The 57318-nt window shown below is 64.7% G+C and carries 50 protein-coding genes and 1 pseudogene (2 of these 51 cut by a window edge); 20 read left to right on the forward strand and 31 right to left on the reverse strand.

The window, feature by feature from the left end:
• A protein-coding gene (locus RXV95_RS10835; RefSeq protein WP_338466066.1) for an amino acid permease crosses the window boundary here: on the reverse strand, nt 1-865 show its 5' portion. It extends 731 nt beyond the left edge of the window; 865 of the gene's 1596 nt are visible here — the first part of the coding sequence; the start codon lies at nt 863-865; its stop codon lies beyond the left edge, outside the window.
• Nucleotides 866-1035: 170 nt separating this feature from the next.
• Between RXV95_RS10835 and panB the strand changes: the two genes are divergently transcribed.
• Both panB and RXV95_RS10845 read left to right on the forward strand, forming a co-directional pair.
• Complete coding sequence (panB, locus tag RXV95_RS10840; protein WP_338466067.1) at nt 1036-1908, forward strand: 3-methyl-2-oxobutanoate hydroxymethyltransferase; 873 nt, start codon at nt 1036-1038, stop codon at nt 1906-1908.
• 136 nt (nt 1909-2044) lie between these two features.
• Nucleotides 2045-3112: a DUF475 domain-containing protein gene (locus RXV95_RS10845; protein WP_338466068.1), complete on the forward strand. Its 1068-nt coding sequence runs from the start codon at nt 2045-2047 to the stop codon at nt 3110-3112.
• Here RXV95_RS10845 and RXV95_RS10850 read toward each other — a convergent pair whose 3' ends face one another.
• From RXV95_RS10850 to RXV95_RS10880, 7 genes are all read right to left on the reverse strand, one after another.
• Nucleotides 3113-4084, reverse strand: coding sequence for a bile acid:sodium symporter family protein (locus RXV95_RS10850; RefSeq protein WP_338466069.1), 972 nt, complete (start codon nt 4082-4084; stop codon nt 3113-3115).
• 3 nt (nt 4085-4087) lie between these two features.
• On the reverse strand, nt 4088-5155 hold the full coding sequence (locus RXV95_RS10855; protein ID WP_338466070.1) for a CaiB/BaiF CoA-transferase family protein: 1068 nt from the start codon (nt 5153-5155) through the stop codon (nt 4088-4090).
• Nucleotides 5156-5239: 84 nt separating this feature from the next.
• Nucleotides 5240-7084, reverse strand: a complete 1845-nt coding sequence (locus RXV95_RS10860) for a tetratricopeptide repeat protein (protein ID WP_338466071.1) — start codon at nt 7082-7084, stop codon at nt 5240-5242.
• Entirely contained in the window at nt 7050-8423 is a 1374-nt protein-coding gene (gene prsR / locus RXV95_RS10865) for a PEP-CTERM-box response regulator transcription factor (protein WP_338466072.1), read from the reverse strand. Before prsR ends, RXV95_RS10860 begins: the two co-directional genes overlap by 35 nt.
• Complete coding sequence (gene prsK, locus RXV95_RS10870) at nt 8423-10558, reverse strand: XrtA/PEP-CTERM system histidine kinase PrsK (protein ID WP_338466073.1); 2136 nt, start codon at nt 10556-10558, stop codon at nt 8423-8425. Before prsK ends, prsR begins: the two co-directional genes overlap by 1 nt.
• A gap of 4 nt (nt 10559-10562) precedes the next feature.
• Entirely contained in the window at nt 10563-11948 is a 1386-nt protein-coding gene (locus tag RXV95_RS10875; RefSeq protein WP_338466074.1) for a TIGR03013 family XrtA/PEP-CTERM system glycosyltransferase, read from the reverse strand.
• 194 nt (nt 11949-12142) lie between these two features.
• Nucleotides 12143-12427 carry a hypothetical protein gene (locus RXV95_RS10880; protein ID WP_338466075.1) on the reverse strand — a complete coding sequence of 95 codons (285 nt, stop codon included), beginning with the start codon at nt 12425-12427 and terminating at the stop codon, nt 12143-12145.
• Between the two features lie 143 nt (nt 12428-12570).
• On the opposite strand from RXV95_RS10880, the gene RXV95_RS10885 reads away from it, so the two are divergent.
• Entirely contained in the window at nt 12571-14916 is a 2346-nt protein-coding gene (locus tag RXV95_RS10885) for a patatin-like protein (protein ID WP_338468551.1), read from the forward strand.
• Nucleotides 14917-14958: 42 nt separating this feature from the next.
• Here the strand turns inward: RXV95_RS10885 and dnaJ are convergent, their stop codons facing one another.
• A complete protein-coding gene (dnaJ, locus tag RXV95_RS10890; protein WP_338466076.1) occupies nt 14959-16092 on the reverse strand; it encodes a molecular chaperone DnaJ in 1134 nt (377 codons plus the stop codon).
• Nucleotides 16093-16160: 68 nt separating this feature from the next.
• Nucleotides 16161-18089 (reverse strand): molecular chaperone DnaK, encoded by a 1929-nt coding sequence (gene dnaK / locus RXV95_RS10895; RefSeq protein ID WP_338466077.1) that lies wholly within the window; start codon nt 18087-18089, stop codon nt 16161-16163.
• A gap of 173 nt (nt 18090-18262) precedes the next feature.
• Between dnaK and RXV95_RS10900 the strand changes: the two genes are divergently transcribed.
• Entirely contained in the window at nt 18263-18811 is a 549-nt protein-coding gene (locus RXV95_RS10900; protein ID WP_338466078.1) for a copper chaperone PCu(A)C, read from the forward strand.
• Between the two features lie 85 nt (nt 18812-18896).
• A complete protein-coding gene (locus RXV95_RS10905) occupies nt 18897-19334 on the forward strand; it encodes a vgr related protein (RefSeq protein WP_338468552.1) in 438 nt (145 codons plus the stop codon).
• Between the two features lie 9 nt (nt 19335-19343).
• Here the strand turns inward: RXV95_RS10905 and RXV95_RS10910 are convergent, their stop codons facing one another.
• Nucleotides 19344-19601, reverse strand: coding sequence for a hypothetical protein (locus RXV95_RS10910; protein ID WP_338466079.1), 258 nt, complete (start codon nt 19599-19601; stop codon nt 19344-19346).
• Between the two features lie 189 nt (nt 19602-19790).
• Between RXV95_RS10910 and RXV95_RS10915 the strand changes: the two genes are divergently transcribed.
• Nucleotides 19791-20951 carry an indoleamine 2,3-dioxygenase gene (locus tag RXV95_RS10915; RefSeq protein WP_338466080.1) on the forward strand — a complete coding sequence of 387 codons (1161 nt, stop codon included), beginning with the start codon at nt 19791-19793 and terminating at the stop codon, nt 20949-20951.
• Nucleotides 20952-21010: 59 nt separating this feature from the next.
• Here the strand turns inward: RXV95_RS10915 and RXV95_RS10920 are convergent, their stop codons facing one another.
• Nucleotides 21011-21163: a hypothetical protein gene (locus RXV95_RS10920; protein WP_338466081.1), complete on the reverse strand. Its 153-nt coding sequence runs from the start codon at nt 21161-21163 to the stop codon at nt 21011-21013.
• A gap of 149 nt (nt 21164-21312) precedes the next feature.
• Between RXV95_RS10920 and RXV95_RS10925 the strand changes: the two genes are divergently transcribed.
• Nucleotides 21313-21732 carry an isochorismatase family cysteine hydrolase gene (locus tag RXV95_RS10925; RefSeq protein ID WP_338466082.1) on the forward strand — a complete coding sequence of 140 codons (420 nt, stop codon included), beginning with the start codon at nt 21313-21315 and terminating at the stop codon, nt 21730-21732.
• A gap of 22 nt (nt 21733-21754) precedes the next feature.
• Here the strand turns inward: RXV95_RS10925 and grpE are convergent, their stop codons facing one another.
• Entirely contained in the window at nt 21755-22336 is a 582-nt protein-coding gene (gene grpE, locus RXV95_RS10930; RefSeq protein ID WP_338466083.1) for a nucleotide exchange factor GrpE, read from the reverse strand.
• On the reverse strand, nt 22333-23397 hold the full coding sequence (gene hrcA, locus RXV95_RS10935; RefSeq protein ID WP_338466084.1) for a heat-inducible transcriptional repressor HrcA: 1065 nt from the start codon (nt 23395-23397) through the stop codon (nt 22333-22335). The genes grpE and hrcA overlap by 4 nt, the downstream gene beginning before the upstream one ends.
• Nucleotides 23398-23475: 78 nt before the next feature.
• Between hrcA and rph the strand changes: the two genes are divergently transcribed.
• On the forward strand, nt 23476-24189 hold the full coding sequence (gene rph, locus RXV95_RS10940) for a ribonuclease PH (RefSeq protein ID WP_338466085.1): 714 nt from the start codon (nt 23476-23478) through the stop codon (nt 24187-24189).
• Nucleotides 24186-24815, forward strand: a complete 630-nt coding sequence (gene rdgB / locus RXV95_RS10945) for an RdgB/HAM1 family non-canonical purine NTP pyrophosphatase (RefSeq protein ID WP_338466086.1) — start codon at nt 24186-24188, stop codon at nt 24813-24815. The genes rph and rdgB overlap by 4 nt, the downstream gene beginning before the upstream one ends.
• 281 nt (nt 24816-25096) lie before the next feature.
• Here the strand turns inward: rdgB and RXV95_RS10950 are convergent, their stop codons facing one another.
• A complete protein-coding gene (locus tag RXV95_RS10950; protein ID WP_338466087.1) occupies nt 25097-25627 on the reverse strand; it encodes a CAP domain-containing protein in 531 nt (176 codons plus the stop codon).
• A gap of 47 nt (nt 25628-25674) precedes the next feature.
• On the opposite strand from RXV95_RS10950, the gene hemW reads away from it, so the two are divergent.
• Together hemW and RXV95_RS10960 are read left to right on the forward strand one after the other, a co-directional pair.
• Nucleotides 25675-26829, forward strand: coding sequence for a radical SAM family heme chaperone HemW (gene hemW / locus RXV95_RS10955; protein ID WP_338466088.1), 1155 nt, complete (start codon nt 25675-25677; stop codon nt 26827-26829).
• A complete protein-coding gene (locus RXV95_RS10960) occupies nt 26826-27725 on the forward strand; it encodes a tyrosine recombinase XerC (protein WP_338466089.1) in 900 nt (299 codons plus the stop codon). The genes hemW and RXV95_RS10960 overlap by 4 nt, the downstream gene beginning before the upstream one ends.
• A gap of 241 nt (nt 27726-27966) precedes the next feature.
• Here the strand turns inward: RXV95_RS10960 and RXV95_RS10965 are convergent, their stop codons facing one another.
• The 3 genes from RXV95_RS10965 to RXV95_RS10975 are packed head-to-tail and all read right to left on the reverse strand — an operon-like array spanning nt 27967 to nt 30438.
• Complete coding sequence (locus RXV95_RS10965; RefSeq protein ID WP_338466090.1) at nt 27967-28470, reverse strand: nuclear transport factor 2 family protein; 504 nt, start codon at nt 28468-28470, stop codon at nt 27967-27969.
• Nucleotides 28471-28480: 10 nt separating this feature from the next.
• Nucleotides 28481-28870: a cytochrome c gene (locus RXV95_RS10970; protein ID WP_338466091.1), complete on the reverse strand. Its 390-nt coding sequence runs from the start codon at nt 28868-28870 to the stop codon at nt 28481-28483.
• The gene (locus RXV95_RS10975) at nt 28867-30438 is read right to left on the reverse strand and encodes an FAD-binding oxidoreductase (RefSeq protein ID WP_338466092.1); all 1572 of its coding nucleotides are present in this window, start codon (nt 30436-30438) and stop codon (nt 28867-28869) included. Before RXV95_RS10975 ends, RXV95_RS10970 begins: the two co-directional genes overlap by 4 nt.
• Before the next feature lie 108 nt (nt 30439-30546).
• Between RXV95_RS10975 and RXV95_RS10980 the strand changes: the two genes are divergently transcribed.
• Both RXV95_RS10980 and RXV95_RS10985 read left to right on the forward strand, forming a co-directional pair.
• Nucleotides 30547-30909 carry a hypothetical protein gene (locus RXV95_RS10980; protein ID WP_338466093.1) on the forward strand — a complete coding sequence of 121 codons (363 nt, stop codon included), beginning with the start codon at nt 30547-30549 and terminating at the stop codon, nt 30907-30909.
• The gene (locus tag RXV95_RS10985) at nt 30909-31430 is read left to right on the forward strand and encodes a DUF3237 domain-containing protein (protein ID WP_338466094.1); all 522 of its coding nucleotides are present in this window, start codon (nt 30909-30911) and stop codon (nt 31428-31430) included. Before RXV95_RS10980 ends, RXV95_RS10985 begins: the two co-directional genes overlap by 1 nt.
• Nucleotide 31431: 1 nt before the next feature.
• Here the strand turns inward: RXV95_RS10985 and RXV95_RS10990 are convergent, their stop codons facing one another.
• Genes RXV95_RS10990 through RXV95_RS11000 form a run of 3 tightly spaced genes read right to left on the reverse strand, consistent with a single transcriptional unit; the run spans nt 31432 to nt 37227 of the window.
• Nucleotides 31432-32835, reverse strand: coding sequence for an efflux transporter outer membrane subunit (locus RXV95_RS10990; RefSeq protein ID WP_338466095.1), 1404 nt, complete (start codon nt 32833-32835; stop codon nt 31432-31434).
• The gene (locus tag RXV95_RS10995; protein ID WP_338466096.1) at nt 32832-36044 is read right to left on the reverse strand and encodes an efflux RND transporter permease subunit; all 3213 of its coding nucleotides are present in this window, start codon (nt 36042-36044) and stop codon (nt 32832-32834) included. Before RXV95_RS10995 ends, RXV95_RS10990 begins: the two co-directional genes overlap by 4 nt.
• 7 nt (nt 36045-36051) lie before the next feature.
• The gene (locus RXV95_RS11000; RefSeq protein WP_338466097.1) at nt 36052-37227 is read right to left on the reverse strand and encodes an efflux RND transporter periplasmic adaptor subunit; all 1176 of its coding nucleotides are present in this window, start codon (nt 37225-37227) and stop codon (nt 36052-36054) included.
• Nucleotides 37228-37455: 228 nt separating this feature from the next.
• Between RXV95_RS11000 and RXV95_RS11005 the strand changes: the two genes are divergently transcribed.
• Nucleotides 37456-38253 (forward strand): enoyl-CoA hydratase/isomerase family protein, encoded by a 798-nt coding sequence (locus tag RXV95_RS11005; protein WP_338466098.1) that lies wholly within the window; start codon nt 37456-37458, stop codon nt 38251-38253.
• Nucleotides 38254-38273: 20 nt separating this feature from the next.
• Here RXV95_RS11005 and RXV95_RS11010 read toward each other — a convergent pair whose 3' ends face one another.
• The 8 genes and pseudogenes from RXV95_RS11010 to RXV95_RS11045 form a co-directional block, all read right to left on the reverse strand.
• Nucleotides 38274-39059 (reverse strand): enoyl-CoA hydratase, encoded by a 786-nt coding sequence (locus RXV95_RS11010; RefSeq protein ID WP_338466099.1) that lies wholly within the window; start codon nt 39057-39059, stop codon nt 38274-38276.
• Nucleotides 39060-39066: 7 nt separating this feature from the next.
• Nucleotides 39067-39855: an SDR family NAD(P)-dependent oxidoreductase gene (locus RXV95_RS11015; protein WP_338466100.1), complete on the reverse strand. Its 789-nt coding sequence runs from the start codon at nt 39853-39855 to the stop codon at nt 39067-39069.
• A 214-nt stretch (nt 39856-40069) separates the two neighbouring features.
• Nucleotides 40070-40504: a hotdog fold thioesterase gene (locus RXV95_RS11020; RefSeq protein ID WP_338466101.1), complete on the reverse strand. Its 435-nt coding sequence runs from the start codon at nt 40502-40504 to the stop codon at nt 40070-40072.
• A gap of 57 nt (nt 40505-40561) precedes the next feature.
• The gene (locus RXV95_RS11025) at nt 40562-41245 is read right to left on the reverse strand and encodes a Fe2+-dependent dioxygenase (protein WP_338466102.1); all 684 of its coding nucleotides are present in this window, start codon (nt 41243-41245) and stop codon (nt 40562-40564) included.
• Nucleotides 41246-41267: 22 nt separating this feature from the next.
• The gene (locus RXV95_RS11030; protein WP_338466103.1) at nt 41268-43505 is read right to left on the reverse strand and encodes a TonB-dependent siderophore receptor; all 2238 of its coding nucleotides are present in this window, start codon (nt 43503-43505) and stop codon (nt 41268-41270) included.
• 188 nt (nt 43506-43693) lie between these two features.
• The gene (locus RXV95_RS11035; protein WP_338466104.1) at nt 43694-45022 is read right to left on the reverse strand and encodes a sugar MFS transporter; all 1329 of its coding nucleotides are present in this window, start codon (nt 45020-45022) and stop codon (nt 43694-43696) included.
• A 113-nt stretch (nt 45023-45135) separates the two neighbouring features.
• Nucleotides 45136-46326 carry an acetate/propionate family kinase gene (locus RXV95_RS11040; RefSeq protein ID WP_338466105.1) on the reverse strand — a complete coding sequence of 397 codons (1191 nt, stop codon included), beginning with the start codon at nt 46324-46326 and terminating at the stop codon, nt 45136-45138.
• A pseudogene (locus RXV95_RS11045) lies at nt 46323-47195 on the reverse strand (bifunctional enoyl-CoA hydratase/phosphate acetyltransferase); the annotation flags it as partial. The pseudogene RXV95_RS11045 and the gene RXV95_RS11040, both read right to left, overlap by 4 nt.
• A 345-nt stretch (nt 47196-47540) precedes the next feature.
• Here RXV95_RS11045 and RXV95_RS11050 point away from each other — a divergent pair.
• The 6 genes from RXV95_RS11050 (at nt 47541) to RXV95_RS11075 (ending at nt 55012) form a co-directional block, all read left to right on the forward strand.
• Nucleotides 47541-48218: a nitroreductase family protein gene (locus RXV95_RS11050; protein WP_338466106.1), complete on the forward strand. Its 678-nt coding sequence runs from the start codon at nt 47541-47543 to the stop codon at nt 48216-48218.
• A 144-nt stretch (nt 48219-48362) separates the two neighbouring features.
• On the forward strand, nt 48363-49118 hold the full coding sequence (locus RXV95_RS11055; protein WP_338466107.1) for an ABC transporter ATP-binding protein: 756 nt from the start codon (nt 48363-48365) through the stop codon (nt 49116-49118).
• Complete coding sequence (locus RXV95_RS11060; RefSeq protein ID WP_338466108.1) at nt 49115-51478, forward strand: FtsX-like permease family protein; 2364 nt, start codon at nt 49115-49117, stop codon at nt 51476-51478. The genes RXV95_RS11055 and RXV95_RS11060 overlap by 4 nt, the downstream gene beginning before the upstream one ends.
• Nucleotides 51475-52644, forward strand: a complete 1170-nt coding sequence (locus tag RXV95_RS11065) for an efflux RND transporter periplasmic adaptor subunit (RefSeq protein WP_338466109.1) — start codon at nt 51475-51477, stop codon at nt 52642-52644. Before RXV95_RS11060 ends, RXV95_RS11065 begins: the two co-directional genes overlap by 4 nt.
• 33 nt (nt 52645-52677) lie before the next feature.
• On the forward strand, nt 52678-54285 hold the full coding sequence (locus RXV95_RS11070; RefSeq protein WP_338466110.1) for an MBL fold metallo-hydrolase: 1608 nt from the start codon (nt 52678-52680) through the stop codon (nt 54283-54285).
• Between the two features lie 28 nt (nt 54286-54313).
• Nucleotides 54314-55012 (forward strand): VIT family protein, encoded by a 699-nt coding sequence (locus RXV95_RS11075; RefSeq protein WP_338466111.1) that lies wholly within the window; start codon nt 54314-54316, stop codon nt 55010-55012.
• Nucleotides 55013-55038: 26 nt separating this feature from the next.
• On the opposite strand, the gene RXV95_RS11080 is transcribed toward RXV95_RS11075, so the two are convergent.
• Together RXV95_RS11080 and RXV95_RS11085 are read right to left on the reverse strand one after the other, a co-directional pair.
• Nucleotides 55039-56055, reverse strand: a complete 1017-nt coding sequence (locus RXV95_RS11080; RefSeq protein ID WP_338466112.1) for a sodium:calcium antiporter — start codon at nt 56053-56055, stop codon at nt 55039-55041.
• Nucleotides 56052-57318, reverse strand: partial view of a cation-transporting P-type ATPase gene (locus RXV95_RS11085; protein WP_338466113.1) — the final stretch only. The gene runs 1400 nt beyond the window's last position; the window shows 1267 of its 2667 coding nt (coding positions 1401-2667); its start codon lies off the right edge, out of view; its stop codon occupies nt 56052-56054. Before RXV95_RS11085 ends, RXV95_RS11080 begins: the two co-directional genes overlap by 4 nt.

Below are 57318 nucleotides of genomic sequence, written 5' to 3' on the forward strand. Positions count from 1 at the left end.
CTCCGATCGCGCCCGCAGCGACGAGAAGGTAGAAAACCGTACAGATCGCGAGGCTTCCGATCAGGCCGATCGGCACGTTTCGTTGCGGGTCTTTCGTCTCTTCGGCTGCGGTCGAAACCGCATCGAACCCGACATAGGCGAAGAAGATCGATGCCGCCGCGCCCACAACGCCCAGCCCGCTGGTGCCCGCCGGGCCGAACCAGCCGTTTGGTGTGAACGGCGCGAAGTGCTGACCGTTGAGCAGCGGCAGCGTGAGGATGATGAACATCGTCAGCGCGAGCACCTTGATCGCCACCAGGAACGCATTGAACGTGGCGCTTTCCTTGGTGCCGATCATCAACAGCAGCGTAACCGCCAAAGCCACGAAGATTGCCGGAACGTTGATGATACCGTGGCTGAAATCCACGCCGGACAGCGACCATGCCGGTCCGGCGGACAAAGCGGAGGGTAATTCGAACCCCGTCCAGCTTTTCAATAGCCCCATGAAATAGCCGGACCAGCCGACCGAAACCGCGCTGGCCGCAACCGCATATTCCAGGATCAGCGCCCAGCCGACCATCCAGGCCAGGACTTCCCCGACCACGGCATAAGTATAGGTATAGGCAGACCCGGAGACCGGCACCATCGATGCCAGTTCGGAATAGCACAGCGCCGCGACCGCGCAGACGAAGCCCGCGATCACGAAGCTCCACATCATGCCCGGACCCGCTTTCTGGGCGGCGGCGGCGGTCAGGACGAAAATACCGGTGCCGATAATGGCGCCGACGCCGAGCAGCGTCAGCTGCACCGGCCCGAGTGTGCGGTGCAGCGACTTCTTCTCGGCCGTTGCGAGAATAGCGTCGAGCGGTTTGACGCGACCAAACATTCAGGTCTCCCCATGAGCCGGAGCCGAAAGCCGCGCGCACACCACGGTTCGCATTGGCAGTTGCTCCGGAAACCAGATCATGGGCCGCGAAGCTAACGGGACGGGCCGCTTGCGCAAGGGCTTTTTCCCCAGCCTTGCGCAGTTTGTTCAAGGCTCTAGAACGCGTGACCATGTCCACTACGTTCCAGCTCGACACCGCGACCAGCCGCGCCAACCCCACTCCGGCCCCGATGAAGCGGCTTACCGTTCCCGCGATACGGCAGCGCAAGAAGGACGGCGTTACCGCCGAACCCATCGTGATGCTGACGGCCTATACCGCCCGGCAGGCACAGTTGCTGGATGCGCATTGCGACCTGCTGCTGGTCGGGGATTCGCTGGGCCAGGTGATTTACGGCCTGCCCTCCAGCATTCCGGTCACGCTGGACATGATGGCCGCGCACGGCGCGGCGGTGGTGCGCGGCAGCTATCACTCGGTCGTACTCGTCGATATGCCGTTCGGCAGCTACGAGGCCTCTCCGCAGGCCGCGTTCGAAAGTGCGTCGCGGCTGTTGAAGGAAACGGGCTGCGCGGGCGTGAAGCTGGAAGGCGGCGAAGCCATGGCAGAGACGGTTGCCTTTCTCACGCAGCGCGGAATCCCCGTGATGGGACACGTGGGCCTTACCCCCCAGGCGGTGAACGTTCTGGGCGGATACAACGCGCGCGGGCGCAGCGATGCAGAGGCGGACAAGATCGTGTCCGACGCGAAAGCGCTGGCGGACGCCGGCGCCTTCGCGATCGTGGTGGAAGGCGTGGTGGAACCCATCGCCATCGCCGTGACCGAGGCGGTCCCCTGCCCCGTCATCGGCATCGGCGGTTCCGCCCGGTGCGACGGACAGGTTCTGGTCACGGAAGACATGCTGGGCATGTTCGAGCGCGTTCCGCGTTTCGTGAAGCGTTACGAGGAAATCGCCGAAACGATCGACGGCGCGGTCGGGCGCTATGCGGCCGATGTTCGCGCGCGGACCTTTCCGGGCGCGGAAAATACCTATCAACCGAGGAAATAACCCTCCTGCCCGATTGCGCCGCCCCGCCACGACCGACTAACTAGTGGTCCGATTCTGACATTTGCATCCCCGCCAGCCAGGTGGCGACCAATTTCAGAATAGATCCACCAGGACCGGTGTCCGGAGGAGGTTCCGCTTGCTGCGCCAATATTATGGCTCATTGATATTCACACTGGCCTGCATCGTGCTGGCCGTCGTCTATGGCTGGACCGAAACAGGCACCGTAACCGGCACACTTTCGCTGGTGTGGATCGTGGTCGTCCTGTCCATCCTCGAAGTGTCCCTCTCGTTCGACAACGCCGTGGTCAACGCCGCGGTGCTGGAGGACATGGACGAAGTCTGGCAGCGGCGATTCCTTACCTGGGGCATGGTGTTCGCGGTATTCGGGATGCGGATCGTGTTCCCGCTGGCCATCGTGGCCATCGCGGCGGGTCTCGGCCCCGCCGAGGCGCTGCGCCTGTCGCTTGAACAGCCGCAGGAATACGAACGCATCGTCAGCAGCGCGCACGTGGGCATCGCCGGATTTGGCGGGGCGTTCCTTGCGATGGTGGGCCTCAGCTTCTTTTTCGACGGCGAAAAGGACATCCACTGGATCACCGCCATCGAAAAGGCGCTGACCAAGATCAGCCATATCAAGGCCGCCGAAATCGGCTTTCTGCTGTTGGCGCTTTACGGCATTTCGTTGTTGCTGCCCGAACACGAGGCGCTGACCTTCCTTGTTTCGGGCATCCTCGGCATCGTCGCTTTCATTTCGGTCGAAGCGATCAGCACGGTTCTGGAACTGAGCGACAAGGCACGCCAGGCGGCGGGGCTTGCGGTGCGATCTGGCCTTGGCGGGTTCCTCTACCTCAACGTGCTGGACGCATCGTTCAGCTTCGACGGCGTGATCGGCGCGTTCGCGCTGTCGAACAACATGGTGGTGATCGCGCTGGGCCTTTCCATCGGCGCGATGTTCGTTCGTTCGATGACGATCATGCTCGTCCGCCGGGGGACGCTTGGCGAATATCTTTACCTTGAGCACGGGGCGTTCTGGGCGATCATCGCGCTGGGTGGGATCATGCTCGCTTCGGCCCGCTGGCCCATTCCCGAAACGGTTACGGGGTTGATTGGCGCGGTATTGATCGGCCTTTCGCTCTATTGGTCGATCCGGCACAACCGCCGCTGCGCAGAAGAGCGGGCGGCCGACTTTTCCGCGGCGGAATAATCAGGCCGCCGCCGCGCGGTTCAGCCGCGTGGCCAGAGGTGCGCTGATCACCAGCTGGCTCAGGTGATAGACCAGCACAGGCACCAGGATCATGCCCGCGACGTCCGGCTTGAACAACACGGCGGCAAGCGGCGCGCCCATCGCGATGGATTTCTGCCCGCCGGCGTAAAGCATCGTTATCCGCGTCGGCCGGTCAAGGCGCAGCGCGCCGCCCAGCAACCATGCGCCGCCGAACCCCAGCACCAGGAACCCGGCGACCAGCGCCAGGACCAGCGCCCAGTCGCCCAGCGAAACCAGCGTCCACAATCCCGCGACGACCGCGCCCGAAAACGCGACATAGACCGCGATCGCGATCGACGTCCGGTCCATCCACGTGGCAAGCTGCCTGTGTTCGCGCACGATATGGCCGAACCGCCCCTGCGCGATCTGGCCGATGGCGAAGGGCAGCAGCAGGATCGTCGCGACCTTGACGATGCCCGACGCGTCGATACCGCCCGCCCTGCCTCCGGCAAGCGCGGTAAACAGCGGTGCGGTAACGAAAACGCCAAGGATATTGGTCACCGCCGCCGCAATCACCGAGGCGGCGACATTCCCGCCGGCAAGCGAGGAATAGGCAGTGGCGGACTGCACCGTGGACGGCAGTGCGCCCAGAAACAGGAAGCCCGTTGCCACCGTCACCGGCAGGAACATTCCGGCAAGATGCGACAGGCCCAGCCCGGCAAGCGTCATCGCGCCGAACACCCAGGCGAGCAGCGGCGCAAGCAGGCGCAGGTTCGACAATCCGGCAACGACCTCGCGGCGCGGCAGGCGCAGCCCGTTTAGCAGGAACAGCATGAAAACGGCCGTCGCGGAAACGAACTGCGCCACATCGTGCGCGCGCCCGCGCACCGGCGCTATCGTTGCCAGCACGATAGCGACGATCAGCAACCGGACCAGCGGGTCCGGCACCAGTCCCAGAACGCGGCGGACCAAGCGTCAGCCAGCAGACTTGCCGGCCAGGCTTGGCTTGGGCGCGGGCGTTGCCGAAAAGCGGGGCGCGGGTGCGGGCATGACCATGCCGCCGTCCTCCACGAACGTACCGCGTCCGGCGTTATGCGGATGGCCCGGCGCTTCGGTCAGGCTCAGGACCGGCGCGAAGCAGATGTCCGTGCCATCCATGATCGCGCACCATTCGTCGCGCGTCCTGGTCTTGAACAGAACCGTAAGCCTGTCCTTCAGCTCAGGCCAACGGCCCGCGTCCATCTGCGCGGTAAAATCGGGATCGTCGTTCAATCCGGTGTGTTCCATCAGCAGGGCATAGAACTGCGGCTCTATCGATCCAATCGATATCCACTTGCCGTCCGCCGTTTCATACGTGTCATAGAAGTGCGCGCCGGAATCGAGCAGGTTCACGCCGCGCTCGTCCTTCCACATCCCGTTGCCCAGGAAGCTGAAAGTCATCGCCGAAAGGATTGCCGCGCCGTCTACCATCGCGCAATCGACGACCTGGCCCTTGCCGGTGCCACGTGCGTTCAGGATCGCGGAAACGACGCCGAAGGCCATCATCATGCCGCCGCCGCCGAAATCGCCGACGGCATTGACGGGGAAGGTCGGCTTTTCGCCCTTGCGACCATAGCTGTGCAGCGCGCCCGACAGGGCGATATAGTTGATATCGTGCCCGGCAAGCGGGGCCATCGGGCCGTCCTGCCCCCACCCGGTCATGCGTCCATAGACGAGCTTCGGGTTGTCGGAGAGCAGCACGTCCGGCCCCAGGCCCAACCGCTCCATCACGCCGGGACGGAACCCCTCCACGATGGCGTCGGCATCCTTCACCATGTCGCGGATACGGGCGATGGCGGACGCGTCCTTCATATCGAGTTCGATCCGCTCGCGATTGCGGTTCAGGATATCGCGGTTGCCATTGTCGCCAAAGCGGCCGGACGTTCCGGGGCGTTCGATCCGGATAACCCGCGCGCCATGATCGGCCAGCATCATGCAGGCGAATGGCCCCGGCCCGATTCCGGCGAATTCGATTACCGTAACACCTTCAAGAACCCCGGCCATGCTTGCATCTCCCTTGATCTCAATGTCGATTTAATCGCGCGATTGAATTTCGCACTAGCCAAGGGAGAGCCGGGAAGTCGAGGACTATTTCCCCGTTTGTCGGTTCAACGGCCCTGCCGCATCGGCCTGGCGCAGAAGGTCGCGCGGAAGCGCGCCACCGTCACCGCCGCTTTTCAACGCCTGGCCATAGGCGCGTGCGGCAAACGGGCTGCCTGGCTGCGCGCGATAGGCAAGGCTGGCCAGATCCGTGGCGCGCGGAATGTCACCCTCTTCCAGCGCCATCGCCGAACGCTGCGCAAGCGATAGCGGGCCGCCCTGACTGCGCGCGGCAAGTGCGGCAAGAAGGCGCGACGCATCGTTCCAGCGCCCTGCCCGCGCGTCTCCGGCCGCAAGCAGGCGCATGGCCTCGATATCGCGGGGCTCGTGCGCAAGATAACCGGCAGCGGCCGCATCGGCCTGCGCATCCTGCCCGGACGCACGCAGGGCGCCGACAAGGCGAGCCAGCAAATCCGCGCTGTGCCGTATCGCCATCGCCTTGCGGTAATCGGCAACGGCCCCGGCGGGATCGCCAGAGGCCACGCGCACATCGCCCACCAGCGCCTGCGCATCGGAAGAGCCCGGATTGGCGTTTCGCAGCACGATCGCCGCCTGCAGCGCGCGGTCGCTGTCTCCGGCGGCCAGAAGCGAGCGGATAAAGGGCACGGCATTGCCGGCCGCATAGGGCGCATCGGCATAGCTTATGGCAAGAACGCCAAGCGGCTGGCGCGCCTCCATCGGTGAAAACGGTGTCTGCACCGCCCCGACAACACGTTCCAGCAGCGGCGCTGCCCGCGCCCGCTCTCCCCGCTCTTCCAGCGCGCGGGCTGCCAGCGCCACGAGATAGGGCGACGCGCCGTCTTTCATCGCCTGGCCGCCGAAGCGGCGCAACAGATCTTCCCAGTCGCCGTCGCGCGCCAGTGCACGCGCCAGCAAATCGCGCGCGCGCAGATTGTCCGGCTGCATCCGCACCAGCCGGTCGAGGTATTCGATCGCAAGGTTGATGTTGCCCGCCCTGAATTCCAGCACGCCGTTGAGCAGGATCGCCCCCGCGCTGTCCCTGAGGGCGGTGCCCGTTTTCAGCATCAGGCGCCGCGCAAGGTCCGTCTCTCCGGCGCGCGCAGCCAGCACCGCCTGCAGGTAATACCCGCGCGGATTGCCCGGATCGGCCTTCATCAGCGCGCGCGTCGCGGCCAGCATTTCGCGATAGCGGCCCGCATCGCCAAGCGTTGCCGCATATTCGGCGAGCAAACCCTTGTCGGCAGGCGCCAGGGCCAGCCCCCGTTCGAAAACCGCCAATGCGGGGACAAGGCCGTGGCGTTCACGCACCATCAGTCCCAGCATCTCCAAAGCGCGCGGGTCTTGCGGGCCGAGTTGCGCCGCGCGCCGCGCTGCGTCGAATGCCTGGGCCTGCTCCCCTCCAAGGAAGCGCAGCCGCGCGATGTCCACCCACAACCGGGGATCGCGCGCATCGATGCGCAGAGCCTGGTCGAAAGCCTTGCCCGCTGCGGGCAGATCGCCCTGCGCGATGGCCAGTTCGCCGCGCGCACGCCAGCCAGACCCTTCGGTGCCCGGCGCGAAATGGCCATTTGCAAGAACATCCTGCGCGGCGTCGAGATTGCCTTCCAGCAAAAGCGCCTTGCCAAGGTAGGCCCGTGTCGCGTCGGCCGGAACACCGCGGCTTTCCGCTTCGCGCAACGTCACTTCGGCGGTTACGCCATCCCCCGCCGCAATCGCCGCCCTTGCCCTGGCGATCGCCGCCGTCGCATCCGGCGCACCGTCCGCGCGCGCCGGGCCGGCCAATGCCAGCCCCGCCAGCGCCAGTCCGGCCAGCAGCCCCAGCGCGAGCGGGACGGGCCTAGGCCTGAAGGTCGTACTGCTTGAGCAGGTCATACAGCGTCGGCCGGCTGATCCCGAGCAACCGCGCGGTATTGGATATGTTTCCTTCGCTGCGGGCCAGCGCGTGGCGGATCACCCGCCGGTCGGCAAGTTCGCGCGCGCTTTTCAGGTTCAGCGGATTTTCCGCTTCTTCGGACCGCTCCACAAGGTCCAGATCCTCGCCCGACACCAGCTTGCCGTCCGCCATGATCACCGCGCGTTTCACCCGGTTTTCCAGTTCGCGGACGTTCCCCGGCCAGTTCCAGCCGTCGATCGCGGCAAGCGCATCGGGCGCGAAGCCCTTTACCTGCGGGTTCATTTCCTTGGCAAAGCGCGTCAGGAAGGCCTTGGCCAGAAGCACCGCGTCGCCCGGCCGGTCGGCAAGGCTGGGTATCTTGATGACGATTTCGGCCAGACGGTAGAACAGGTCTTCCCGGAAGCGGCCATCCGCGATCATCGCTTCAAGATCCTGGTGCGTCGCGCAGACGATGCGCGTATCGACCGCAATCGACTTGCGCCCGCCGATGCGTTCGATGGTCCGTTCCTGAAGGAAGCGCAACAGTTTGACCTGGAGCGGAAGCGGAATATCGCCCACTTCGTCAAGGAACAGCGTGCCGCCCTCGGCCTGTTCGATCTTGCCTTCGGTTGTTTTCACCGCGCCGGTGAAGGCGCCCTTTTCGTGGCCGAACAGTTCGGATTCCAGAAGGTTTTCCGGGATCGCGGCGCAATTGATCGCAACAAAGGTGTTACCGGCGCGGTCGCTTGCCTCGTGCAACCCGCGCGCCAGCAGTTCCTTGCCCGTCCCGCTTGCGCCCAGCAGCATGACGGAGACATTCGTGTTGGCCACGCGCTCAATCGTGCGGGCGACGCGCACCATTTCCGGCGCGGCGGTTATCATGCCGCCAAGCACGCGGTTTCCGTCGTTCGCGCGCGTCGCCAGCACGCGGTTCTCGTTCTCGATCCGGTGCAGGTGCAATGCGCGGCGGACAATCAGGCCCAGTGCATCGATATCGACGGGCTTCTGGTAGAAATCGTAGGCACCCTTCTCGATTGCCGTCAGCGCGCTTTCGCGCGCGCCGTGCCCGGACGCCACGATCACCTTGGTGTCGGGCTTCAGGGCCATGATCTCGTCAAGAACGGCGAACCCCTCGCTCACGCCGTCTGGATCGGGCGGCAGGCCCAGATCCAGCGTCACGACCGCGGGCTCCTCAGACCGGAGCAGCGCAATCGCGCTCGCACGGTCACCGGCGATGTGGACCTCGAAATCGTCATAGGACCACTTGAGCTGGGCCTGGAGCCCGGGGTCGTCCTCGACGATGAGAAGCTTTGGCAATTGCCCTTGCTTATCGCTCATCACGCTACCCTTGTTCCCTGATTGTTGTCAGTGCCGGCATCCTCGGCCTCGATCATCGTCGCCGCCGAAGAGAGCGGCAGGCGCACGCTGAAACGGCTGCCGATGCCTTCGCGGCTTTCGACATCGAGCCTGCCGTGCATTGCCCGCACCAGTTCGCGCGCTTCGAATGCCCCGATGCCGAAGCCGTTCGGCTTCGACGAGACAAACGGCTTGAACAGCCGCGTGCGGACGAATTCCGCGCTCATGCCCGAACCGCTGTCGATCACGTCGATCCGCGCGAAAACACCGTCTATCGTGGCGTTCAGGAACACCGGAATGTCGCGCTGGCTGGCATCCAGCGCATTCTGCACAAGATGCTGCAGAACCTGTTCCAGCGTCTCACGGTCGGCCAGAACCTCACAATCCTGGCATTCCGATACATAGACACGCTGTCCGTCCGGGCCGTTGTATCGCGCCGCCACGGCTTCCAGCACGTCGCAGGCCGGAACCGGCCGGGTTCGACCGGCTCCGTTCTGGCCATAGCGCGAAAGGCGGGCAAGCAAGGCGTTCAGCTTTTCCGAAGCATTATGCAGCGTCACCAGCATGTCGGCGCGGAAGGCGGGGTTGTCGGCATGGCGTTCTGCATTGCGCGACAGCAGCGAAAGCTGGCTGGCCAGGTTCTTGATATCGTGCATGACAAAGGCGATGCGCCGGTTGAACTCGTCGAACCGGCTCGCCTCAAGCAGCGCGACCTGGCCTGCATGTTCCGCCAGATAGCTTGCCAGCTGCTGGCCCGCCACGCGCAACAGGTCGAAGTCTTCCCAGTCCAGCTTGCGGGCAATCGGCGGCCGGCCCAGTACCACCAGGCCGACCATGCGATCGAAGTGGAGCAAAGGCACCAGCGCCCAGGCGTTGCGGTCTTCGCGCAGCCAGTCGGGCACCGCGGCCGCCTCTCCGGCGTGGTCGATCCCGCTGCGCACCTCGTCCAGATCGACGATAAAGGTGCCGCGTTCGAAAAAGGCGATGGCGCCGGGCGGAAGCGCCTCTGCCGGAACATCGGCGGATCGCCATTGCCACCGCGCGCCCAGAACGAATTCACCCTGTTCTCCCGGTACGAGCAGAAGACCGTTCGCGCTGTCGGTAATATCGGCAATTGCCTGCACCAGCCGCTCGTTCAGCGGCGGCGCGCCGTTGCCCGCGCGGCCTATCGTCTGCGTGAAGCGCAGCCATTCGGACCGGTAATCGTAACGATGCTGGAAAAGGTGCTTGGCCACGGTAACTTTCAGCCAGGCCCGCAAGCGGCCCGAAGGCAGCAGCCAGACGCACAGCACCGTCGTGACCAGCGCGAACGCCAGTTGGGCAAGACGCCCCGCCCCGCCGCCGAACCACGCCAGCGATTGCGCGGCGCCGACCATGACGATCAGGTAGATGCCGATAACCAGCAACGACAGCGACTGGAACGCCACCGTGCGCGAAGGCGAAAAACGCAAGGGCGCGCGCCGGCGCACCGCACCGATCGCCAGAAGCAGCGCCAGCGCAACCTGCGCCGCGCCGCGCATGGCCACCAGTTCCGGCGGGACGACCGACGCGAGATAGGCGATGGTGAAGAAGTTGAGGTCGTACCCCCACATCACCGCAAGTGCCGCACAGGTCCACCGCATCGTCGCGCGCTGGCGCGCCATCGAACGGGCATAAAGGTTGTGCACCAGCACCAGCGCCCCGATGGCCACCAGCAACCGGAACATCACGGAAAGCTGGAGGATCATGCCCTCCACCGCGTGCGCGCCTTCGAATTTCAGGCGCATGGCCAGCAGCACGGGCTGCATCAGTTCCACGAATGCAAGGGCCGCGATAACCGGACGGATGGGACGCAATCCCTGGTCGAGGTCATCTTCAGCGAACATCACGAAAAGCGTGGCGATCCAGGCAAGGTTGCGGGCGCTTTCGCCAACCTGTGCGGCCGTGGAAAACGCCCCTCCGGCTGCCACCAGCAGGCACCAGCCAGCGGTAATGAACAGCGCGACAACCTGCATCCGCCCACCGGCAATCGTGCGGTCGCCGCGCTGCCACATCCACACCGCAAGCAGCGCGCAGCAGAAGGCCGCGCCAAGATGCGTCCACTGGCCGAAGCCGGTCCAGACAAACGGATTGCCCATCGCCCTAGCGCGCTCCCTCGTGCCACAGCACGACGCGCAGCGTCTGCAACAGGATCAGAAGATCCAGGAACGGCGTGTAGTTCTTCGCGTAATACAGATCGAATTCAAGCTTGTGGCGCGAATCCTCTATCGACGCGCCATAGGGATAATTGATCTGCGCCCAGCCGGTGATGCCCGGCTTCACCATGTGGCGTTCGGCATAGAAGGGAAGCTGTTCTTCAAGATCAGAAACGAATTCGGGCCGTTCCGGCCGCGGACCGACGAAGCTCATCTCGCCCTTCAGGACGCTCCACGCCTGGGGAAGTTCGTCTATCCGCACCTTGCGGATGAAACGGCCGATGCGCGTGACGCGCGGATCGTTCTCCTGCGCGAACTGCGCGCCGCCCGCTTCGGCGTCGGTCCGCATCGAGCGCAGCTTGATCACCGCGAACGGTTCTCCGTAAAGCCCCACCCGCGTCTGGCGGAAGAACGCCGGACCTTTGCTGTCCAGCTTCACCAGAAGCGCGAACAGGCCAATGACGGGGAACGTGATCGCAAGGATCAGCGTGGAAACCGAAACGTCGAAAACGCGCTTGAGCGCACTCGAAAACATCCGGCCCGATGAAAAACCGTCCGAAAAGATAAGCCAGCTTGGATTGACGGTATCCAGATCGACCCGCCCCGTCTCACGCTCGAGAAAGGTCGAAAAATCGTTCACGTGCACGCCGGTCGTCTTGATCCGCAGCAGGTCTTTCAGCGGCAGCGCGTTGCGCCGCTCTTCCAGTGCCAGGACCACCTCGCTCACGCCCAGGTTCTCGACGAAGCGCGTAAGGTTGTGGATGGCAGACCGGCTGATCGCCTCTTCCACGATGTGCGGTCCCTCGGTCATGCCGACATAGCCGACGATAGCGAAACCGGATTCCGGCCGCTCACCCAGCGCGCGCAGCCGGTCCGCGCGCTGCCCCGCGCCCAGTACCAGCACGCGGCGGCGGAATGCAGAGGTACCCAGCAAGCCGCCCAGCAGAAGGCGGACGGCGAACAGCAGCGCCATGGCGATGAACATCGCGTAAAACAGGTTCGACCGCCACAAGGTGTGGCTGGGAACAAGGAAATAGACCACGGACAGCGCGATGATGCCCATGCTGATCGCGACCAGCAGGCGCGCCGTCGCATAGCGCATCGATCGCAACGCCTCCGACCCGTAAACCCCGACCGAAATCATCGCCGTCTGGATCAGCACGGAGAATATCAGCAAAGGGACCAGCCGATCCGCGAACGGGCCGAAATCCATGCCGATCTGCCGCGCACGCACGATCCAGCCCAGTTCGCCCGAAATCATCAGCAAAGCGAAATCGAGCAGGCCGAGCAAGAGCACCGCGTGCGGTATGTAGTGCTTGAAAAGACGGATCATCTGGCCTTCGACACTCTGCGTTCCGGCCCATTTCCGGGCCTTTCCACCGTCCTAGGGCCAAGGCGTAAAATGTCGGTAAATCTGACAGCGCCCGGATGCGGGGCTACATTTTGTAAACCACGCAAAGGCGCGCGCCGCCGTGGCAGCGCGCGCCGTGCAAGGTCTGTCTGTCGAAAAGTCTTACAGCGCGGCGATCAGTTTTCGCCGACCTTCTCCGCGGCTGTCTGGGCTGCATCGCCCACCTTCTGCGCCGCCGTGCCCACGTCCTTTGCAGCCCCGGCGATGGCGTTGTCCTTCGCGGCTTCGCTGCCGCTGGCGTTCGCGAAAAGATAGATGCCGACGGCCAGCGCCGCGACAAGGACGATGGCAATCACCCAGCCGGCACCGCTCGATCCGCCGCCGCTTTCCTTTATTACCGTGGTATGCGTATGCGTGTTTCCACCGGGTTCGTTTACCTCTGTCGTGCGCTCTTCGGTCATCAATTCATCCCCTTCGTATCGCTTGTCGTTGCGGGATAAACATCCGAAACGGCGTCAAGGTTCCGCCCGTTCGCGCACAGAGCATCCGAAAGAGTGCCTGTTACGGGTGGCAGCCGCGCCGCTTCCCTGCCATGCTGGCAACCATGCGGCAGAAGGAATTGCGCATCGCGCTGGTTTGTTACGGGGGCATCAGCCTGGCCGTTTACATGCATGGCGTGACCAAGGAGATCTGGTACGCCACGCGCGCCAGCCGGGCATTTCACGAAGGATCGGACCCATCGTCCGGGGTGGAAGCGGTCTATCGCCGCATGCTCGAGGAAATAGAGATGTCGCGCGATATGCGCCTGCGCATCCTGCCCGACATTGTGGCGGGGGCCAGCGCTGGCGGGATCAACGGCGTGTTCCTGGCGCAGGCAATCGCCACCGGGCAAAGCATAGAGCCGCTGACCCGCCTGTGGCTGGACAAGGCGGATATCGACGTCCTGCTCGATCCCGACGCCAAACCGTGGAGCCGCTTTGCCAAGTTCTGGGCGCAGCCGCTGGTGTGGTTCGTCCTTTCGCGCCCCGGCAACGTGGTGTCGAGCACGGTGGCCCCTGAGACGCGGGCCGAAGTGCGCCGCAAGGTCTCTCGCCTGATCCGCGCGCGGTGGTTTGCCCCGCCCTTCAGCGGCATCGGGTTTTCGCGCCTGATTGCGGACGCGCTGGAAGCGATGGAGGCGCGCTGCGACGGTGCGCCGCTGCTTCCGCCGGGCCACCCGCTCGACCTTTCGGTGACGGCGACCGACTTCAACGGCCACCCGCAGACGTTGCGGCTCAACAGTCCGCCGCTGGTAACGGAAAGCGAACACCGCCTGACGATCGGGTTCCGCCGCAATGTTTCGCAGGGCGAGCACCGCGACCTCGCCGCGCGGCCGGAGCTTGTCTATGCGGCGCGCGCAACCGCCAGCTTCCCCGGCGCCTTCCCGCCGCTGGTGGTGGGCGAGATCGACGATCTTGATCGCGAGCGGAAGTTCGGCTGGCCGGGGCGCAGCGATTTTCTCGCCCGCATCATGCCCAACCGCTGGAAGCGCGGCGAAGCGGAGGATGCGGCGCTGGTCGACGGCGCGGTTCTGGTGAATGCCCCCTTCGCGCAGGCCATAGCCGTGCTGGCGGACCGCCCCGCCCAACGCGAAGTGGACCGGCGCTTCGTCTATATCGATCCGCGCCCCGACCACATGCGAATGACGTCAGAGGAAGCCCATGCCAACGGCGGGCAGACGGTCGGCTTCTTTTCCGCGATTCTCGGATCGCTTTCCTCGATCCCGCGCGAACAGCCGATCCGCGACAACCTGGAAGTGCTGGAAGAGGAATCGCGCCAGCGTGCCCGGATGCGCACCATCGTCGATTCGATGCGCCCGGAGATCGAGGAAGCGGTTGAAAAGCTGTTCGGCTATACGCTGTTCCTCGACCGGCCGACGCCGGCCCGACTGATCGCGTGGCGCAACAAGGCGCAGCAGGCGGCGGCAGAGCGGGCCGGATTCGCCTTCAACGCCTATGCCCAGGTGAAGGTGGACGGCATCGTGCGGCACCTGGCCGAAACGGTGTGCGCCGCCGCACCCGAAGCCGCGACCCGCGACGCGGTGGAGGCCGCGCTGTGGAACCACTTGCGCGAAAGCGGGCTCGACAAGCTGGCAACGCTGCGCAAGGGCGCGACGCCCGAGGCCGTGGACTTTTTCCGCTCGCACGACATCCTGTTCCGCATCCGCCGACTGAAGCTGCTGGCGCGGCGACTGGCGCATGACTGGGACGACATGGAAGATATCGCGCCCGATGCGCGCGAAGCCGCGCGCGACGCGGTGTTCCGCGCGCAGGCACTGTATCAGGGGCGCGAGCGTCTTTCCGGCCTTGGCCCCGGTTTCGAGGAAACCGCCGCGGTGGCGACCAGCGATCCGGGCGCGGTGCTTTCCGTGATGGCGGCAAGGCGCGACCTGAAGGGAATTGACCTGCGGGTGGACGCGATGCTGATCGATGCCTTGCAGGGCATGGATCGCCCGCTGCGCCGCCGCGTCCTGCTCGCCTACCTGGGCTTCCCGTTTTACGATGTGGCGACGCTGCCGATGCTACAGGGCGAAGGCCTGGGCGAATTCGACCCGGTGAAGGTGGATCGCATCAGCCCCGATGATGCGCATTCGATCCGGCCCGGCGGCACTTTCGCGTGCCTGCGCGGCGTGGAGTTCTTCAACTTCGGCGCATTCTTCAGCCGCGCCTATCGCGAGAACGACTATCTTTGGGGCCGGCTGCATGGCGCCGAACGGGTGATCGACATCATCGCCTCCACGTCCGAAGAGCCGCTGGCAGACCATGTGATCCGCGCATTGAAGCGCGACGCGTTCCTGGCGATCCTGGAAGAAGAACGGGATCGGCTGACGACCGAGCCGGGACTGGTGGACAGGATTTGCGGTGAAGTGGAAGCGGCTTTCGCGAAAGGATGCGACGCCCCGCAAGGGTGACGCCGTTTCCCCCGCACCAGACCCACGCCGTGCTGGCTGGTATTATTCCGTCAACCCGCCCAGCGCGTCTTTCAGCTTTTCGAAAAAGCCTTTCGATTGCGGGCATTCCTCACCGGTTTCGGTTTCCTGGAACTCGCGCAGGATTTCCTTCTGCCGCGCTGAAAGCTTCGTCGGCGTTTCGACCTGGATTTCTATCACCAGATCGCCGTGGCCGCGGCCTTGCAGCACGGGCATGCCCGCGCCGCGCTTCCTCAACTGCTTGCCCGACTGGATGCCGGAAGGAATGTCGACCGTGTGTCGTGATCCGTCCAGCCCGGGAATCTCGATCTGACCGCCCAGTGCCGCGGTGGTGAAACTGATCGGCGCATGGGTGACAAGCGTCGTCCCTTCGCGTTCGAACACCTTGTGCCGTTTTACGTGAAGGAAGATGTACAGATCGCCCGGAGGCGCGCCCATCGGCCCTGCCTCGCCCTTGCCGGCCAGGCGGATTCGCGTGCCGGAATCGACGCCCGGCGGAATCTGCACGTCCAGCGTCTGGAGCTTGTCCACCCGGCCTTCGCCCCGGCAATCGCGACATGGCTTTTCGATAACCTCGCCCCGGCCGTGGCAGTTGGGGCAGGCCCGCTCAACCATGAAAAAGCCCTGCTGCGCGCGCACCTTGCCGCGCCCGCCGCACAGGTTGCACGTGCGTGCGCTGGTGCCCGGCTCCGCGCCCGATCCGCTGCAGGTATCGCAGGCTTGCGATACTTCCACCTCGATCTGGGTTTCCTTGCCGTGGAAGGCTTCTTCCAGGCTGATCTCCATGTCATAGCGCAAGTCCGCGCCGCGCCGCGCCTGCGCGCGACCGCCGCCGCCGAACGCGCCGCCGAAGATCGTTTCGAAAATATCGCTGATATCGGCGAAATCGCCCGCGCCGCCGCCGAAACCGCCGCCGCCCATTCCGCCCTGTTCGAACGCGGCATGGCCATAACGGTCATAGGCTGCGCGCTTTTGCGGATCGGAAAGGCAGGCGTAAGCGCCGCTGATCGCCTTGAACTTGGCTTCCGATTCCGCGCAGCCCGGATTCTTGTCCGGGTGATAGCGCATGGCAAGCCGGCGATAGGCGGACTTGATCGTCTTGTCGTCCGCGGTGCGCTCTACCTCGAGCAGCTCGTAAAAATCTGTGGTGACTGACATTGCCCCGTCCCGAACGTCACCCGCCACCCGCGCAATCACGCGGATGGCGAGATCGGTTCATAGCCCTATCAGCCCTTGTTTTCGTCGACTTCCGAGAACTCGGCATCGACGACATCTTCATCGTCGCTACCGGCCGAGGAAGTCTCGGCACCGGCACCGCCCGGCGAAGCGGCCGCGGCCTGTTCCTGTTCGTAGATCGACTGGCCCATCTTCATGGCGACTTCGGTCAGCGCCTGGGTCTTTGCGGTCATCGCTTCGGAATCGCCGCCTTCGATCGCGGTCTTCAGCTCTGCCACGGCAGCCTCGACCTCGCCCTTGAGCGTGGCGTCGACCTTGTCGCCGTGTTCGGCAAGCTGCTGTTCGGTCGCATGGACCAGACTTTCCGCGTTGTTCTTGGCTTCCGCCGCTTCACGCCGCTTCTTGTCGTCTTCCGCGAACTTTTCCGCATCCTTGACCATCTGGTCGATGTCGGTTTCCGAAAGGCCGCCGGACGCCTGGATCTTGATCTGCTGTTCCTTGCCGGTGCCCTTGTCCTTGGCACTGACGTTCACGATGCCGTTCGCGTCGATGTCGAACGTAACCTCGATCTGCGGAACGCCGCGCCGCGCCGGCGGGATGCCGACAAGGTCGAACTGGCCGAGCAGCTTGTTGTCCGAAGCCATCTCACGCTCGCCCTGGAACACGCGGATCGTCACCGCCTGCTGGTTATCCTCGGCGGTTGAGAAGACCTGGCTCTTCTTGCTGGGGATCGTGGTGTTGCGGTCGATCATGCGGGTGAACACGCCGCCCAGCGTCTCAATGCCCAGCGAAAGCGGGGTCACGTCGAGCAGCAGCACGTCCTTGACGTCGCCCTGAAGCACGCCGGCCTGGATCGCCGCGCCCATCGCGACGACTTCGTCCGGGTTCACGCCGGTGTGCGGTTCCTTGCCGAAGAAGTCCTTCACGACCTCGCGCACCTTGGGCATGCGGGTCATGCCGCCCACCAGCACGACATCGTCGATCTGGCTGGCGGAAACGCCGGCGTCGGCCAGCGCCTTCTTGCAGGGGTCCAGCGTGCGCTGGATCAGGTCGGCAACCAGCTTTTCAAGGTCGGCGCGCGAAATGGTTTCCACAAGGTGGAGCGGCGTGGTGCTGCCGCCTTCCATGCGCGCGGTGATGAACGGCAGGTTGATTTCGGTGGTCTGCGCGCTCGACAGTTCGATCTTGGCCTTTTCGGCAGCTTCCTTGAGCCTTTGAAGAGCGAGCTTGTCGGTCTTCAGGTCCATGTTTTCCTTGGCCTTGAACTTGTCGGCCAGGTACTCGACCAGCTTGGAGTCGAAGTCCTCGCCGCCAAGGAAGGTGTCGCCGTTGGTGGACTTCACCTCGAACACGCCGTCGCCGATCTCGAGGATCGAGATGTCGAAGGTGCCGCCGCCAAGGTCATAAACGGCAATGGTCTTGCCGTCGTCCTTGTCGAGGCCATAGGCCAGCGCGGCCGCGGTCGGCTCGTTGATGATGCGCAGCACTTCAAGGCCCGCGATCTGGCCGGCGTCCTTGGTCGCCTGGCGCTGCGCGTCGTTGAAGTACGCCGGAACGGTGATAACCGCCTGGGTAACGGTTTCGCCAAGATAGCTTTCGGCGGTTTCCTTCATCTTCTGAAGGATGAAGGCGCTGATCTGCGACGGGCTGTAATCCTCGCCGCCCGCGTTGACCCACGCATCGCCGTTCTTGCCCTTGGCGATGGTATAGGGGACGAGTTCCATGTCCTTCTTGGTCATGGGATCGTCGAAACGGCGGCCGATAAGGCGCTTCACCGCGAAAATCGTATTGTCGGGGTTGGTAACCGCCTGGCGCTTCGCAGGCTGCCCGATCAGCCGCTCACCATCCTTGGTGAACGCGACGATCGAGGGCGTGGTGCGCGCGCCTTCGGAATTTTCGATAACCTTCGGTTTCCCGCCGTCCATGACCGCGACGCAGCTGTTGGTCGTGCCGAGGTCGATACCGATAACTTTTGCCATGGTTTCCCCATTTCCTTTCACTTGAGACACCGCCTGGCTGGCACCCCCCGATGCAGGGCAAGTCCCGGTTTGCGGCTCCGATGGGGGCGATATAGGTGCGCTTTGACTTGGCACAAGGGCCGCACGCACCTACTTCCACACCAATAGCAAAGCAGGAGCCCAACCGCATGCGCATGTCCCTTCGCCCCGTCGGCATCGCCGCCGCCCCCGTCCTGTCGCTTGGCCTGGCCCTGGCTCTTGCCGGGTGCGGCACCAATGCGCCGGAACCGGCCGCCAGCGAAAGCGCCGCCGCGGCCGAAGCGCCTGGCCCTGCCGCGCCGGCCGGCGTTTCGGTCACCGATGCGACCGTGAAGCTGCCCGCCGCCACCGGACGGCCCGGCGCGGCCTATTTCACCGTCACGCAAAACGGAGGCGAACCGCACAGGATCGCCAGCGTCCATGTCGACGGCGTCGGCCGCACCGAGATGCACGAAACGGTGATGGACGGAAAAATTTCGACGATGCGGCCGGTTGCCGATGTCGCGGTGGAGCCGGGCAAGCCGCTGGTGTTCAAGCCGGGCGGCCTGCACGTGATGCTGTTCGATTTCGACGGATCGCTGAAGGCCGGCGGGACGACAGAGCTTACCGTCACGTTCGAAAATGGCGACAAGGCCAGTGTTCCGGCAGATGTCGTGACCGCCGGGGAAATGCCTGGCGCGATGGATCATTCGGGCCACATGTAACGCAGTGGGCGCGGCAGACGATCACGCCCTGCCGCCCGGCGGCGAAAGGCCGCTGACGGCGGGCGAGATCGCGCTTGTGCGCGCCATGTTCGGCACGGCGGTGGAAACGGATGCGGTGCGCATCCGGCGGCGGCGCTTTTTCCCGTTCCAGCCGCGACAGGTGGCGATGGCGCCTTGCGGGCACGTGCATTTCCACCCGCGCGGATCGCTCTACCACGACGATTTCAGCCTTGCCCCGCTAACCATGCAGAGCCTGTTCCTGCACGAGATGACGCACGTCTGGCAGGCGCAGCAGCGCGGCCGCTGGTATCTGGTGCTGATGCGCCACCCGCTGTGCCGATATGATTATGCGGTGCGCGCGGGCTGGCCGCTGGCGCGCTATGGCCTGGAACAGCAGGCGGAAATCGTGCGCCACGCCTTTCTGATGCGAAATGGCGTGCGCATTACGGGCGTCGCGGAAAGCGAAGTCCTGGAATCGATCCTTCCGTTCGGCCCATCCGGTCGGCCCATGCGCGCGACATAGCCTGACCGGTCAGCGGCAGCGCACCCGGTATTCGCGACCATAACCGTCGCGGCGATAGCATTTACCGTCCTTTTTGATCAGCGCCCCGCCGGCGGCACCCGCCGCAGCGCCGATGGCGGCCCCCTTGGCAACGTTTCCATCGGTAACGGCGGCAACGCCGGCGCCCGCCGCGGCCCCTGCCAGCGCACCTTCGCCGGCATAATTTCGCGCGCAGCCGCCCAGCGCAAGCGCGCCAGCGGCAATCGGCACAAGAACAAGCATTTTCATGGCGATCTCCGGATTTCGTGTCGTACCTGAAAGGTACGGATCATCCTCCCCGCCGGTTCCCGATTGCACGACGGATTGCCCGCCGACGTGGACAAATCGCATCGAAACGATTGCCGCGACACGCCGAAAGCAGTATCTATTGAAACCAACCGGGCGGCCGAACCCGCGCCCGGTCCTTACGGGAGAGACATGGAACTGTCCGACTATGGGCTGTCGCGCACGCGCGGCTACCTTTCGCATTTCGAGATCGACGAGATCGCCCTTCCCGAAATTCTCGACCCGCACGTCGAAGCGGCAGAGCGCCTTTCCGGCCTGTTGACCAGCGGCCGGGTGCGCACCTGGCTGGAAGCCCTGCCCGATCCGGCCATCGAAGGCTGGGCGCGCGAAGCCCGCGAAGAGCAGGTTCGCGCCGCGATGGTGCGCTTCAGCTTCCTGGTGCAAGCCTATGTCTGGGGAGAGGAGCAAGCCCCCCGGCACCTGCCCGCCAACCTTGCCCGGCCCATCGTCGCGCTGGCGGACCGGCTTGGGCAGGCGCCGCTGCTGCCCTATTCGGGATACGTGCTGGATAACTGGGCGCGGATCGACAAGTCCGGCCCGGTCGCGCTCGACAACGTGCGCATGGTGCAGAACTTCCTTGGCGGTATGGACGAGAACTGGTTCGTCCTTGTCCATGTCGCGATAGAGGCAGAGGCCGGCGTGCTGCTGGACAATGCGGTAAAGGTGGTGCGCGCCGCCGACCGGGGCGACGCGGCAATGGCCGAACGCCTGCTGATCGAAAACGACCTGGCGTGGGAAAAGATATACGCCGCCTTCGCGCGAATGCCGGAACGCTGCGATCCCTATATCTATTTCAACCGCGTGCGCCCCTATATCCACGGCTGGGCCAACAACCCCGCGCTGGACGGCGGACTAGTCTATGACGGCGTCGAAAAGTTCGGCGGAAAGCCGCAGGCGCTACGCGGGCAGACCGGATCGCAAAGTTCCATCGTCCCGGCGATGGATGCGCTGTTCGGCGTTCGCCACGGCGACGATCCGCTGAAGCACTTCCTTGACGAGTTGCACCAGTATCGCCCGGTGGCGCACCGGCGTTTCATCGAAGATCTGGGCAAGCATTCGACGCTGCGGGAATTCGTGGCCGGGGCCGGGTCGTCCACCCTGCGCGAGGCATTCAACGCCAATATCGAGCAGGTTGCGCGCTTCCGCACGCATCACCTTGAATACGCGGCAAGTTATATCAACAAGCAGATGGGCGCGGCGCGCGGCAACGACCCGGACGTAGGCACGGGCGGCACGCCGTTCATGAAATACCTGAAGAAACACCGCGACGAGAACCGCGCGCAGATCGTGTGACCCGTTTCGCCTGAAGAAAACGGCGAGGCTCGCGGCTGGCGCGGGCCTCGCCTTTCGTGTCACACATCGCGGACACAGGAGGTTCCGCGATGCCGCACACCGTAAACCATGATGCCATCCTCGATCGTCTCGCCGCCACCCGCGGCGGCGTGCGTAACGTCTTCGACACGCTGGACCCTGCGCGAACCGCCCATATCGTGGTCGACATGCAAAACGGCTTCATGGAGGCCGGCGCGCCGGTAGAAGTGCCTGCGGCGCGCACGGTCGTTAACGAAATCAACCGGTTGAGCGCGGCTTTCCGTGCGGCTGGTGGCCGAAACTATTTCCTGCGCTACACCACGCCCAACGGAGACGTGCCGGGATGGCCGATCATGTGGGCACGGCGGGCGCAGCGGAACACAAGGAAGCCTTCTCGCCCGGCGCCCATCACTGGCAACTGTGGCCCGAAATCGAAATCGCGGAAGGCGACACGGTCGTGGACAAGCATCGTTTCAGCGCGTTCACGCCAAACACTTGCGAATTGCCCGCGCTTCTCAAGGCCGACGGCATCGACACCGTGGTGATCAGCGGCACACTGACCAATTGCTGCTGCGAAAGCACTGCGCGCGACGCAATGCAGAACAACTATCGCGTCATCATGGCCGCCGACGCCAACGCTGCGCTCAGCGACGAGGAACACGCAGCCACATTGCACATACTCGCGATGGTCTTCGCGGACCTGCGTTCCGTTGAAGAACTGGAAGGCATGCTGGCCGCCGGAGCTTCGGCCCAAGCAGCCTGAGCGGTTCCCGGCGCTAGCGGCGCTAGTCCGGCTTCTTCGCCACCACCACCATTGCCGGGCGCAGCAGGCGGTCCTTGATCATGTAACCGGCCTGGAGCTCCTGCACCACGGTGCCCGGCTCGTGCTCGCTGCTCGGCTGCTCCATCATCGCCTGGTGCTGGTGCGGGTCGAGCGGCAGGCCCTTGGCCGCGATGCGGCTGATGCCGTGCTGGCCGAAGACCTTGTCGATCTCGCGCTGGGTTGCCTCGATGCCGGCGATGAAGTTTTTCAGCCGCTCGTCCTCGCGCACCTCGGCGGAAATCGATTCGAGCGCGCGGGCCAGGTTGTCGGATACCGAAAGAATGTCGCGCGCAAAGCCGGTGGCGGCATAGGAGCGCGCGTCTGCGATGTCCTTTTCCAGCCGGCGGCGCACGTTCTGCGTCTCGGCGCGGGCATAGAGCACTTCCTGCTTCGCTTCGGCGAGTTCGTCGTTCAGCTTGCCGAGCGTCTGGTCGATCGAGTCGAGCGCGGCTTCGTCTTCCTCGCCCCCGATCAGCTCTTCCGGCACGCCCTTCAGTTCGGCTTCTGCTTCTTCGTCGCGGGGCCGCGTGTCGTCACTGTTCATTTGCGCGAAAATCCGTCCTGTCCGATCAATTTGCCCAGCGATTGGGCGGTGAAGTCAACGATGGGGACGACGCGGGCATAATTCAACCGCGTAGGGCCGATCACGCCCACTACCCCCACCACGCGTCCGTCCGCGTCGCGCCAGGGCGACGCGACCACGGACGAGCCGGAAAGCGAGAACAAACGGTTCTCGCTGCCGATGAAAATACGCGTCGACTGCGCTTCGCGTGCCGCTTCCAGCACCCCGGCGATGGCCTGCGCGTTTTCCAGTTCGTCCAGCAACTGGCGCACCCGCTCGATATCGCCAAGCGCGCTTTCGTCAAGCAGGTTCGCCTGCCCGCGCACCACCAGCACCGGGCGGTCCGCCGCGTCGACGCTCCATACCGCAAGCCCGCGCTCCACAAGGTCGGCGCTTGCCGCATCCAGCGCGCTGCGGCCCGACGAGATTTCCTTGCGCACCAGCGCGGCCGCCTCGCCCAGCGTGCGGCCCATCAGCCGCGCGGTCAGGTAATTGCCCGCCTCTTCCAGCGCGGAGGGCGGAACGGCGGCGGGCAGGTCGATCACCCGGTTTTCCACCGCGCCGTCCTCACCAACCAGAACGGCAAGCGCGCGCGCGGGGCCAAGCGGGACGAACGCGATCTGCGACAGGCGCTGTTCGCGCCGCGGCACCATGACCACGCCCGCCCCCGCCGAAAGTTCGGACAGGGCGGACGATGCAGCGGCAAGCGCCGCCTCGATCGAGCCGCCCTCTGCCAGCCCGCGCTCTATCTGCGCGCGTTCGGCAGCAGACGGTTCGGCCACTTGCATGATCCCGTCCACGAACAGCCGCAGCCCCACCTCGGTCGGCATCCGCCCGGCGCTGGTGTGCGGCGCGGCGAGAAGCCCCGCATCCTGCAACTCTTGCAGGACGGAACGGATCGAGGCGGGCGAAAGATTCACCCCGCCCGGACCCGCCAGCGTTTTCGAGCCGACCGGGTGACCGCTGGCAATATAGCCTTCGACCACAAGCCGAAAAATATCGCGGGCGCGGTCTGACAGGTCGGAGATGGGCGGCGTGGGCATGACGGACAATCTAGAGTGCACTCTTGCAGGCTCAAGGCCATTGCGCCAAACGGCAGGCAAACTGCAAGAGGACATTCCATGCGACCTTCCGGCCGTGCACCCGACGAGATGCGCGCGATTTCGATCGAGACCAACTTCACCAAGCACGCCGAAGGCTCTGTGCTGATCGGCTTCGGCGACACGCGCGTGCTGGTCACCGCGAGCGTTGAAGAACGCCTGCCGCCGTGGCTGCGCGGCAAGGGCGAAGGCTGGGTGACGGCCGAATACTCGATGCTGCCGCGCGCCACGCACACGCGTGGTAGCCGCGAGGCGGCGAAGGGCAAGCAGTCGGGACGAACGCAGGAAATCCAGCGGCTTATCGGCCGTTCCCTGCGCGCCGTCACCGACCTCAAGAAGCTCGGCGAGCGCCAGATCACGCTCGATTGCGACGTGATCCAGGCCGACGGCGGCACGCGCACCGCCTCGATCTCGGGCGCGTGGGTCGCGCTGCGGCTCGCGGTTCAGGGGCTGCTCGAATCGGGTGCGATCAGCGAAGATCCGCTGACCGAGAAGGTCGCGGCGATTTCGTGCGGCATCCATCAGGGCACGCCGGTGCTCGACCTCGATTATATCGAAGACTCCTCGGCCGATGCCGACGCGAACTTCGTGCTGATCGAAGGTGGCAAGATCGCAGAAGTGCAGGCGACCGCCGAAGGCGCAACTTACGACGAGGAAGGTCTGCTGCGCCTGCTGCGCCTCGCCCGCATGGGCTGCGACCGCATCTTCGAAGCGCAGGAAAAGGCGGTCCGGTGACGCGCAGGCTGGGCGGCGAGACGCTGGTTATCGCCACGCACAATTCGGGCAAGCTGAAGGAAATCCAGGCGCTGCTGGAACCTTACGGGATCAAGTGCATCTCGGCCGGGTCACTCGGCCTGCCCGAGCCGCCCGAAACCGGCACGACATTTACCGAAAACGCGCTGATCAAGGCGCGCGCGGCGACGGAGGCGGCGCAATTGCCCGCGTTGGCGGACGATTCGGGCCTGTGCGTCGATGCGCTGGGCGGCGCGCCGGGCGTCTATACCGCCGACTGGGCCGAAGCTGCGCGGTTCGAGGGCGGACCGGGGCGTGACTGGTACATGGCGATGGGCAAGGTGGAAGGAAAGCTTCAGCACCTGGGGACGGATACGCCGCGCGGTTGCCATTTCGCCTGCGTGCTGGCCATCGCCTGGCCCGACGGCGAATGGACCGCCTATGAAGGCCGCGCCCAAGGCACCCTAACCTGGCCGCCGCGCGGCACGCTGGGCTTTGGCTATGATCCGGTATTCGTGCCGCTGGGCGATACGCGCACGTTTGCCGAACTGGACCCCGCCGAAAAGCACGCCATCAGCCACCGCGCCGATGCGTTTGCGAAACTGGTGGCGGACCAGTTCGAAGCCTAGGCGGCGAGCAATGAACGGCCGGTTTCACGCGAGGCAGGGCCAGTAACAGGCGCTCTGGGCATTACGACGTTGCGGACCGGGCGCATGTGCCCACCCCACTGCGACTAGCACCGCCTTCGGTGGCGCAAGTCTCGCTCTCCTCCCGCTTGCGGGAGGGGTTGGGGGTGGGCCAGCGCAACGCCCGCTCTCCCGCATTTCGGCCAGCCCAAAGGCGTCGCACGATTCCCGATGGCGCGAACAGTCATTCATACCGGCGAACGACCAACGCCCCGCAAAAAACGTCAGGGAACGGCTACCCCGACCGTGTTTCCGGCGGGCCAGTAGCGGCAGACGAGGAAATCGTCGCGCGCATTGTGCGCCACCGCGCAGCCCACTTCCTTCGTGCCGGGCCAGATCAGCTGCGTGTAATGCCCCACGTCTTCCCATCGGCCCGTATCGGAAACGCCGGGGAACGTCCCGCGCACGAAGTGCTGTCGTTCGTTCACGAAGGCGCCGACCATGAAATCGGCATCGTAGCGGCCCGCCGCGCCCATCCACAGGTTTTCGCCCGCGCCGTGGCGTTCGGACCAGCTGGCGTGGACCATGCGCCCCTGCCGCGCGAGCACTTGCGCCCAGCCTTCGGCCTGCTGCGCCAGCTTGTGGCTCCACGAAAGGCGCGCAATGCCCAGCCGATCCCGCTCCAGATTGTGTTGCGCCAGCAGTTCGCGCGCAAAGCGGTTCGGCCCCGCGGCCTGCTGCGCCGTGGCCGATTGGCCCGTCAATGCAAGTGCGACGGCAGCGCCCAGCACCGCCAATACCCGTCCCGTCTTCATGGCCGTGTACCTTGACATTCAGGGCTTAACAGTCGCTGAAAGGAGGCATGGCACTGGCGCTCTACATCCACTGGCCGTTCTGCCTGAAGAAGTGCCCCTATTGCGACTTCAACAGCCACGTGCGCGACGGGGTGGATGTGGCCGCCTGGCAGGCCGCGCTGCTGGCGGACATGGCGCACGAGGCGCGCGAAGCCGCGCAAGGCCAAACGATCGGATCGATCTTCTTCGGCGGCGGCACGCCTTCGCTGATGCCGCCCGCGCTGGTTTCGGCATTGATCGAGGCAGCGGGCAGGCACTGGCAGCTTGCCGACGACGTGGAAATCACGCTGGAAGCCAATCCCTCTTCCGTGGAGGCGGCAAACTTCGCGGCGCTGGCATCCGCGGGGGTCAACCGCGTCTCGCTGGGCGTGCAGGCGCTGGACAACGAGACGCTGCAATTTCTGGGGCGTTTGCACGACGTCGATGAAGCCCTGGCCGCGCTGGACGTGGCGCAACGCCACTTCGCGCGCGTCAGTTTTGACCTGATATATGCGCGTCCCGGCCAGCGGGCGGACCAGTGGGAGGCCGAACTGCGCCGCGCGCTGTCCTTCGGCACCGGACACCTTTCGCTCTACCAGTTGACGATAGAGCCGGGCACGCGCTTTGCCACGCTGGTGCGCGAAGGCAGGTTCGCGCCGCTGGAAGACGATCCCGCCGCAGACCTTTTCGCCCTCACCCGCGCGATCGCGGCCGACGCCGGCCTGCCCGCCTATGAAACGAGCAACCACGCCCGCCCCGGTGAGGAAAGCCGCCATAACCTTACTTATTGGCGCTATGGCGACTATCTGGGCATCGGCCCCGGCGCACACGGGCGGCGCGGACAGGTGGCCACCGTGCGTCACAAGAAACCCGAAAACTATCTGGCCGCCATCGCCCGGCAGGACCACGGCATTGCCGAGGCACGCGCGCTTTCGCGCCCCGAACAGGCGAGCGAAGCGCTGCTGATGGGACTGCGCCTTGCCGAAGGCATAGAGCCGGCCGCCCTCGCCGCGCGCTTCGGCCTTTCACCGGACCAGATGCTCGACGCCGAAAAGGTCGCCTTCCATCGCAACCTCGGCCTGCTGCGGCAGGACGGCGGCCGGCTGGCAGTGACAGAGGCGGGCGCGCCTCTGCTGGAAGCACTGCTGGGCGAGATCGTGCCCGCCGGACTGGTTGCGGCATGACGCGGGCCGACATCCTTCAGGCGTGGCACGATTACCTTGCGCTGTCGCGTCGCCGCTCTCCCCACACGGTGCGGGCCTATGGCGCAACGGCGGCGCGGCTGCTCGATACGCTGGGCGAGGATGCAAGCTGGGCTTCGCTTGCAAGGCTGGATGCCGCCGCCCTGCGCAACCACCTTGCCGCGCGCCGCGCAGAAGGAATCGGCAACGTATCCGCCGCGCGCGAACTGTCGGCGCTGAAAGCCTTCATCGCCTTCGCCCGCGAACAGGCGGGGGAGCTTGAACCGTCCGCGCCGCGCCTGCGCGGCCCGCGCAACAAGAAGGGGCTGCCGCGCCCGGTGACGCCCGACGAGGCGGTAAACCTTGCCGCGTCGGTGGCCGAACTGGCGGACGAGGAATGGATCGCATCGCGCGATCGGGCGGTCCTGCTACTGCTCTATGGCGCGGGGATGCGCATTGCAGAGGCGCTGGCGCTTCCCGCGTCGACGCTGCCACTGGGCGAATCGTTGACGATCACCGGCAAGGGCGGACGCCAGCGCGTCGTCGCGCTGTTGCCGCTGGTGCGCAAGGCGGTGGAAGACTATGCGGCGAAGTGCCCGTGGCCGCTGGCGAAGGACGAGCCGCTGTTTCGTGGCGCCAAGGGCGGGCCGCTTTCGCAAGGCATGGTGCAAAAGGCGATGGCGCGCGCGCGCCAGCTTCTGGGACTGCCCCCCACAGCCACACCGCACGCGCTGCGCCATTCGTTCGCAACGCACCTGCTGGGCGCGGGCGCCGACCTGCGCAGTCTGCAGGAACTGCTGGGCCACGCGAGCCTGAGTTCAACGCAGATCTATACCAGAGTGGACGCGGCGACGCTGCTGGATGTCTATAGAAACGCGCATCCACGGGAGCGGGATTAGAGCGTTTTCCGATCATTGCCTTCTGCGATCCGGCGTTCCGGATACGACACATGCGATGGCCCACCCCCAACCCCTCCCGCATGCGGGAGGGGAGCGAGACTTGTGCCGCCGCAGGCGGTGCTAGTCGCAGCGGGGTGGGCAATTGCGCGACAGCAGCTTGCCACTCCATTCGCACCGTTCGCGAAAATTGTCGCGTATCCGGAAACCCGCCACTTGGTCCGAAGCGCGCCCCGGCCCTCACCTAATCCCGCTTGATCACCAGCGATGCGGGCCGCTTCCTGGGCACCCAGTCGCCCTTGCCGGGGAACTTTTCCAGCACCGCGCCGTCCCACAGGCGGATGGTGCGGGCCTTGAAACGCCACTGGCCGTCTGCGCCTTTCACCGCGTGGTCTTCGTACCAGCCGGTGAAGCGCAGCACGTATGGCGGCTCGCCCTCGCACTCGGTCACGAAGGCGAAGCTGCGCATCTTTACCGAACCGTCGGCCTGCACATCGTATTGCGTCTGCGTCACGTGGTGCTGGCGACCGGGGAAGCCCGGCGCGTTGAAATAGTGCTTTGCAAGACCCCGGATGCCTTCGTGCCCTTCCCACACATCGGGGTCTTCGAACACTTCCTCGATCATCAGCGCGTCTTCGGTGAAGCACTTCAGCAGCGCCTCCGTATCGCCGGTGTCGAGCGACCAGCCATAGGCGGCGATCAGGTCTTGCAGCGCGAAACGGTCATCGGCGGAAAGCGGCGTGGTCACGGTTGTGCCCTCACTTCTTCGGGTTGTTGCGCGTAAGGTAGTGGACGATGCTGTCCAGTTCCCCGTCGCTCACTTCGGCGCGGGTGATCGCGGGCATGCCCATGATGCCGTTTCGAACCACCGCGCGGATATAACCGCCGTCAAGGTCCGTGCGGTTGGCAAGCAGCGCCTTGTCCGGCCCGCGTGTCTTCATCAGCGAAAGCGTGCCGAAACCCATCTTGAGGTGGCAATAGCCACAACGGGCCAGGAACTCCGCCTCGTCCGGGCTTTTCGCCTCCGCCGCATAGACGGGGAAATCGGCGCGCGCCTTGGCCGTGGGATCGACCGGCTTCCGGGCCAGCGCGGCACCGCCCGCGGTCAGCGCGGCGATTGCCAGGGAAAGCGTTGCGATGGTCTTCATGCCGTCCTCCCCGCGCGCAGGCGCTGCGGCCAGATGCCGTTCTTGCCCGGCGCGATGATGCCGTTGGGGTCAAGCGTGTCCTTCACCGCCTCGTTCAGCCGCATCAGCGCGCCGCCGTTGTAATCGTAGGTTTTGGAAACCGCGTCCATGAAGTCGATATGCGTGCGGTACTCGCCGTAACCCTCTGCCCGCGCGTCGGCGATCATCTGGACGAACAGGTCATGCGCCTTCGTCGTCATCGTCTCGTCGTCACGGTCGTAGATGATCATGTTGACGTTGGAGATGTGGCGGTGGCCGACGGTGAAGCTGGAATAATAGTCCAGCCCCGCCGCCTCGAAGCGTTTCTTGCGGCGCAGGAATGCCTCCCACGCCAGCTTGCCCGAAGGCGGCATGATCGGCGAGAAGCCGATGTGGCCGCCGCGCCCGCCCATCCAGTTCACCACCGCCAGCGGCAGCACGAAGGGCTTGCCCGCCGCCACCGCGAATTCCTCGCGCGGCTCACCGGCGTGCAGCGGCTTCCACGGGATCGGCTCTGCCAGCTTGTCCTTGAACGCGGCGTCGATCAGCGCCTTCTTGGCCAGCGCCACCGGCTCGTCGCCATAAACGGAGATGTGGAAGGTCCACCAGCCGACGTTGAACTTCTTCTGGATCTTTTCCGCGATGTCGTCAGGGATCGGTCCGGGACCGTCATACCAGTCGGCCCGCGTGGTCATCGCGCTGGCATCGTGCAGGTAATTGCCGAACACCACGTTGTGATCGACCACGCCCGTAAGCCGCAGCTTGGCCAGGACGTCCATCGCCCAGACGATGTCTTCCATCTTGGGCAGGTTGACGAGCGCGTGGAACGAAAGCTCCGGTTCGGGCATCATCCACATGTTGGCCTTCGTCACGATGCCGAAGTTCGATTGCGCGAACATCTGGTCCCAGCTCGGCCCGAACCCGTATTGATAGTTCGCCCAGGCCTTGTTGCCATCCATCGCGCCAAGCCCGGTGCGCACCAGTTTGCCGTCCGGCATCACCACTTCCAGCCCGCACAGCTTGCTGGTGTTATCGCCATAGGGCGTATAGCCGATACCGCGTTCCAGCGCGTTGCCGACCAGCGATCCCCAGCCGTTGGCGGGCACGGACATCCACAGCGGGATATTGTTCGCCGTCAGGTGCTGGTCCATCTGGTAGAAACCGACGCCCGGCTCGATCGTGCAATGCGCGAACTGCGTATCCACATCGAGAATCCGGTTCATCCGCGTCATGTCGACAATCGCGGTTCCGGCCATCACCGGGGCGGCCGCGCCATAACCCAGGTTCTTGCCGCGCGCGACCGGCCAGAGCGGCAGCTTGTGCCGGTTGGCAATGCCGACGATCGCCTGCACTTCCTCGACAGAGGTTGGCGCCAGCGCGCCGCAGGATTCGTGGTCCAGCCCGCTGCCCAGGGCATAGGGATCGAGATAGGTTTGCCGGTCGAGCCGGGAATCCAGAACCTTGGCGTCGCCAAGCTCGCTACGCAGCTCGGCCATCGCCTTGTCATAGGACGCGCGGTCCAATCCGGGCGGCAGGGGGGCATCGCTCATCAAGGCTCTCCTCTGGCGCGGCGTCATCGGTGCGCCGTCCCCATTGCATCTATCGTAACGATCGTTATAGTCAACCCCGCAACACAGATCGAGAGGATGGGATCAGGCATGGAACTGGCGCGACGCGAATTCATCGTGGCAGGCGGAATGGCCGCCGGGGCGATGGCGGCCCTTGGCCCCACCGCGGCCAGGGCGGCAGATCAATTCATTCCGGTGGCAATATTCGATCCGGCCCGCCCGGCCTCGAAGGCCATTGCCCGCGCGCAAGCCGGTCCCGGGACGCGCCTGGTGCCGTTGAAGGGCGATTCGGTGCGTTTCTGGCACGCTGAACTGGCGGGCCATCGCGGCCCCGTTTCCGGCTGCACGACCTGGGCAGACCTTGTCGTCCTGCGCGGCATAGCCGCCGAACAGGGCCTGCGCTTGCGCGCCGAAAAGCGCCGGGACACGCTGTTTACATGGGTGTTGGGCTGATGGAACCGCCCTTTTCGCCTTTCGAGGGCACGTCCCTTCCCACAGAGCCAAAGCTGGAATTCGCATTCGAGATTCGCATCAATTTCCAGAAGCACGAAAGCCTGCCCGACCTGCCGACGGGCGCCGGGCGCGGTTTTGTCTATATCGACAGCGGAACAATCTCCGGGCCGAAACTCAACGGCATCGTCCTGCCCGGCAGCGGCGGGGACTGGGCGCAGTTCCGCCCCGACGACGTTCTGGCAACCGACGCGCGCTATATGCTCCAGGCCGATGACGGAACGCGCATCCTGATGCACAACCGCGGATACCTGTGGGGCCGCCAGCCCGACACGATCCGGCGGATGCAGGACTGGATGTTTCGCGATGGTCCCGAAGTGCCGTTCGAGGAATTTTACCTGCGCGCTGCGCCTTCGTTCGAATGCCCGAAAGGGCCGCACGAATGGCTGATGCGGCACATCTTCATCGGGATCGGCAGCCGCCAGCGCGACGGCAACACAATCCGTTATTTCGCGCTGCTTTGACCTAATTCGCGCCGGCTTCGGCTGTCGCCTGGTCCCCGCCCAGCACGCGGTAAAGCGTCACGCGGTTGAGCACCGAGGCGAGCCGAACCGCGACTTCCGACTGCCGCGCCGAATAGAGGCTGCGCTGCGCGACAAGGCTGGTCAGGAAGCTGTCGATCCCGCCCTTGTAGCGCGCATCGGTCAACCGCGCGGTCGTGGCCGCCGCTTCGGTATTCGCATGGGCTGCGCGCAGGCGCTCGCCAAGCGTGCCCTGTGTGGCCAGCGCATCGGACACTTCGCGGAACGCCGTCTGGATCGCCTTTTCATAGGTCGCCAGCGCCGCATCGCGCTGCGCTTCGCTGACCTTTACGTTGGCGCGCGCCCCACCCGCGTTGAAGATCGAATAGCTTGCGTCGCCGGCAGACGTCGCCTTGAAAGCCCCGCCCGCGAACAGGTTCGACAGCGCATCGCTGGCAAAGCCCAGCAGGCCGGTAAGCGAGATCGACGGAAACAGTTGCGCACGCGCCACGCCGATATCCGCGTTCGCGGCGCGAAGCTGGTATTCGGCCTGGACGACATCCGGGCGCCGCAACAGAACGCCGGACCTGAGACCCGCCGGAAGCGCGGCGAAGCTGGTATCGATGCCGGCAAGGCTATCCGGCAACAGCGCGGGATCGATCTCGGTCCCGGCAAGAAGCCGCAGAAGGTTCACGTCCTGCGCCAGCGCGGTTTTCTGGACCGCGATATTGCCTTCTGCGGTCGCGAGAATTTGCTGCGCCTGGCTTAGATCGGTGCGCGGCGCGATGCCGTTGTCCAGCCTGGCGCGGGTGAGCCGCACGCTTTCGCGAGCGACATTTGCCGTCCCTTGCGCGATGGCCAGCAGATCGCGATCGGCCGCATATGTGGCCCATGCGCTGGCGATATCCGATACAAGGCCAAGCCGCACGGTCCGCGCGGCCGCTTCGGTCGAAAGCGCCCGGTCGCGCTGCGCCGCCGTGGCATTCGTCAGCTTGCCGAACAGGTCCAGCTCAAAGCTGGAGACGCCGCCCTGGACCTGGTAAAGATCGGACGTGACGGCGCTGTTGCCCGTGCCGATCTGCGTTGTGGAGGCCGACGCGCTTACGCCGATTTCCGGAAACTGGGCAGACCGGGTCACGCGGACCTGCGCGCGTGCGGCTTCCAGGTTGGCCGCCGCAACGCGAAGGTCGCGGTTATTGGCAAGCGCTGTTTCAACCAGCTTCTGCAGGCGCGGATCGCGAAAAACCCGGGTAAACGATACCGTCGGCAGGTCTGCCTCGCTTTGCGCAAGGTAGGCATCGCCTTCCGGCCATGACGCCGGGACGGGAGCTGCCGGCAATTGCGTGCGCGGCGCGAGCGAGCAGGCACTCAGCACGGCGGGCGCGGCAAGGATCACCAGGCGTTTCACGCCGTCGCCTCCCCGCCATCTTGCGCCGCAGGGTTGTCCTCGCGATGCCCCAGCTTTTCCTGCAGGGCTTTCAGCGTGTCGCGCGTGCCGCGCCGCACCAGCACGAAGAACAGCGGGATATAGAAGACCGCAAGGATCGTCGCCGCCAGCATGCCGCCAATCACCGACGTGCCGATCGCGATACGGCTGTTCGCGCCCGCGCCGGTGGAAAGGGCAAGCGGCAGCACGCCGAAGATGAACGCAAAGCTGGTCATCAGGATCGGCCGCAGGCGAATGCGCGCGGCTTCCAGCGCGGCGTCGATCACGCGCGCGCCTTTCTTTTCCTCCTGCTCGGCAAACTCGATCATCAGGATGGCGTTCTTTGCGGCCAGCCCCATCGTGGTGAGCAACCCGATCTGGAGATAGACATCGTTTTCAAGCCCGCGCAGCGTCACCGCCAGGATCGCCCCCAGAAGGCCCAGCGGAATCACGAGCAGAACCGCCACCGGGATCGACCAGCTTTCGTAAAGCGCGGCCAGGCACAGGAATACGACCAGCAGCGAAAGCGCATAGAGGACCGGTGCCTGCGTCGTCGACTGGTGCTGTTCATAGGATGAACCGGACCATTCGACGCTGGTGCCCGGAATCTTCGCCGCCAGCGCGGCTATTTCGTCCATCGCCTCGCCCGAACTGACGCCCGGCGCCGCCTGCCCCGAAAACTCGTAAGCCGGCAAACCGTTGAAGCGCGAAGTGCTGGTCGGGGTTGTTGCCCACTTGATCGTAGAGAACGCGGAAAACGGAGTCATCTGGCCGGAAGATCCACGCACATACCATTGCGAAAGATCGGCGGGGGAAGCGCGATAGGCCGCATCGCCCTGCACATAGACGCGCTTGACACGCCCCTTGTCGATAAAGTCGTTCACGTAACGGCCGCCCCACGCGGTCGAAAGCGTCGCGTTCACATCGGCCTGGGTCAGGCCATAGGCGGCAAGCCGCTGGGTATCGGTATCCACTTTCAACGTAGCGACATCGGGCAGGTCAGACAGGCGAACCGATGTCAGCTTGGGGTCCGCGTTGGCTGCTTCCAGCAGGTCGTCGCGCGCCTTGTCGAACTGCTTGCGCGTCAGGCCGCCCGAATTGCGCAGTTCCATCGTGAACCCGTCGGACGAGCTAAGCCCGCGGATCGCGCCAGGGACCATCACGAAGACCTGCGCGTCGCGCAGTCCGCGCAAGGCCTTGTTGGTTCGCGTGGCGATTGCCTGTGCGGTGTTTCCGGTGCCCGGGCGCTGGTCCCAGTCGACCAGTTTCATGAAAGCAAGGCCCTGATTCTGACCGCCTGCGCCGCGACCGCCGCCGGCGAGCACGAACAGGATGTTGATATTCTTCCCTTCCTCGTCGAGCAGGTATTTTTGCACGCGAAGCGCCGTCTTCTCCGCGCGTTCGATTGTCGCACCCGCCGGCAGGCGGAATTGCATGAACACGCTGCCCTGGTCCTCGTTGGGCAGGAACCCCGTCGGCAGACGCACGAACAGCAACGCCAGGATGCCCACCAGCACCACGTATCCACCAAGGAACATCCACTTGCGCGTGACGATCCAGCTGATCGTGTCGCGATACCGCGTGGAAAGCGCGTGGAACCCCTCGTTGAAGCGTACCTGGCCGCGGTGCATCGCGCGCGCTAACGACGGCCAGTGCCGATCCAGCCACGTCTGCCCCGGTTCGTCCGACTTGCGCTTCAGCAATGTCGCGGTAAGCGCCGGGCTCAGCACCAGGGCGACGAGTACCGAAAGAACCATTGCGGAAATGATCGTGATCGAAAACTGCTTGTAGATCACGCCGGTGGAGCCGCCGAAGAACGCCATCGGCAGGAACACGGCGGACAGCACCAGCGCAATGGCGACAAGCGCGATCTGGATTTCGCGCATCGATTCGATCGTCGCCTCGCGCGGGGTCATGCCCGGGTTTTCTTCCATCAGCCGCTCGACATTTTCGACCACCACGATCGCATCGTCGACCAACAGGCCGATGGCGAGGACAAGGCCGAACAACGTCAGGGTATTGATCGAAAATCCGACGATCGAAAACACGCCGAACGTGCCCAGCAGAACCACCGGCACCGCAATCGCCGGGATCAGCGTGGCCCGCCAGCTTTGCAGGAACACGAACATCACCACGATGACCAGAAGGATCGCTTCGAACAGCGATTTCTCCACCTCTTCCACCGACAGCTTGATGAACGATGTGGTATCTTCCGCGTAAGCGACCTGCAGTCCGTCCGGCAGCCCTTTTTCAAGGTCCGCCATACGCGCTTTGACAAGTTCTGCGGTGCGCAGCGCATCCGCGCCCGGCGACAGCGAAATCGAAATGCCCGCGCCCGGATGGCCGTTCACGCGGCGTATAGTGTCATAGGACTGCGAACCCATTTCGACGCGCGCCACATCGCCTAGCCGCACGGTCGATCCGTCCGGCGCGGTCTTTACCACAATCGCCGCGAACTGTTCGGGCGTCTGCAACTTCGACAAAGCGGTAACCGTCGCGTTCAGCATCTGCCCCTTGGGCGCGGGCAGACCGCCGATCTCGCCCGCCGCTACTTCGGTGTTCTGCGCTTGAATCGCGGAGATAACGTCGCTGGGCATAAGACCCACGGCCGCGAGTTTCTGCGGGTTGAGCCAGATCCGCATCGCATGCGGCGCACCATAGACGTTAACGTCGCCCACGCCTTCCACGCGCGACAGCGGGTCCTGGATGTTCGATGTGACATAATCGGCCACATCGTCGTTCGACCGCGTGTTGGTCTTGTCGAAGACCACCAGCAGCAACAGCCGGTCGGGATTGGATTTCGTAACCGTCACGCCTTGCGCCTGGACCTGCTGCGGCAAGCGCGGGATCGCGGACTGGACCTTGTTCTGCACCTGGACCTGGGCAATGTCCGGATTCGTGCCCTTGGCGAAAGTGGCGGTGATCGATGCAGAGCCCTGCGAACTCGATTGCGAGCTGAAATAGAGCAAACCGTCGATACCGGTCAGCTGCTGCTCTATGATTTGCGTTACGCTGTTTTCGACCGTTTCCGCGGAGGCGCCGGGATAATTGGCGCGAATGTGCACATTGGTGGGCGCGATGTCGGGATACTGCTCTATCGGCAGGGTCAACAGCGCGCCGATGCCGCCCAGCATGACGATGATCGCCAGCACCCAGGCAAAGATCGGCCGATCGATGAAGATGCGCGACATCTGGTCGTCAGCCGCCCTGCTTGCCCGCGCCGCCGGCCGGTGCGCCCACCTTCTGCGGCGTGGACGCCGGCACGGCCTTTACCGGCGTACCGCTCTTCAGGTTGTTGAGCCCTTGCGTGATGACCTTGTCTCCGGGAGCGAGCCCGCCGGTCACCACCCAGTTTTCGCCCGATGTGCGGTCGGCGGTGACGGTACGCCGCATGGCCTTGCCGTCCTTGCCGACAAGCATGACATAGGCCGCACCGGTGAAATCGCGTTGCACGCCCTGTTGCGGAACAAGATAGGCGTTCCTGTCCGTTGCCTGGTCGAACACGGCGTTTACGAACATACCGGGCAGCAGAAGCCCCTTGGGATTGGGAAAACGCGCGCGCAGGGTGACCGTGCCCGTACCCTGGCTGACCGTCACTTCCGAGAACTGCACTTTCCCGACAAAGCCATAGTCGCTGCCGTCGTCCAGCTTGAGGTGTACTGTCGTGCTGCCGGGAGAAACGCCGCCCGCGGCGAGTTTCTGCCTCAGCCGCGTCAGGTCGCCCGCCGATTGCTGCATATCGACGTAAACCGGATCGGTACGCTGTATGACGGCAAGCGGTTCGGTCTGGTTTCCGCTGACCAGCGCACCGACGGTAAATAGCGATCGCCCTATGCGCCCGCTGATCGGCGCGGGCACGGTTGTGAAGCGAAGGTTCACCCTGGCGGTCTGAAGCGCGGCGCGTGCCTGTGCGACTTGCGCCTTTGCCTGTCGGGACGCGGCCAGCACATCGGTGTAATCCTGCTTGGCCACTGCTTCCATTTCGACAAGCGGCTTGTACCGCTCTGCCTTGGCGCTCGCTGCCTCTGCGCTCGCCTGCGCGCTGGTCAGGTTGGCCTGCGCTTGGGCGACCGCGGCACTGTAAAGGCTGGGATCGATCTGGAACAGCGGCTGGCCCGCCTTCACATAGCCGCCTTCGTCGAAGAAGCGGCGCTTGATCAAACCGCTGACCTGCGGCCGCACTTCGCTTGTCTCGAAGGCGACGACGCGCCCGCCGAGGTTCACGGGGACCGGCACCGACGATGGCTTCACCGCGACAAAGCCGACGGTCGGCGCCGGGCGCTTCGCATTCTGGGCATCGCCGCCCGAACAGGAAACGAGCGCAAGGGAAACCAGGGCGGGCAGCCCGAATCTGACGACTGGCGGGACGCGCATAGGGTGCTTCGTCTGCTCCGGTTTATCTGGTCGCAAGGTTAGGATTTGCATCCTTTTGCTGCATCTGCTCACAAATGCAAGCATGCTTCCTTTCACTGCGACAATTTGTGACATTGGCAACCACCCTATGCCGGACTTGCCTTAATCGATCGATTAAACCTAAGTACCCTCCCGGAAAACGCATTCGCGCAAAATTTGGCTTTTGGGAAAGTCTGGAAGGATCAAGGCATGGCGGATCAACCGTTGATCGTGGAACGTCGCGACGAAGTGGAAATCGTGACACTCAACCGGCCCGACCGGCTCAATGCCATGAACGAGGGCCTGATCTTCGGCTTGCGCGATTATTTCACGGGGCTGGCCGACCGGCAGGACGTTCGCGTGGTGATCCTGCGTGCCGAAGGCCGGGCGTTTTGCGCCGGGCTCGATTTCGGGGCGTGGAAGAACGACGGATCGCGCGGGGCCATGCAACACGTCTGGCGCACGCAGCGTACGATCGCCAGCGTCATGCAGGCCATGCGCAAATGTCCGCAACCCGTCATCGCCTGCGCACAGGGTGCGGCCTGTGGCGGCGGCTTTTCCCTGCTGCTGGCAAGCGACGTGCGGTACGGAACGCCCGATCTCAGGATGAATGCCGCCTACATCAAGATCGGGCTTGGCGGGTGCGACATGGGCGCCAGCTATTTCCTGCCGCGCCTTGTCGGATCGTCGGTTGCCAGCGAATACCTGCTTACCGGGCGCTTCATGGTGGCGGAAAAGGCGCTTTCCTGCGGGCTTGTGAGCGAGATCGTCCCGCAGGAAGGGATTCTGGACAAAGCGCTGTCGCTGGCCGGTGAAATGCTGCTGACCAGCCCGATGGGCCTGCGGCTTACCAAGGACGCGCTGAACCTCAACATCGATGCCGCATCAATGGAACACGCATTTGCCATCGAAGACCGGCAGCAGATCCTGCTAAGCCCGACCGAAGACGCGCTTGAGGCGCGCACCGCCTTCCTGGCAAAGCGCGCGCCTGAATTTCACGATCGCTGATCGGGCCTGGAGGTGAGCGTCTAGGCCGACTGTCCGCGCCCGCGTTCCATCACCGCGCGGCGCCGTGCCTCCACATCGCCTGCGGCAACCTGTCGATTGGCGGCAGACGAAGCCGCGTGTTCGTGCGCCATGCCGTCTGAAAAGGTCATTCCATAGCCTTCGTCTATCAGGCGTTTGTAAGTCTGCACCATCACCGGCTCCACGCCCGCGATATCGTTCGCCAGCCGTTTCGCCTCGGCCAAGAGATCGGCTTGCGGCACGACGCGATTGACCAAGCCCCATTGCGCCGCCGTCCGCGCATCAAGGAAATTGCCCGACAGCGAAAGTTCCTTGGCGCGGCCGATACCGATCATGCGCGACAGCTTTTGCGACAAGCCCCACCCCGGCATGATCCCCACGCGCGCATGCGTATCGGCAAAGCGCGCGTTTTCGCCCGCGATCAGGATATCGCAGGCAAGCGCGACTTCGAACCCGCCGGTGATCGCAACGCCGTTGATCGCTCCGATGACGGGCTTGGCGCACTGTTCGATCGCCTTCACCGGATTTTCGTTGGCGCCTTCCGCATTCGCCGCGCCCAGGTTCGACGTGTCCGAGCCCAGTTCCTTCAGGTCGAGCCCGGCGGTAAACGCGCGATCGCCCGCACCCGTCAGGATCACGCAGCGCACATCGTCGTCCGCCGCGACCGTGCGCATCGCCGTCGCCAGTTCGGCCCGCAACGCGCGCGATAGCGCATTCATCGCCTCCGGACGGTTCAGCGTGACGATGGCCACGGGGCCGTCGCGTTCTATCGTTACCAGCATCGTCATCGCTCCCTTACATGCGCGTGCGGGCGCTTTGCCCGTCATCGATACGAATTACCGCGCCCGTCACGCATTCGCTGGACGGCCCGACCAGATAGAGCAGCGTCGAATCCATCTGGGCGGGCACCGGAACGCGCTTGCGCGGCAAGTGCGGCGCGGGATTGCCGCCCATCCGTTCGAACATGCCGTCGGTCATCTCGGAAACGAACATGCCCGGCGCGATGGCGTTCACGTTGATGTTGTAATGCGCCCATTCGACCGAGAGCGCCTCGGTCATGCGCGCGATCGCGGTCTTTGTAACGGCATAGAGCGCTGCCCCGCCCCCGTCATATCGATAGTGCGCGACCGAGCTGATGTTGACCATCCGCCCCGGTTTCTTCGCCGCGATCAGCCGCCGCGCCACTTCGCAGGAAAGAACCCATGGGCCGCGAAGGTTCACGCCGATCACGTTGTCGACCAGGTCCAGGCTCATCTTGTGCGCACGTTGTGCATCGGGCATCCCCGCGTTGTTCACAAGGATATCGACAATGCCGAAGGCGCCTTCGGCCGCGTCCACGGCGGCGATCATCGAATCCGCGTCCGTCGCGTCCATCTGCACGGCAATCGCTTCGCCACCCGCCCCGCGGATCTCATCGGCCAGCGCCTCTAGCCGGTCCTTGCGCCGGGCGCACAGCGCCACTTTTGCTCCCTTGGCCGCCAATACGCGGGCGAACCGTGCGCCGAGGCCGGACGACGCGCCGGTTACAAGCGCAACGTGGCCGGAAAGATCGGTGGAGTCGTTGGGAAGCGGGAAATCGGTCATTGTCGGTCCTCCTCGGGGTGTGCCGGACCCGGATGCGCATGACCGGAAGCAGAACCGCAGGACCGGATGATCCGGCGCGCCACTGTGCACAGGCCCGTTGTCGGAAACGGCCCTGTCTTCTCTCCCGTGTCGCGGCGTCCGTTCCGGCGCGGATCACGAATTTAATCGTGCACTTAAACCCGGCGCGGTCAAGCGCGACTTGGGGCAAGAGGCGCTATTTCCGGTCGATCGGGATAACCGCGACGGTAAACCGCGAGATGCAGACCAGCTTCCCGGCCTCGTCCTCGATCCGGATCGACCAGACGTGGGTGGTGCGCCCGATATTTTCCGGACGCGCCGTGGCGTGGACGAATCCGGAATAGGCCGGGCGGATGTGATTGGCGTTGATTTCCATGCCGACCGCCACGAACCGCGTCGGATCGACACACATCGAGGCCGCCATCGAACCTACCGTTTCGGCCAGCGCCACCGATGCCCCGCCATGCAGCCGCTGGAACGGCTGCTGTGTGCGTTCGTCGACCGGCATGCGCGCGGTAATCCAGTCGTCTCCGCAATCGACGAATTCCATGCCGAGGTGCGCCGGCATCGCCTTCGCCCCCAGCCGCGTCAGCCGTTCCATCGACGGCTTTTCGTTGTTCCACCAGATCATGAGCGCGTGTCTGGCCCAAGCGGCAGTCGGTTGCAATCGGGAACCGATCCGTTGCCGTCAGGCTTCGGCCCAGCGACGCACGAGGTTGTGATAGATCTGCGTCAGGCGAAGCACCTCTGCATCGTCGCCGCCGCGCTGCGCGGTCAGGGACTGGACCGTCTGGTCCAGATCGAACAGCAGTTCACGCGAATCCGCATCGCGCACCATCGATTGCAGCCACAGGAAGCACGATATGCGTTCGCCGCGCGTCACCTCTGTCACGCGGTGCAGGCTTGTCGATGGATAGAGCAGCATGTGCCCGGCGGGCAGCTTGTAACGCGCCTCGCCGAAATTGCCCTCGATCACCAGTTCTCCGCCGTCATAGTCTTCGGGATCGGTGAGGAACAGGGTCGCCGAAAGGTCGGTGCGGATCCGCGTACCGGTCTGCCCGTGCACGCGGATCGCATTGTCGACATGGGCGGCAAACGTCTCACCCGGACCATAGCGGTTGAACAGCGGCGGAAAGATGGTGGCGGGCAGCGCGGCGGACAGGAATACCGGGCTTGCGCCCAGCGCGCGGCCCACGATGCCCTGCGCCTCTCGCGCCGCCGCGCCGTCTTCGGGAAGCTGACGATTGCGCTTGGCCAGCGCCGCGCCGCCGCCGCTGGTAACGTTACCGTCAATCCATTCGGCGGCGGCCAGCTTTTCGCGCAAGGCCAGGGCGGCCTCGCGCTCAAGCACATCGGGTATCGCGATCAGCATCGTCCCTTTTCTTCCCTTGTCCTCAGAACCGTGCGGTCGCCGTCACCATCGCGGACCGGCCGGGGGCGATATAGGCGAAAGGCGTGCCGGAACGATAGATCGCGTCGTAATAGACCTTGTCGGTCAGGTTCAGCACGTTGAGCCGCAAGTCCAGGCCGTTGTTCACGCGGAACCGCGCGACCGCATCGAAGCGCACATATCCCGGAACCGAGGTATCGCGCGCAAACGTGGTGCCGCCATAGATCCGGCTCTGCGCATAGACCTGGCCGCCGATTTCGAAGCGCTTGCCGAAGGTCCACGTTGCCAGCAGCGATCCGGAGTGTTGCGGCACGTTGGCGAAGCGCTTGCCCACGTTCGCGGGATCGGACGATGCGATAATGGTAGCATCGTTATAGGAATAGCCGCCGAACAACTGGAGCCGCCCGAACACCGTTCCGGCAACGCTTGCCTCGAAGCCTTGCGAGCGCAATTTGCCCGCCGAAACATAGACACCGCCACCCGCGTTTTCGCGCGCATTGTCCTTGTCGATGCGGAACAGCGCGGCGGTCAGCAACAGATCGTCGGCCACTTCCCACTTGGCGCCCAGTTCCCAGGCCTTGTTCTTCTCCGGCTCAAGATTGACGGTGGCTTCGGAAATGCCATCGTAACTGGCACCGCTGCCATCGATCTGCTCACCCGAAGGGTTGGTCGAAGTGGCATAGCTGGCATAGAATGTCAGCGGTGTGGACGGCTTGTAGATGACGCTCGCCTGCCAGTTCCAGAAGCCCTTGTCATAGCCAAGCTTTAGCGGCTGGAGACCCGGCGTGCGCCCGTCGGCATCCTCGGAGTCGTAACTCAGGTCGAAACGGTCGTAACGCCCGCCGAGCAGCACAGAAAGATGCGGCGTCAGCTTGACGGTATCGACAATATAGCCAGCCGCCGACTTCACACGGGTGTTGCTGACCGAGCCGAGCGTGAGCGGGAAATCGAACGCAACGGTCGGGTCGGGATGGAGATAGCTCATCACCACGCCGCTCGGGCTTACATAGACCGGGTTGTCCGCGGTGCCGACGTTGATCGAATCGAAGCCATAAGGCTGGTTGCGTACACGCTCGTCCGCGAACTCCGCGCCGGCCACCACGGCGTGCTCGATCCCGCCCGTGGCGAAGCGCGCGGTCATATCCGTCGCATTGGCCCAATAGCGGTTCCTGCGGTTGGAGTTCTTGGGGTTTGACGTTGCCGTCCAGTCATCCGGATTCGAAGAGGACAGGTCGGGCCGTTCGGGCGCGCCGACAACATAGCGATTGGCCGTTTCGCCATAGCGGGTGGTCGAACGCAGGGTGACGTTTTCGGCCGGCTGCCATTCGATGCGCAGCGTTGCCACGTCCGCGTCGTTCTCGATGAAATCGCGGGCCAGTACGCCATAGAAGTTGGTGCGATCGACGTTGCCCGGTCGCATCGTGTTCGGATCGAACGGGATGCCGTAGTCGGGCAGCCCGCGCAGGCGGTAATAGTAATAGTCCGCGCTGATCGTCAGGTTGTCCGCCGGCTTGACCGACAGCGCCGCCGTGGCGCCCCAGCGCCGCGAATAGACAAAATCACGGCCCGGCGTGTCGGCATAATGATAGAGTCCGTTCACCCGCAGCGCCGCCTTGTCGGAGATGACGTAGTTCACGTCGGCGGTTTCACGCGTATAGGAATCGGTGCCGACGCCGGCGTCAAGTACAGCGAAACTGCGGTCGAAATTCGCGCGCTTGGACTGCACGCTGACAAGGCCGCCCGTCGTGCCCCGCCCGCCATAGGCACCCGAAGGGCCTTTCACGACCTCGATTTGCTCAACCGCGAACGTTTCCCGGCTGGTCACGCCTGGATCGCGGAGCCCATCGATATAGACGTCGTTGCGCGCTTCGAACCCGCGGATGAAGATGCGGTCGCCAAAGGCGTTCCCTCCCTCGCCCGTGCCAAGTGTGACGCCGGGGGTGGAGCGAACGACCTCGCGGAAGCTGGTTGCGCCGATCGCATCGATCACTTCCTTGGGGATCGCGGTCACCGACTTGGGCGTATCGCGCAGCGGCTCGGTGAACTTTTCGTTCTGCGACTTGTTCACCTTGAAGGGAGCATCCTTGTCCGCGTTCGGATTGGCGTCGGCTTCGCGCTGCCCGATGACGACGATGTTCGGCCCGTCGGCCGCTTCCTCGGCATGGGCAGGCACGGCAAGTGCGGCTGCCAGGGACGAGGCAAGCAGGGCACCGGAAACCGGTGCGGAACGAAGCGACGACATGAAAACTCCCCTGATGTGATGGCTGGTCGTGTTGGTCGCCGCCCTGCTATTGCGAGTCGTTCGCAAAGTCAATGCAATTGCGATGCATTCGCATTTTTCCGTCAGAGGCGCACAAAAAAGGCCCGGCGCATCGCACCGGGCCTTCGATTTTCGCAAAGGCCCGCATCATGCGGGCCGCGTATGTAATGTCAGGCGAAGGCACCCGCCTCGCTTGCGACCAATTCGGGCGCAGGTCGTCTGGCGAATATGCCGAAAGCGGCGATGATGGCGTAGCAGGTGGCGGGAATCGCGAGGGCGAGCGACAGGCTGCCGGTCACGTCCGCGAAATGCCCGGTCAGCGGCGGCACGATTGCCCCGCCCACGATCGCCACGTTGATCACCCCCGATCCGTCCGCCGCGCGCGGACCAAGCCCTTCGCACGCGAGGCTGAAAATCGTGGGGAACATGATCGAGTTCATCAGGCCGATTGCCAGCAGGCTGTAGCCTGCCAGAACGCCCGCGCTGTTCGCCGAAATCAGGATCAGCGCGATGGCGCCCATCGCGTTGAACGCCAGCACCTTGCCGGGGCTCACCAACCGCAGCACCACAGAGCCGATGAACCGCCCGACCATCGCCCCGCCCCAGTAGAACATGATCATCCCGCCGGCAGAGGTCTGGTCCAGCCCCAGCACGTGCGCCTGTTCAAGGTAGTTGACGATCATCGACCCGATCGCGACTTCGGCGCCCACGTAAAGGAAGATGCACGCCGCCCCGAACCCGAAGCGCGTGCGCCTGAGCAGATGGAAGCCCGAAAGCAGCGATCCCTGTTCGTGCCGCTCGCCCTTCAGCTCGTTGCGGAACAGCCACACCACGCCCGCCACCACCGCCAGCGCGGTGGCAAGGCCCAGGTAGGTATGGACAATCGCCTGCGTCTCCGCCGTGCGATAGGCGTCGAGCGCAGGGCCGGACAGCTGCGCCGCGCTCACGCCTGCAAGGCTGCCCAGGATCAGCGCCGATCCCACGCGCGGGAAGACGGTCGTGCCCAGCGAGTTGAATGCCTGTGCAAACGTCAGCCGGCTGTGTGCGGTCTTGGGCGGGCCAAGCAGGCTGATCAGCGGGTTCGACACGACCTGCACGATCACCACACCGCTCGCCAGGATGAACAGCGCCAGCAGGAACACGATGAACTTCGCGCTCGACGAGGCGGGAATGAACAGCAGGCACCCCGCCATCATCGTAAGCAGCCCGATCACCGCGCCGCGCATATAGCCCACCTTCTTGACCAGCGCCGCGCCGGGTATGCCAATGATCGCATAGGCCGCGAAGAACGCCGTCTGCACCAGCATCGCCTGCATGTAGTTGAGCGTGAACAGCTCTTTCAGCTTGGGAATGATCACGTCATTGAGCGACGTGATCCCCCCGAAGATGAAAAACAGCGCGAACACGAAGAACTGCAGCTTCGGCGCATCGATATGCGTGCCCTCGTCCTCCAGGGGCACGGAATCCGTACTGCTCGATGCTTGGGGAGCCAGTGCCATTCGCGAATCCTCTCAAGTCCCGTGGATTTCTTGCCGCTGCAAAACGAAGCGGATGGCACTGCTTCGGGCAGGCGTCCAGCCATGTAAACATGCATACGTATGGCTTTCGCGGACTATGCGCCGCGTTCGAGCAGCGCCAGTGTGTGCAGCGCGATCATCCGTTCCTCGTCCGTGGGCACGACCCGCACCGTCACCCTGCTGTCGGGCGTGCTGATCACGTCTGCATTCGCGGCATTCGCATCGGCATCTATCGCGATACCGGCCCACGCCATTCCTTTGCAGATGCGCGCGCGCATCGCCGCATCGTTTTCGCCTATTCCGGCGGTGAACACGATACCGTCCAGCCCGCCCAGGCTGCTGACAAGACCGCCCGCCTCGCGCGCGGCGCGCCATGCGAAAAGCACCATGGCGTCTTCCGCTTCGGGTGCGCCGCTCTGTTCCAGCGTGCGCATGTCGCTGGACAGGCCGGAAACGCCCAACAGGCCCGATTGGTGGTAAAGCAGCGCCTCCACCTCTTCGGCCCGCATTCCCATTTGCCGGATCAGGTGAAGCACCACGCCGGGATCGAGACTGCCCGAACGGGTACCCATCATCAGGCCATCGAGCGCGGTGAATCCCATGGTCGTATCCACACTCTTCCCGCAATGCATTGCGCAAAGACTGGCCCCGTTGCCGAGATGGGCGACGATAACCCTGCCTCCCGCCAGCACGGGATCGATGACGGCAAGATGCCGCGCGACATATTCATAAGACAACCCGTGAAAGCCGTAACGCCTGATCCCCTGTTCATGGAAACGACGCGGCAACGCAAAACGCGTTGCGACTTCGGGCCGTGTCGCGTGGAAGGCCGTATCGAAACAGGCGACCTGGGGAATGTCCGGCAGTATCCGCGCGATGGCGCGAATCGCCGCAAGGTTGTGAGGCTGGTGTAACGGCGCAAGCGCGGAAAGCCGGCCAAGTTCACCAAGCAGGGCATCGTCGACCAGCATCGGCTCAATGAAGCGTGCCCCCCCGTGCACGACGCGGTGCCCCACGGCGACGAGCCTGTGTTCGCCCAGGTGGCCGATCGCCCATTCGATAAATTCGCCCAGCAGCTGTTCGTGTTCCAGATTCGCACCGTCCGGCCATTGCCGTTCCAGCAGCACGTCCCCGCCGTCGGTGCGCACAAGCAGGCTTGGCGAAAGCCCGATCTTTTCGATCTTGCCGCCCGCCACGTGGACGGGCGATCCGTCGCTGTCGATACGGTACGCGCCGAACTTTATGCTGGACGACCCGGCGTTGAGCGCGACGATCCCCCGCGTCACGGCAGCCCCGGCGCGGCCTTGGGCGCGCTGCGCGCCAGCAGCACGGCGACCGCACAGGACGCAAGCCGGGTGCGGACGCTGTCGGCCCTGCTGGTCAGCACGATCGGCACCCTTGCGCCAAGGACAACCCCTGCCGCATCGGCCCCGCCCATGAAGGTGAGTTGCTTTGCCAGCATGTTGCCCGCTTCGATGTTCGGGACAACCAGCACGTCGGCATGTCCGGCCACCGGCGAGACGATGCCCTTTTCGCGCGCGGCTTCGGGACTGACCGCGTTATCGTATGCCAGCGGGCCGTCCAGTATCCCGCCGGTAATCTGTCCGCGGTCCGCCATCTTGCACAGGGCCGCCGCTTCCAGCGTAGAGCGCATGGCCGGGTTCACCGTTTCGACCGCGGCAAGGATCGCCACCTTGGGAAGAGCGATACCCACCACGTGCGCAAGGTCTATCGCGTTGCGGACGATGTCGGCCTTTTCTTCCAGCGTCGGCGTTATATTGATCGCGGCGTCGGTGATGATCAACGGGTCGTGCCGCCCGGGCACGATCATCAAATATGCATGGCTGACCCGCCGTTCGGTGCGCAATCCGCCCTCGCGCGCGACAACCGCGCCCATCAGTTCGTCCGTGTGCAGAGACCCCTTCATCAGCAGCCGCGCCTCTCCCGAACGGACGAGGGCCACGCCCGCATCGGCGGCGGCGTGGCTGTGGGGGCAATCGACCAGCCGGAAGGCCGAAACGTCCCGCCCGGCCTCCTCTGCCGCCTGCCGGATCTTTCCTTCCGGCCCGACCAGGATCGGCGTGACAAGCCCCGCCTGCGCCGCATCGCAGGCGGCAACGATTGCGCCGGGCGAACAGGGATGGACAACCGCCACCGGTTCCGGTTCGCCCTTTCCGGCGCGCGCGACAAGGCTGTCGAAATAATCGTGATCGGCTTCAGGGTATCCGGATTCGCTCATCTCGTCTCGCTTGCCGTGGAACGGACCAATGGACGAAAAGCCCTCCGGTCAGGGCGACAGGTTGGACCGGACACGGGAAGCGGACAAGACCTGTCGTGAATTTGGGGCACATGCGGCAATATGCAAAACAACGGAAGCAGCGGTTGCTTCCGGGTCTTGTCCGAACCGGCGATACCCGCAATAGAGCCGAACCGGACAAACCGCCGGCAGCGCCTGCGCGGCAGGCTGCCGAACGAGAAGAACGACAGACGGGAGACAAGCGTGGAATTCGACGACGTCGTACTGGGGCGCCGCAGCGTGCGGGGATACAAGCCCGATCCGGTTCCGCGCGAACTGATAGAAGAGATCATTGGCCTGGCCATGCGCGCGCCGTCTTCCATGAACACCCAGCCGTGGAATTTCTATGTCCTGACCGGAGAGCCGCTGGACAGAATCCGTCGCGGAAACACCGAACGGATGCTGGCCGGCGTGCCGCAATCGCGCGAATTCCGCACCGGCGAAGCCTTCGCGGGCGTGCACCGCGAACGGCAGGTGGGCGTTGCAAAGCAGCTGTTCGGCGCAATGGGTATCGCGCGCGACGACAAGGACGCGCGGCAGGACTGGGTGTTGCGCGGATTCCGCCAGTTCGACGCCCCGGTATGCGTGATCATCACCTATGATCGCGTCCTGCACGGCAGCGACGATACCCCGTTCGACTGCGGCGCCGTCGCCACCGCGCTGGTCAATGCGGCCTGGTCGCGCGGTCTGGGCACGGTGATCAACAGCCAGGGTATCATGCAGTCTCCGGTTGTGCGCGAACATGCGGGCATCGCGGAAGACCAGGTCATCATGAAAAGCATCGCACTTGGCTGGCCGGACGACGATTTTCCCGCCAATGCCGTCGTTTCGACGCGCAAGTCGGTGGACGAAGCGGCGACCTTTGTCGGTTTCGGCGATTGACGGCATCACCCGGCACACGGGGCATTCCGGCCCGCTGACGGGCATTGCGATCGCGCGCCCGAAACACTTGGCACCGCGCCACAACCCGATATTGTAATAGCCGGAACGGACCATTTTCGCGGATCGTCGCGAAATGGACGGGAGGTGGCTTTGACGGAGACGGGCTTCCTGGATGAAACGGCCGGAACGGCGGGCGCGGACCTGGCGTTCCGCGGCGAAGGGCTGGAAAAGGTCTATGAAACTGGGGAAACCAGCGTCTTTGCGCTGCGCGGCGTGGATATCGCGGTGCCGCGCGGCGACATGATCGTACTGCTCGGCCCGTCCGGCAGCGGAAAATCCACCTTGCTCAACATTCTGGGCGGTCTGGACAGGCCGACTGCGGGACGCCTGTTCTATCGCGACACAGAGCTTACCGCGCTTGACGACCGCGCCCTCACCCGCTTCCGCCGCCAGCAGATCGGCTTCATATTCCAGTTCTACAACCTCATCCCCAGCCTGACCGCCGAAGAGAACGTGCGGCTGGTGACCGACATCGCGCACGATCCGATGGACGCGCGCGAGGCGCTGGACATGGTGGGCCTGGCAGACCGGCGCCATCACTTCCCCGCCCAGCTTTCCGGTGGCGAGCAGCAGCGCGTCGCCGTCGCCCGCGCAATCGCGAAGCGCCCCGGTGTTCTCCTGTGCGACGAGCCGACGGGCGCGCTGGACAGCAGCACCGGCGTCCGTGTGCTGGAAACGCTGGAACGCGCGCATGACGAACTGGGCACCACCGTTGTCATCATCACGCACAACGTCGGCATCGCCGCCATGGCGCATCGCGTCCTGCACTTCAGCGACGGCCGGATCGCGCGGATCGATATCAACGAGGCGCCGATCCGGCCCGGGACGATAACCTGGTGAAGGCGCTGGACCGCAAATTGCTGCGCGACATGTGGCGCTTGCGCGGCCAGGTCTTCGCAATCGCGCTGGTTCTTGCCGCGGCGACGGCAACCTTCGTCCTGTCCGTTGGCGTCCACGGGTCGCTGGTGGCGACGCGAGACGCCTATTACGCGCAGAACCATTTCGCCGATGTCTTCGCGAACATGGTGCGCGCACCGCGAAGCATCGTATCGCGCATCGCGCAGGTTCCCGGCGTTCGCCGCGCCGAAGGCAGTATCGTGCAATATGCGACGCTGGACCTGCCCGGCCGCCACGACCCGATCCGCGCAATCGCCAACTCGGTGGACGAACACGGACGTTCACGGATCAACCAGATCACCTTGCGCAAGGGCGCCATGCCCCGGCCCGAGCATTCGCGCGACGTGGTGATCGACGAAAGCTTCGCCAAGGCGAACGGACTTGGCATCGGCGACACGATTACCGCGCGGATCTATGGCCGCAAGCAGGTGCTGGACATCGTGGGCATCGGGCTGGCCCCCAACTATATCTATGCCCTGGCGCCGGGCGACCTCATCCCCGACGATACGCGCTTCGGCATCCTGTGGATGGGCCGCAAGGCGCTTGAGGCGGCAACCGATCGGACCGAAGCGATCAATGCGCTTGCCCTCACCCTCGACAGGGACGCGTCGCGCGCCGAAGTCATCCGGTCGGTCGACGCGATGCTTGCGCCCTATGGCGGCACCGGCGCGTTCGGGCGCGATGATCATCTTTCGCACGCTTTCCTCGACAGCGAGCTGAATCAGCTGGATGCAATGACCCGCGTCATCCCGCCGGTGTTCCTGCTGGTGTCCACCTTCCTCGTCTATATCGTGCTGGGCCGGATGATCCGCACCGAACGGGCGCAGATCGGGCTGATCAAGGCGTTCGGATACCGGGACGCGACAATCGGCTGGCACTATCTGAAGTTCGCGCTGGCCACCGCGGCGCTGGCGGTGCTTATCGGATCGCTGGGCGGAGTCTGGATGGGGCAGGCGATGACGCGGCTATATGCGGAATATTACCGCTTTCCGTTCCTCGATTACCAGCTTTCGCCGCGCGTCTTCATCGGCGCGGGCGCGCTTGCGGCGGCAGCGGCGATGCTGGGCGCGCTGGGCGGGGTGCGATCGGCCATGCGGCTTGCCCCGGCCATCGCGATGTCTCCCCCTGCTCCGCCGGTTTACCGCGCCAGCACCGTAGAGCGCATCGGCCGGGCGGCAGGCTTCACCGCGACCGGGCACATGATCGTGCGCCACATCGCGCGCTGGCCCGGCCGCTCGGCCATTTCGGTGCTGGGCGTCGGCCTGTCGATGGGCCTTGTCTTCGCCACGATGCAGTTCGTCGATGCAAGCGATGCGATGCTCGACCAGTTCTTCGCCCGCTCTCAGCATCAGGATCTGACCGTCACCTTCACCGAAGCCCGCAACGAGGACGTGATCCACGCCATCGCGCAACTGCCGGGCGTTTTGCGCGTGGAACCGTCGCGCGCCATATCCGTAACGCTCAGCCTGGGGCCGCGCAGCAAGCGGACCGCGCTGGAAAGCGCGGACGCCGATGCGACGCTTTCCGCCAAGGTCGACGGCCGCGGACGGATCATCGCGCTGCCGCCCGCCGGACTGATGCTGAGCCGGCAACTCGCACGGCAACTGGGCGCGAAAGTGGGGGACCGGATCACCGTCCAGGCGCTGGACGGCAGGCGCGCGCGTTCGGAACAGACGCTGGTGCGCATTATCGACGAAGTCGTGGGCGCGCGCGCCTATGCCGCGCCGCGCACGCTGGAAAGCATCGCGCGCGATCGCACACCGGTATCGTCCGTCCTGCTGAAGATCGACCCTTCTGCCCGCGATCGTATCCTGACACAGCTCAACGACATGCCGGTCGTCCTTGGCGTAACCGAACGCGATGCGGCGCTGGACAGGTTCACCGAAGTGATCGACGAGAACATCCTGACGATGATTGGCTTCTACATCGCTTTCGCGGCAGCAATCGCCGTCGGCGTTGTCTACAACAGCGCGCGCATTCTGTTTTCGGAACGCGCGCACGAACTGGCGACCTTGCGCGTGCTGGGATACCAGCGCCGCGAAGTGGCATTCGTGCTTCTGGGCGAAGTCGCGATACTCGTGGTCGTGTCGCTGCCGCTTGGCGCGCTGCTGGGCTATGGCCTTTCGCACCTGATGATCGCCATGTTCAGTTCGGACCTGTTCCGCCTTCCCTATGCCGCAACCCGCGCCAGCTATGGTATCGCGGCGCTGGTTGTCCTTTTTGCCGCAATCGCCACTGCCGCACTGGTGGCGCGGCGCGTAACGCGCCTCGACATGGTGCGCGTATTGAAGGCGCGTGAATGATGATGCGTTTGCTCAAACGATGGCGCTGGGGCCTTGCGATTGCCGCCGTGTTGCTGGCGGCCATCGGCTATACGCTTTGGCCACAGGCCCGGACGGTGGATGTCGGCAAGGTCAGCAAGGGCGCGATGAGCGTCGGCATCACGGACGACGGCGTCACCCGCGAAAAAGACCTTTACGTCGTTTCCGCCCCGGCGACCGGCTACGCCGCACGGATCGCGCTGGAAGCAGGCGACCCTGTAACCAGGGGCCAGGTAATCACACGGATCAGCGGGCGCCCCGCCCCGCCGCTCGACAAGCGGACGCAAGAGGAACTGCGCGGTGCACTGTCTTCCGCGCGCGCGGCCGAACGCGCGGCTTCGGCCAGCCTTGCACAGGCCCGCCGCGACGCCGCGCGGGCAGGAGCGCTTTCGCCCAAGGGCTTCATATCCAAGGCCCAGCTTGAAGCAGCCCGCACGCGGGTTGCCACCGCCGAAGCCTCTCTGGCGCAAAGCCGCGCGGAAATCCGGCGCATCGGCGCGTCTCTGGCGGAGCCGGGCGGCAAGGCCGGCGGCTCTCCGGTGCCGGTGCTCGCCCCGGTCAGCGGAACCGTGTTGCTGGTGCCGTCCAAGAGCGAAGGCATGGTTGTGGAAGGCGCACCGCTTGTCACCATCGGAGACCCTTCGAAGATAGAGGTGGTGGTCGATCTGCTTTCGCGTGAGGCGGTGCGGGTAAAACCCGGTGACCGGGTGGAGATCACGCAATGGGGCGGGCCGGACCCGCTGATCGGCCGCGTCAAGTATATCGAACCCTATGGCCGCCTGAAGGTATCGGCGCTCGGCATCGACGAACAGCGCGTGAACGTGGTGATCGGGTTCGACCCGGCCGTTGCCCGAAAAGCGGCACGCCTTGGCCACGGCTACCAGATCGACGCGACGATCGTCGTGTGGAGCAAACCGGATGCGTTGCGCGTTCCGGTCGGCGCGCTGTTCCGCGGAAAAGGCGGAGACTGGCGCGTCTTCGTGGTGGAAGACGGCAAAGTGCACGAACGGGCAGTGAAAATCGGGCAGATCAACAACGATTACGGTGAAGTGGTGGGAGGCATTGGCGATGGAACCGTGGTGGTACTCAATCCCGAAAACGACCTGCGCGATGGCGAACGGGTCAGGCCGCGTGCGCCGGCAGCCTGAACCGGCAAGCGCCGCGCCGGACCGGAATCTGTCATGAGCGCGGCCCCGACGATCACGTTCCACGGTGCGGCGCAGACCGTAACCGGATCGTGCATGCAGTTCACCGCAGGCGGCCGGTCGATCCTTGTCGATTGCGGGATGTTCCAGGGATCGCGCTCGCTGGAACTGGCCAACCATGAAGATTTCGCGTTCGATCCCGCTTCGATCGACGCGGTAATCCTTACCCACGCGCACATCGACCATTCCGGCCTTCTGCCCAAGCTTGTCGCCAAAGGGTACGAAGGCCCGATCCACGCCACGCAGAAGACCATCGACCTTCTCGAGTTCATGCTCGCGGACGCCGGACGCATCCAGGAATACGAGGCGGAGCGGCACAATCGCCGGCGGGACCGCGCGGGCAAGGAAGAGTTCCTTCCGATCTATACCGAAGACGATGCTCTGCAGGCATGGCGCCAATGCCGCGCGGTAGCCTTCGAGCAATGGTTCTCGCCGGTCCCGGCCATCAAGGCGCGGTTGTGGAATGCCGGCCATATCCTCGGCTCCGCATCGGTCGAACTGGACATCGAAGGCACACGGGTCATGTGTTCGGGTGATCTTGGGCCGGAACACAAGGCGTTCCTGAAGGACGCGGAGGGACCGTCGGGATTCGACCATGTGATCTGCGAATCCACTTATGGCGACCGCGACCGTGAGGAGATCACTGCCGAGCAGCGGCGCAAGCAGTTGCAGGCCGAAGTCGTCGGGGCGATCACCCGTGGCGGCAATCTGGTTATTCCCACCTTTGCGCTTGAGCGCACGCAAGAGCTGCTGCTCGATCTGGCGATCCTGCTGAACGAAGGAGAGATCGGCAATGTGACGGTCTTCGTCGATTCTCCGCTGGCGAACCGGGCAACGGGCGTTTTCGCGCGCTATGCCTCAGAGCTTGAGGACACGGGCGGGCGCAACGTGTTTGCCAACCCGGCCTTCCATTTCGTGAACGATGCGCGCGAATCCATGCGGCTCAATTCGATCTCGGGTGCGGTGATCATGGCGGCATCGGGCATGTGTGAAGCGGGCAGGATACGCCATCATCTGGTCCACAACCTGAACCGGCGCGATTCCACGATCCTGTTCGTCGGTTTCCAGGCGCAGGGAACGCTGGGGCGCGTGATCCTGGACGGTGCGAGGACCGTCAGGGTTTCCGGCCGCTCCATCAACGTGCGCGCACAGGTTCGCAGCATAGAAAGCTATTCCGCGCACGCGGACCAGGGCGAGCTTCTGAAATGGATAGAAGAGCGCCAGCCGATTGCCGGAAGCCTGTTCCTCACCCACGGTGAAACCGGCGCCATCGAGGCGTTGCGGCGCGAACTCCAGCGGCAGGCGCCGGACCTGAAAGTGCGATTGCCCACGATAGGGGAAACATATTCCATTACCCCAGCGGAACCCGCGCGCAGGCTGAAGACCGGAAGGACCGACCTGCAACAGGCGACCGCGCGCGACTGGCAGAACAGCTATGCCGAGTTCATCACGGGATTGAAGGCCGAACTGGGTGAGATCGATGACGCACAGCGCCGGCAAAAAGCGATAGAGGCGATGCGCGACGTTCTGGAATCGTACAAGAAGGCCAGGAACGATCACAAGAACGCTCGCCGGAAACCGTAACCGCCCTTTTGCCTCCAGGAAAACGCCCATGCGAACAACCCATCCCGAACACCACCTTGTCGAACGCATAGGCTGGTTGCGCGCGGCGGTGCTGGGGGCAAACGACGGGATCGTTTCAACCTCAAGCCTGATCCTTGGCGTTGCCGCGGCGGCGCAAGGGCGCAGCGAAATCATACTTGCCGGCGTTGCGGGGCTTGTCGCCGGCGCCATGTCGATGGCGGCCGGAGAATATGTCTCGGTCAGTTCGCAAGCCGATACCGAAGCGGCGGACCTTGCGCGGGAACGCGCCGAACTGGAAGCCATGCCGGAGCTAGAGCTGCTTGAGCTAGCCCGGATTTACGAACAGCGCGGACTGGAAAGGGCAACGGCGGAAGAGGTCGCGCGGCAGATGATGCAAAAAGACCCGCTTGGCGCGCATGCACGGAACGAGTTGGGCATTACCCATATTTCCGCCGCGCGGCCCGTCCAGGCAGCTCTTACCTCTGCCGCCACTTTCACCGCCGGGGCATTGATGCCGCTGCTGGTGGCCGTGTTCATGCCGCTGGGGCAGGTAATGATCCTGGCCGTTGCGATTGCCTCGCTGTTCTTTCTTGCAGCCCTTGGCGCGATTGGCGCCAGGGCCGGCGGTGCCGCCATCGGCAAGGCCGTTTTGCGGGTAACGTTCTGGGGCGCGGCGGCGATGGCGGTGACCGCGGGCATCGGGTCGCTTGTCGGCACGGTCGTCTGACAGCCGCGACAAAAACGCAAAACGCTTCAATGCCCGTGCAGATAAATCGCAAACGAGCTTAGCAGATAGACCGACAGCAGCGCGAGGCTGACCCAGCCGACCCAGCCGAAGAAGCGGTTTCCCGGCCGATACAGCAGCGCAACGATCAGGATTCCGCTCATGATGCAGCCGGCGAAAGCGGTTACCGCATGCGCGGGCGAAACGTGGGCGAACAGCGATCCGGGCCTGTAAACCGTATCGTCCACGGCGATCACCAGGATATCGAACAGGTTGCTGCCCAGCAGCGTGCCGATCGCCAGGTTGGGGGCATTGCGCCGCAGCGCGCTGATCGTCACGGTCGCTTCGGGCAGAGACGTGGCCGCCGCGATCAGCAGCGTGCCGACAAAGCTGTATTGCCACCCCGTCTGCTGCGCGATCTGGGTACCCGCAATCGGAAGCAGCGCGCCGGCGCCCGAAACGATCGCCGCCGCCCCGGCATAGCGGATCACCGCGCCGCGCAGGCCGATATCGGGGGCGATTTCGTCTTCCGCGGCGGGGGTTGCCGAATGGCGCCGTTCATAGAAGAACGCGGCCCGCATCGCGACCAGGTAGAACAGGATCAGGAACGGGGTGTAGAGGCTTACATGCCCGATCCGGAAGTTCAGATCGTCCCGCGTTTCCAGTATCAGCGCCCCCACCAGCCCCGTAAGGATGATGCCGAACCCGGCCGTCAGGATGTGGCCCTGGTCGACCCGGCGATAAACGGGCTCGTCGCGGCTAAGCCCGTCAAGCACCACCAGCAGCGCGAGGTTGATCACGATGCTGCCCAGCGCATCGCCCATGGCGATATTCGGCGCGTTGGCGATGGTAACCGAGCTGACGCCGGTGAACAGTTCGGGCAGCGACGTTGCCGTTGCCAGAAGCACCAGCCCAATCCACGAAGCAGACAATCCCGTCAGGCGGGAAATCGCTTCGCCATAAAGGGTAAGCCGGTATCCGGCGCGCCCGATCAGCAGCGCGCAGATCGCGAATTCGAACCACGGCATGAATGCCCAGAGCGTCATCGCCCGGCTCTCCGCAACCCGTGGATCGCCATCATCGCCGCCTGGATCAGCACGACCGGCGCGCAACTTGCCGCCACAATCACGGCCCACATCGAAGCATCGGGCCTTGCCAGCCCCAATATCCCCGCCAAGCCCGGAAGGTAGGGCGGGATTGCCAGCAACGCGGTGCACAGGGCCAGTGCGCCCCATACCCAGCGATTGCGCGTGATCTCGTTCCCTAACAGGCCCGAGGCCGCGTTGCGCATGTTGAACACATGCGCAAGCTGCGAAAAGGCCAGAGTCAGGAACGTGACCGTAACCAGCGCTTGCTGGTCAAGTTTCAGCCATGCCTTGCCCATCGCCATCGCGGCGAACGTGGCGCCCGTCAGCACCAGCCCGTGCAGCACGATGGTGCGCCATTGCGCACGGCCCAGTATCGGCTCTCCCGGCGGGCGCGGCGGATGCTGCATGACCTTGTCATCCCCCTCCCCCGCCGCAAGCGCGAATGCCGGGAAAACGTCTGTCACAAGGTTCAGGTAGAGGATCTGCAAGGGCAGGATCGGCAAGGGCAGGCCCAGCGCAACCGCCAGCCCGACGATCAGCACCTCGCTCAGGTTGCAGGACAGCAGGAAAGCGGCGAAACGGCGTATGTTGCCGAAAATCACGCGGCCTTCGCGGATCGCCAGCACGATCGTGGGAAAGGCATCGTCCAGCAGCACCATGGCCGATGCTTCGCGCGCAACGTCGGTTCCGCGCTGGCCCATGGCCACGCCGATATCGGCCTGCCGCAGCGCCGGGGCGTCGTTAACGCCGTCACCCGTCATCGCAACGATCTCTCCATGGTTCTGGTACGCATTGACCAGAGCCAGCTTTTCGGACGGTTCGACACGGGCGAAGATGTTGGCGGCAAGCAGTTCTCCATCCCGGCCCGATCCGAGCTGCGCCAGGTCGGTCCCCTCGACCGTCAGCGCGTCGTGCCCGGCAAGACCCACGGCCTGCCCGATGCTGCGGGCGGTAACGGCATGGTCGCCGGTCATCATCACCACGCGCACGCCCGCACGCTGGCAATCGCGGATGGCGGCTGGAACGTCGCCGCGCGCCGGGTCTTCCAGCCCCACGATCCCCAACAGCGCAAGGTCGCGATAGGGGGGCGCATCGCAATCCCCGCCGACCTTGCTGGCCAGCGCCAGAACGCGCAGCCCCTGCGCGCCAAGTTCCTGGACCCTGCCCATCCATGCGTCGCGAACGTCGTCCGTCATGGCATGATCGCCATCGGGCGCCTTC

The organism is Novosphingobium sp. ZN18A2 (assembly GCF_036784765.1).
Classification (GTDB): domain Bacteria; phylum Pseudomonadota; class Alphaproteobacteria; order Sphingomonadales; family Sphingomonadaceae; genus Novosphingobium.

What these genes read in the sequence shown, in the direction of transcription:
- RXV95_RS11030 (WP_338466103.1), bottom strand. Translation starts at nt 43,505, where the DNA reads ATGTCGTCGCTTCGTTCCGCACCGGTTTCCGGTGCCCTGCTTGCCTCG.
- RXV95_RS10880 (WP_338466075.1), bottom strand. Translation starts at nt 12,427, where the DNA reads ATGACCGAAGAGCGCACGACAGAGGTAAACGAACCCGGTGGAAACACG.
- RXV95_RS11025 (WP_338466102.1), bottom strand. Translation starts at nt 41,245, where the DNA reads ATGCTGATCGCGATACCCGATGTGCTTGAGCGCGAGGCCGCCCTGGCC.
- RXV95_RS11035 (WP_338466104.1), bottom strand. Translation starts at nt 45,022, where the DNA reads ATGGCACTGGCTCCCCAAGCATCGAGCAGTACGGATTCCGTGCCCCTG.
- RXV95_RS11015 (WP_338466100.1), bottom strand. Translation starts at nt 39,855, where the DNA reads ATGACCGATTTCCCGCTTCCCAACGACTCCACCGATCTTTCCGGCCAC.
- RXV95_RS11020 (WP_338466101.1), bottom strand. Translation starts at nt 40,504, where the DNA reads ATGATCTGGTGGAACAACGAAAAGCCGTCGATGGAACGGCTGACGCGG.
- RXV95_RS10910 (WP_338466079.1), bottom strand. Translation starts at nt 19,601, where the DNA reads ATGAAAATGCTTGTTCTTGTGCCGATTGCCGCTGGCGCGCTTGCGCTG.
- RXV95_RS10970 (WP_338466091.1), bottom strand. Translation starts at nt 28,870, where the DNA reads ATGAAGACCATCGCAACGCTTTCCCTGGCAATCGCCGCGCTGACCGCG.
- RXV95_RS10875 (WP_338466074.1), bottom strand. Translation starts at nt 11,948, where the DNA reads ATGATCCGTCTTTTCAAGCACTACATACCGCACGCGGTGCTCTTGCTC.
- RXV95_RS10995 (WP_338466096.1), bottom strand. Translation starts at nt 36,044, where the DNA reads ATGTCGCGCATCTTCATCGATCGGCCGATCTTTGCCTGGGTGCTGGCG.
- RXV95_RS10905 (WP_338468552.1), top strand. Translation starts at nt 18,897, where the DNA reads ATGTTCGGCACGGCGGTGGAAACGGATGCGGTGCGCATCCGGCGGCGG.
- prsR (WP_338466072.1), bottom strand. Translation starts at nt 8,423, where the DNA reads ATGAGCGATAAGCAAGGGCAATTGCCAAAGCTTCTCATCGTCGAGGAC.
- RXV95_RS11065 (WP_338466109.1), top strand. Translation starts at nt 51,475, where the DNA reads ATGATGATGCGTTTGCTCAAACGATGGCGCTGGGGCCTTGCGATTGCC.
- RXV95_RS10950 (WP_338466087.1), bottom strand. Translation starts at nt 25,627, where the DNA reads ATGAAGACGGGACGGGTATTGGCGGTGCTGGGCGCTGCCGTCGCACTT.
- hrcA (WP_338466084.1), bottom strand. Translation starts at nt 23,397, where the DNA reads ATGCCCACGCCGCCCATCTCCGACCTGTCAGACCGCGCCCGCGATATT.
- RXV95_RS11005 (WP_338466098.1), top strand. Translation starts at nt 37,456, where the DNA reads ATGGCGGATCAACCGTTGATCGTGGAACGTCGCGACGAAGTGGAAATC.
- hemW (WP_338466088.1), top strand. Translation starts at nt 25,675, where the DNA reads ATGGCACTGGCGCTCTACATCCACTGGCCGTTCTGCCTGAAGAAGTGC.
- RXV95_RS10975 (WP_338466092.1), bottom strand. Translation starts at nt 30,438, where the DNA reads ATGAGCGATGCCCCCCTGCCGCCCGGATTGGACCGCGCGTCCTATGAC.
- RXV95_RS11075 (WP_338466111.1), top strand. Translation starts at nt 54,314, where the DNA reads ATGCGAACAACCCATCCCGAACACCACCTTGTCGAACGCATAGGCTGG.
- RXV95_RS10980 (WP_338466093.1), top strand. Translation starts at nt 30,547, where the DNA reads ATGGAACTGGCGCGACGCGAATTCATCGTGGCAGGCGGAATGGCCGCC.
- RXV95_RS10900 (WP_338466078.1), top strand. Translation starts at nt 18,263, where the DNA reads ATGTCCCTTCGCCCCGTCGGCATCGCCGCCGCCCCCGTCCTGTCGCTT.
- RXV95_RS10925 (WP_338466082.1), top strand. Translation starts at nt 21,313, where the DNA reads ATGGCCGATCATGTGGGCACGGCGGGCGCAGCGGAACACAAGGAAGCC.
- RXV95_RS11070 (WP_338466110.1), top strand. Translation starts at nt 52,678, where the DNA reads ATGAGCGCGGCCCCGACGATCACGTTCCACGGTGCGGCGCAGACCGTA.
- RXV95_RS10915 (WP_338466080.1), top strand. Translation starts at nt 19,791, where the DNA reads ATGGAACTGTCCGACTATGGGCTGTCGCGCACGCGCGGCTACCTTTCG.
- RXV95_RS10855 (WP_338466070.1), bottom strand. Translation starts at nt 5,155, where the DNA reads ATGGCCGGGGTTCTTGAAGGTGTTACGGTAATCGAATTCGCCGGAATC.
- dnaJ (WP_338466076.1), bottom strand. Translation starts at nt 16,092, where the DNA reads ATGTCAGTCACCACAGATTTTTACGAGCTGCTCGAGGTAGAGCGCACC.
- grpE (WP_338466083.1), bottom strand. Translation starts at nt 22,336, where the DNA reads ATGAACAGTGACGACACGCGGCCCCGCGACGAAGAAGCAGAAGCCGAA.
- rph (WP_338466085.1), top strand. Translation starts at nt 23,476, where the DNA reads ATGCGACCTTCCGGCCGTGCACCCGACGAGATGCGCGCGATTTCGATC.
- RXV95_RS10885 (WP_338468551.1), top strand. Translation starts at nt 12,571, where the DNA reads ATGCGGCAGAAGGAATTGCGCATCGCGCTGGTTTGTTACGGGGGCATC.
- RXV95_RS10860 (WP_338466071.1), bottom strand. Translation starts at nt 7,084, where the DNA reads ATGACCTGCTCAAGCAGTACGACCTTCAGGCCTAGGCCCGTCCCGCTC.
- RXV95_RS10960 (WP_338466089.1), top strand. Translation starts at nt 26,826, where the DNA reads ATGACGCGGGCCGACATCCTTCAGGCGTGGCACGATTACCTTGCGCTG.
- RXV95_RS10985 (WP_338466094.1), top strand. Translation starts at nt 30,909, where the DNA reads ATGGAACCGCCCTTTTCGCCTTTCGAGGGCACGTCCCTTCCCACAGAG.
- RXV95_RS11000 (WP_338466097.1), bottom strand. Translation starts at nt 37,227, where the DNA reads ATGCGCGTCCCGCCAGTCGTCAGATTCGGGCTGCCCGCCCTGGTTTCC.
- dnaK (WP_338466077.1), bottom strand. Translation starts at nt 18,089, where the DNA reads ATGGCAAAAGTTATCGGTATCGACCTCGGCACGACCAACAGCTGCGTC.
- RXV95_RS11080 (WP_338466112.1), bottom strand. Translation starts at nt 56,055, where the DNA reads ATGACGCTCTGGGCATTCATGCCGTGGTTCGAATTCGCGATCTGCGCG.
- prsK (WP_338466073.1), bottom strand. Translation starts at nt 10,558, where the DNA reads ATGGGCAATCCGTTTGTCTGGACCGGCTTCGGCCAGTGGACGCATCTT.
- panB (WP_338466067.1), top strand. Translation starts at nt 1,036, where the DNA reads ATGTCCACTACGTTCCAGCTCGACACCGCGACCAGCCGCGCCAACCCC.
- RXV95_RS11010 (WP_338466099.1), bottom strand. Translation starts at nt 39,059, where the DNA reads ATGACGATGCTGGTAACGATAGAACGCGACGGCCCCGTGGCCATCGTC.